The following is a 57671-nucleotide window of genomic DNA, read 5'->3' on the forward strand; positions in this document are numbered from 1 at the left end:
AAAGATACGCAAAACTGGCAATGCTTCTGCAACTTCCAGCCCGGACGCACCGTGAAGGCGCTGTGAATTTCATACAGGCTGTAGGTAAACTTAAAAAATCTCTGGGGGTCGAAGATAATATTCAGGCGCTTGGAATTGATCAAAAAGAGTTTGAAAGTGCTCTAGAACATATGTCCGAAACAGCTATGCTGGATAGGTGTACACCCACTAACCCTAGAAAGCCTTCTAAGGAAGATTTGATTTATATTTATAAAAAATGTTATTAATAAATGTCCAAAATCATAAAGAATTAGAGAGAATACAAATAGGCTAAAACTTGAGTTTTGGCCTATTTGTTCGACAAAATTCGGCAATAAGATATGAAGTTGTTTACTTTTATACTATTCTACATTATAATAATTAATAAGCCATACTCAGATTCGAAAGAAACCTTCCAGCCCATAGAACTTCAACATTTTTTTCTTTTGAATATAAATTACATGGCGGAAAAGGTGTGCTAAAAGCATGAATAAAAATAATAATCTGCTGAAAAAATTAATAGCATCCAATATTTTATATACCCGCTATATGAGTATTTTATCTCTGTCAGATCTTTCCTTATTTTTGATAGATACAAATGGAGATATTTTGTTTGAGTTTATTCCATCCCCAGATTTTTGTACCTATATATGCCAGAAAAATAGGAATCGAGTATGCCCCGACTACAAATGCCGACTCAATCCCAGCCAGTCGGATAGATTTGTCTGCCGATATGGACTTGAAAACATCCTTTTTCCCATCACGGTGCAGGATGAAACTTTGGGTTATATAGCCGGTGTACAAACATATTTGGAGGGTAATGAATATCAAAAACTCATGATTGATGTCCAGTCCCTCCAAGAGGATGAAACCCCCAAATTGGAATTTATAGCCAAATCAATTTCCGCGCTCAAAACCGTGGAATCAAATAAAATTAAAATACACGAGCAATTGTGTGGTCACATTGCCAAAAATATTTCTCTTGACTTAGCAGAAAGCGTCAGTCATGCCCATTTAGATGCGGTAAGATTGTCGATTGAAAAGGACATACTAGAGAAAAAAATCATTGATTTAGAAGCGAAAAACATGTCTCTGATGGTGAATCCCCATTTTTTGTTTAATACCTTGAATTGTATCGCCCGCATTGCATATTTTGAGCATTCTAAAACAGAGGAGCTTATCTATTGTCTTTCCGATTTGCTACGATACAATTTAAAGCAGGATAACCAGCTTCACACCATTGGCGCCGAAATTGACAACATTAAGAAATATCTGTATATCCAGAAGGTAAGATTTAAAAACCGTCTGGTATATGACAGCGACATTCCTGAGAATATTAAGTCTTACAGAATCCCCAACATGGTGATCCAGCCCATTGTGGAAAACGCTGTTATCCACGGCATCACCCCAAAGCGAGATGGAGGCAAAATCAGTATTTTTGCGGAAGAATATAAAAACGAGATTATTATTTCCATTATGGATAATGGAAACGGTTTTCCAAAAGATGTTCTGCAGAACATACAACAGTTTGAAAATAAATCGGGTCTAGGGTTTGGGAATACAGACAGACGTTTAAAACAATATTATGGAGAACAATATGGATTAAAAATAGTAAAGTCTGACTATAGCGGAAGTACCGTTACCATAACAATTCCCACCCACCCTATTGGGAGGTTATCGCGATGATAGTGGTCTTGATTGTGGAAGATGAAATGCTTGAACAAGAGTTCCTCAAAACAGTTGTGCTTGAGGATCTTTCCACCGAAGATACGCTACTGACCTGCGAAAGCGGAGTTCAGGCTGTGAAGCTGGCAAAGCAGTATCGACCAAATATTATCATAATGGATGTGATGATTCCTGAAATGGATGGTCTGAGTGCCATTGCGGAAATTAGAAAATTTCTGCCTAACGTGTGTATCACCATTTTGTCTGCTTACTCGGATTTTCCCTATGCACAGAAAGCAATCAAACTTAGGGTTTTCGAATACCAGTTAAAGCCCATCAAACCCAACGTCTTCAAGCAGATTTTCCTCAAAATGCTGGACTCGGTAGAGGAATCCCCTGTACTGGTGGAAGAAAATCCTGAGGAAAAGAGCACAGAACACAAGGAATACCTGCATAACTTTATGGAGGAATCCGTAAAATATATTAAAGAACATTTCAGAGAAAAATTGACTCTGGAAATAATTGCATCTAAGGTGTTTATGAATCCCAAATATTTCAGCCATACTTTTAAAAAGGAGATGGGTGTCGCATTTACAGAGTATGTAATTAATCTGAAAATTCAATATGCCTGTAGGTTGCTCGAGACAACTAATTATCCTGCTTACCGGATTTCAATTGAATGTGGCTTCTCGGATCCGTCTTACTTTAACAGAGTATTCTGTGCAAAGATGAACATGACTCCCAATACATATAGAAAATGTGCATGTTCGTCAAAACCCAAGGATTAAACTTGCGGTGTATATTTGAGTTTATAATTTAATTTTACAATACTTGCGGGCCTTTTGGGACCCGCATTTTACTTTTAACGACATTTTAGAAGAAAGTCTCCCACTTATATAAGTGAGGGAATATGCTATAACAAAAAAATAGGGCTGTTGCACAACTAAATAGTTAGTTGTGCAACAGCCCTATATCTAATATTTAACCATTATTTTAATAATATGGTTTAAATGGCAACATGTAATTTATTTTGCATCTTCTTCTGTTTTTATTGTTTTAGGAAGAATAGCTTCAACTTCAGCGTGTGGACGAGGGATAACATGAACAGAAACCAATTCACCAACACGTTGCGCTGCAGCAGCGCCAGCATCAGTTGCTGCCTTTACAGCACCAACGTCACCTCTTACCATTACTGTTACTAGACCACCACCAACAAATTCTTTACCAACTAGATAAACATTTGCTGCCTTAACCATTGCATCTGCAGCTTCAATAGCACCAACTAAACCCTTTGTTTCGATCATTCCTAATGCATCATATTTCATTTTTATTTCCTCCTAATTTTTTATTTTTTTTAATTTTTTAAATTATGCTCTGTAATTTATATGAATTATTCTATATTGTATCTTCTTCCCTCTTTAACATTTTAGGAAGAATCCCTTCAACTTCAACGTGTGGACGAGGGATAACATGAACAGAAATCAATTCTCCTACACGTTGTGCAGCCGCAGCTCCTGCATCAGTTGCTGCCTTTACAGCACCAACGTCACCTCTTACCATTACTGTTACTAAACCACCACCAACAAATTCTTTACCAACTAGATAAACATTTGCTGCCTTAACCATTGCATCTGCAGCTTCAATAGCACCAACTAAACCCTTTGTTTCGATCATTCCTAATGCATCATATTTCATTTTTATTTCCTCCTAATTTTTTATTTTTTATTTTATAATTTTAATTTTTGATAAGGAATTAAGATTCATAGCATTTGCTTCTTCTGTGTCAATATGACATTCTAGAGCCGAAGCATCATTTGCTCTAACAGCAACATTATTGTAACTGCCACCTCTCGAGCCACTAATTTCAATACTCACCGACTGTCCATCATGCACGCCAAAACGTTTTGCATCTTCAGGCGTCATGTGAATATGCCTTTGTGCAACAATCAGACCTTCTGTAGTTTGAACAGATCCCTTCGGACCAATTAACGTAATTCCAGGTGTTCCTTGTAAATCACCTGATAGCCTTGCCTGTGAAACTACACCAAGTTTAAAGGAATCTCCTGTAAGAACTTCAATCTGCGATTTACTACGCACTGGACCAAGAATTCTAACTTTCTCAATAGCACCCTTTGGACCGCAGATTGTTAATGTTTCCTTACATGCATACTGTCCAAGCTGTGACAAATCTTTACTCTTAGTAAGTTGATAACCTTCCCCGAACAGACTATTCAAATCAGCTGTAGAGATGTGAATATGGCGATTAGAAACTCCTACTGGAATTTCATACATATCCTCTTTCACGTCACTAGAAGACATATTAGATTGAACAGCCTCTAGCAAAAGCTTCAGGGCAGTTTCATAGTTATCCATTTTAGTTAGCTCCCTTCATTGCATTTACAAGTTCACTTACTAACTTCAAAAGCTTTTCATTATCAGTAGAAGCTTCACTTGTAACACCGCATCCTACACCCTTTTGAACTTCATAGCTAGAAGAGAGTTCAGGATGATTGAATGCAGGATCTTCAGAAGCTAATGTACTACAATCTTTAATGCCATATGCGACTCTCTTGATATTAATCAAATGCATCGGACCAACATTTTCAGAAACAGAACTTCCTCCCCATGTACCGCAACCTAGTGTAAATGCTGGTAAAAGTCCTGTGCTTAAACCAGTACCTCCTTGAGTTCCACCAGTATTAACCAAAATACGAGATGCTGGCTTTTTAGCAAACTTCATTACAATATCTTTATCCTCTGTATGAAGACTCATAGTGTGTCCTATACCATTTTGAAGCAGTTTGATACTGAGGTCACATGCCTCGTGCCAATCTCTAACTGTATAGAAAGCAAGTACTGTTGTCAATTTTTCGAAGGATAGTGGATAAGCATCTCCAACACCTTGCTGCTCACCTATTAGAATCTTCGTTCCCTCTGGAATTGAAATTCCAGCAGCAGTTGCAATAACTTGAGGGGATTTGCCTACGAACTTGGCACTCATGCTGTGCCCACCATTCTTAAACAGTAGTCCACAAACTTTTACAGTTTCTTCTGATGTCATAAAATAGCCGCCCTGCTTCTTAAATTCAGCTACTACCTGATCATGATTGCATTCTTCAACAATAATAGACTGTTCAGATGCACAAATGGTACCATAGTCAAAAGTCTTACTGGCAACAATGTTTTTAACCGCTTGCGCAACATTAGCACTTCTCTCAATGTAAGCTGGGGAGTTACCAGCACCAACACCTAATGCAGGCTTGCCCGCACTGTAAGCGGCCTTTACCATTCCAGGGCCTCCAGTTGCGATAATCATAGAAACCTCACTACATTTCATTAATTCATTTGTAGCCCCTACAGATAGCGTAGACATACCGCTAATAATATTAGCAGGAGCTCCTGCAGCTACTGCCGCATCATTCATAAGGGTTATCGCTTTCAATGTACACTTTAATGCAGCAGGATGTGGAGAAAATACAATAGCATTACGTGATTTAATTGCAATTATTGCTTTGTAAATAGCAGTTGATGTTGGATTTGTAGAAGGTACAATACCCATAATTAGTCCAACTGGCTCTGCAATATCAGTTACCCTATCAGCCACATTTTCACTAATCACACCAATAGTCTTCATATCTTTTATAGCATTATACACAATAGTAGACGCCATATGGTTTTTATAAGCCTTATCTTCAACTTTTCCAAAACCAGTTTCTTCCACGGCCATCTTGGCTAGACAAACCACATTTTCCTCTGCTACTCTAACCATGTTGCACAAAATTTTATCTATTTGTTCCTGCGTATAATCAGCAATCTGCTCTGTAGCGATTTTTCCTAGTCGCGCAAGATTTCTTGCTTCTTGTATAGATCGTAAATCCTTATCGTAATTTTCCATCTTATGATTCCTCCATTCATTTTCTTGTAAAAATTTTATAATATTTCTTTATCATTAGTTTAACTGCCTTAATTATTCCCGTAATATTCTCTGAATTTTGTAAGTAGCAGCCTCTTGTTTGCCTTAGAAACCGACCTTCCCGCAATACCAAAGTTCTTATATTCACGAGCTAGATTTCGAAGTTCTATAACCTTAACCTTGCTTAGAACCTCAATGGTTTCTTCCACACCGTATTCAAGTACCATTTTATCTACAGCTTCCTTATTAGGTACCTCACTCAAATCTCTTTGCAAAGAATCAGTTGTTTTTTCTGCAGTGAATTCCATAACTTTTAAATCTTTCACTACTAAGTCTTCAACCTCTACAGTGTCTTCCTCAATGATTTCAACTTCTTCTTCAAATTCAGTTTTTGTTGCCTCTGCATTTAACATTTCTCCACTTTTCAGCGGTGCTACAGGTATAATTATATTTTCCAAATCTTCATGTGGACGAGGAATAACATGCTCTGAAACTAGGGATGTGCTGTTTATTTTTCTAACTGCCGCGCAGCCAGCTTCTACAGCTGCTTTCACTGCACCCACATCTCCAGTTACAACAATGGTCACAAGACCTCCACCTACATATGTTTTTTCCAAAAGATTCACATTTGCCGCTTTAAGCATAGCATCTGCACTCTCAATAGCTGCAAGGAGTCCTATTGTTTCAATTAACCCAAGTGCCTGCATTTCCTACTCCTCCTTAACTTTGGTCAAGCGTTCTAATATGTAGCATAGAATGCTTTCATCTTGTCAGGTGAACCAAATGCTAATTTAGCTCCCTTAGGGAAGAATACTGAATCACCTGAATGTGCAGTATAAATCTTTCCGTCTACTGTTACTGTCAATGTACCTTCTACAACATAGTATAGTTCTTGGCAAGCAGTTTCCCAGTCGAAAGTACAACCTTCAATTGTAATAACCCCTGCATTCATTTTGCAACCGTCATCCCCATTAATAATTTCCTGATAAAATACTTTGTCATTAGGATTTCCAGTATCAAGAACTTCCATCTTTACAGAACTTCCACGAACTACCTTCAAACCACAAGGATCACACTCAGCAATATATGGCTTATTAGAAAAAGAATCAAGAATTCCGTTTAAAAGTCCTTTATCCATCATAGCTTTGAATACCTTGTAAATCATATCTGTGTCGATTCCACCATCACTGGCTTTTGCCAGTGATGAAGCTATTTCCTCACAAGAACTCTTTGCCGCGCAATCTTGCGCCTGGGAACTTTTCACCTCACAGACAGGAGCCTCCGTAGAAAACTCTATTCCGTAATTTCTCGCTGCGTCTTTGGCTGATGGAGTAAGAATTGTATTACTATCAATATAAAATACTTTTTGACCCTTCTTTTCCACATCTTCAACATCTTTTACACAAATTAATTTTTTCATTCCTTCACATCCTTTCATAAATATAAGTTCTCATATATTAGAACAAAGATGACAACAGTCTGCTTGAAGGCGAAGCTATAACTTCTGCATTTACAAGCAGTCCTTTTTCTTTTACTATAGCCTTTCCTGTTTCAATACCGGTTTCAACCGCAGCCACATCACCGGTAAAAGTAAAGAATGACTTACCGCCTAGTCCATTTCCCAAACGAAGCTCTATAGGTTGTAATTCCGCTGCTTTTAGAATTGCATCAGCAGCGATAACCATTGTTGAAAGGGAGAAAGACTCTATAATTCCTAGTGCCTGAATTTCATCTGGCATAGTTGCACCTGTGATTGCTGGGAATACTAAAGGACTGACATTTGGTATTACAATAGAATCAACCAAAAACTCTTCTGCTAACCGCTCACCAATACTTACGGAATCTTGAACTGATGCAACATCACCCTCAACAATAACTATATACTTACCGGGGCAAACAGAACTAGCTGTTACTATTTCCACATCAGAAATTTTCAACATCTGATCTGCTACATATATACCTCGCGCAATACTTGTAAATTCAACCATACCTATTGCTTTCGACATATCAGTCCCTCCTTATCCTAATAAAATCATTTCCACACTCTACAACCGTTCCTGAAATGCTGGCATGAATAGCAGCACCTAAACTATCTTCAGGAATTTTACCGATTAGCTGTCCCAGCTGCACATGATCGTTCACAGAAACAACGGTCATCGCAGGTGCCCCTACATGCTGCCTTGTTGCAATATGAACCAGTTCAGATTTTATTTCAACTTCCGTCATAAGAGCCGGCTTGTCAAAATCATTCAGACCTAGTCTAGCCACAAGACGCTTACTTGGAACCAAACGATACTCACGGCTTTTACGTGGAACAAATTCTGACTGTATGGGCTTATACCTTATATTCTGCTGGGCCAATTTCTCTTTAAAATAAAGATTTGCAGATTTCGGATATAATCCTACCGGACATGAGAAGAGTTCACATAAATTACACTGACAACACAGCTGTGAAATTTTTTGGCCTTCAACATCCGTTAATGCATAATTTAAAGCTCTCATCATCTTATGCGGTTGCACATTATGTCCAAGAAGATAGCGAGGACACATATCCGTACACATACGGCACTGCTCACAGGAAGCCCTATTTACTCTTTTTGCCTGATCTAAGTTCATAGATTTCTTGCGAATAAGAGAATGCTGTTTTTTCAAAATAACAAATCCCTTATTCTTCTTTGTAACGTATCCATCTATATTAGTCATGACAGGCCCCATCATAGGACCACCATCAATAACTGCATAATCATCAAAATTTTCTATACCACTCAGTTTCAGCACGTCTATAATAGGTGTGCCTACTGGCACCTTTACGGTCAAGCTTTTAGGTATATCTCCTGCAACTGTGATGTATTTTTCTGTAACTGACTGTCCCTTGGAAGCATTGTAAATATTTAATGCCGTTTCTGTATTAATTACTACACATCCAACCTGAATTGGGATACCCATTTCAGGAACAACTCTACCTGTCAATTCATAAACCAAAACTTGCTCATCACCTACAGGATAAACATCTGGAAGCTCTTTGACCTCAACGAAATCACCTACCTGCAATACCTTAATTCTCTCTCGCAAAATAGAAATTCCTTCTTTATGCTTTCCTTTAATACCTATAATAGCTTTGCTTGCAGAAACCAATTTCCCTGCTGCTACCAATCCTTTAATTACCTCATCGGGAAATAGTTTCATCAACTGCTGATCCACACGGAGCAGAGGTTCACATTCAGCTCCGTTAAGAAGTATATATTCTGACTTTGATGCTAGTTTTACATGGGTAGGAAACCCTGCACCACCTGCACCAATAACACCGGCGTCTCTCACCATATCAAGAAGACTCATTCTTACCCCTCCTGTTATTCTCTGGGGCACATAACAATTATCAATTGTTATGCCTCCTGTAGTTCTCTGAGGCACAAAAGAATTATTAATTCTTTTGCCTCCCAAATTTATCTGAAATTGCAATCATCATCAATGATTCCGACAACAACCGCATCAACTGGGATATCATCATCACCTAGCATTCGGCGAGCCGCGGAACCTGTGCTTACAATAACCCTGTCTCCAATACCAGCACCGATAATATCTACAACAATCAAACGCTCACCGGCACTGCTACCGCCAATTACTTCTGCTAGCATAAACTTTAATCCATTAAGTGATTCTGCTTTTCTTGTTGCCCATATGCTATCGATCAGTTTTGCTGTTATCATAAATCTTTCTCCTTTTTAAGCTGCTGCTTAATCTCTTGAATTGCAGATTCAACAGATGCAGTATCTCCAAAAATCGCAATCATTATCATGTTCTGCGGACAACTTCCTCTGATATCTTCTACTGTGACGCCAACCGCCTTTTCAGCAATATCCGCTGCGCAAATCATCTCTATCATTCTCCCCTGCACAAGACCAACTGCATCAACACAAATCCTGTTTTTGTCCACACCCGGTCCCATTCGCCGCATAAGAATATCTACAGTACCAACTGTGGGGGATTTAATAATTCGAAACTCCATATCTTAAAGCACCTCCTCTACCGTATACTTTGCTGCGTGCAGCTAAGTGCTATTCCTAGTGGGGTTACAAACATAGGATTTTTCGGCTTATGAGTAAAAATACCTGTCTGCTTCTCTATAATTTTTTCAATACCGGTTAGGCAGCATGTTCCACCCACCAAACATATTTCCTTTACATCATAACCTTTGATATGCTGATTAATAATAGATGCAATTTTTTCAACTACCGGCTTCAGTACTGGTAACAGTTCTTTGTGATTTTTAGGATCACGCTTATACAATTCACCTTCCGCAAAAGGCATTTTATATGCCCCTGAAACAACTAAGGAAAAATGTGTACCTCCTGTTGGCTCATCCTCAATACAAACAACTTCTCCATCCTTTAGAATGGAAATTCCGGTTGTTCCACCGCCAACGTCTACAACTGCACCATCCTTAATTTTAAGGACATTATTGGCAGCCGTACATTCATCAAGCACGTTTGTCACTTCAAAACCAGCAGCCTCAACCACATTCTTAACTGCTCCTGAATCCAAAGCATCTGTCCCTGGCGGAATGGCAGCCGCCGCATAAATAAGTTCCGTACCAATTTTTTCTTCAATCTCTTGCTTAAGTTCTCTAACAATTTTAATTGCACCCATATAATCTACAACCATACCATCACGAACTACATCTGCATATCTATAAGCACCTGCCACGGGTTTATAATTTTCATCCAAAACCGCTAAAACAACACATGCGGTTCCCAAATCAACTCCTGTATAGTAAACAGATGATTTACCCACAATAGGATGTTCCACTACATATTCAAAATCCCGAACTAGCTGATCACAGTATTCAAAATTCAACTTTTTCTCTGGCATTTTTCACCTCCTAAAACCGAACAAATCATTTGGGACAAGGTATTAACAATCTGATTAACCTTCCCAATAACTTCTATGCATAACTCATTCTCATCATTACTTCCCTCATATACTTCTAAAACAACTGGTTCAATTTCGCGAAGATCACAGCGTAGCCTATGCAAAATTATGATTTTTCTTCCCTCTTTAAGTTGCATATGGAACTCTGTTATTTCAGTGCAGTCATCCAAATCTTCAGAAAAATCATCCGCATTTATTCCTGTACATTCCGTGAAGTGGATGTTCTCGGCAGGGCCTTTACCCTCCACAGCATTCTTAATGCTTGCGAACTGTTTGCCTAAATTAATAAGGTTCTGTGCCAAGCATACATCCCCACCCAAAAGTTCTTCGTAAGATTGAAGGAACAATGCTTCCGTGGACTTCATCTTGCTACGGAGTTTCTTCTTTTTCCAATTATTCTTCTTCTCAGGTATTTCAGGTGACTGTTTTACATTTACAATATTTTTCTTTGTAAAAGGATCATTGTCATACATATTGATCCCTCTATCCGACAGAAACTGACGTGCTCCAGGCGTAAGTCTTGCTCCTGGTTCTATTTCATAATTTGTAAAAGGTTCTGTTTTATTGAAATCCCGTAAATCACTTTCGGTAATAAATTTCATTTTATTCCCCCTTTACTTCTTTTTCAAAAGTAAATAAATATTCTTTTAAAGATGCCATGCCTAGGCCACTAGAAGCACTAATCTTATAATAAGGCTCAGGTACTCCTATTTGCTTAAGCTGCCGGAAACACAAATCTTCATTTTCCGCCATTAAATCACTTTTCGTTATTACACCAATTACAGGACATATAAATGCCTTTGCAAACCCAGGTGGATAAACGTTACCGCATCTTGACTGATCAACTAAAATCAAAACATGTGATGCATCTTGCGCGGTTGCAATTAAATGTTTATACATCCATGGGTTTTCAATATATGCACCTGGAGCATCTATAGTATTCTTTCCATAAATAATATCCTGTGTTTTCCTGAGTGGTCCATCATAATCATTAAGCGTATTAACCAATGTGGTCTTTCCACAATTCATGGGTCCTATCACCATTACTCGCTTCTTTATCATGTTCTTGTAATAGGTGCTGTCGTAAAGTCTAGCAAATTTTTCAATGTATCATTTACCGCATTAAGTGCTGTTTCAACGCTCTGCACATCTCCAGTGATAATTAGAGACCCCGTAAAACGATCCAGAAAACCAATTTCAACATCCGCAGCCTTTGTTGCAACATCCGCTGCAATAATAGCGGCTTCGAAGGGTGTTATAGTTAAAATTCCAATTGACCCTTTATTGTCTATCCCTAGGCGCTCATAAATGTCCGGCATAGGTGAGGCAATAACATGAGCAATTGTAACCTGCTTTCCAGGTACCGATTCTTCTATGACACGTTGTATAGATTTTTCACCAACTGTTCCCATAAAAGTTACCTCTCAATCTATTTTCTATTTATTTATCAGTGCTTGATAACCGCAACTGGGAAATCATATTTTTTAATCCAGCTCTCAATCATGTCAAGCTCTTCACTGCTTAAGCTTGGATCTCCCTCTATTGGGTAGTCCATTTCTAATTGTGTGTACTTATTTACACCCATTTTGTGGTAAGGAAGCAAATCTATTCCTTTAAAATTTTTATATTCACGGAAAGGCATCAAAAATTCAATTACACTCTCAATCTCATCTCGCCTATCATTTATGCCTTTAAGCAAGGGCATTCTCACCTTAACATTATACCTACGTTTTAAAAGTTCCTTTAAGTTTTCTAGTATTCTCTCATTGTGAACTCCCGTAAGTTCATAGTGACGCTCAGCATCAACATGCTTTATATCAAAAAGGAATAAGTCTGTAAACTGCGCAACCTTAAGTATTGATTCCAGTTTTGCATATCCTGATGTTTCAATAGCAGTATTGATTCCTTCTTGCTTACATGCCATAAGTAAATTTGTTGCGAACTCAGGTTGCATAAGTACCTCTCCGCCACCCAGCGTAACTCCACCACCTGATACATCATAAAACATAACGTCTTCTTGAATAATTTCCATAAGCTGCGAAACAGTTTTTATCTCTCCTACAATGGATAATGCGGATTCAGGACAAACATCCACACATTTACGGCAACCTATACAATCAATGCTATGGTTCACCTCATGTTTTAGTTCTTTCGAAATAGTATGTATTCCTACGGGACAAACAGTAGCGCAAGCACCGCAATCAATACAGGAATCTCTTTTAAACATAACTTGATATTTTCGTTCCAATCCTTCAGGATTAGCACACCACTTGCATCTCAATGGGCATCCTTTAAAAAACACTAGTGTCCTTACACCCGGTCCATCATACATATTATATTTTTGAACATTAAAAATCATTGCTTTTCTTTCTATTACAGCTACTTTTGTATTGCTCATAATATCTAATCTCCCGTTCAAATAAATAATTCAACTGCGCCCAATCCTGCATCATAAGATAATTGGGCGTCAGTTAAGTCACTTTAAAGTCAATGGAATACCCTAATTAAAAATGTGTTAGCATAGTTCTGCTGATAATATCATCTTGAACACTCTTTTCCAATTCAACAAAGAATGCACTGTACCCTGCTACTCTAACAATCAAGTCACGATACTTCTCCGGATTCTTTTGTGCTGCAATCAATGTTTCATCATCAATATAAAGGAACTGCATCTCTCCATTGCCAAAGGCACAAGCACTACGAAGTAATGTAAGCATACCCTCTTCGCCTTCAGGTGTATCCAGTAGTCCCGCCATAATCTTAAAGTTGTGAACCATTCCTATGTTCATAGTGTCACAAGCCATCTTGGAAACAGATTTGATAATAGCAGTAGGTCCCTTGAAATCTGCACCTTGAGTCGGACTAATACCATCAGATAACGGTGTCCAAGCTGCACGCCCGTTAGCAGATGCACCAAGCATCTGACCAAAAGGTGTATTGTTTGAGATAGACAAAGTACCATGGCTTAGTACTGAATAAAGAGTCTTATACTTTCTATGTTCCCTCTCTGTGAAATTAATCAAATCGGAAGCAATCAAATCTGCATAATCATCATCATTACCGTACTTAGGAGCTTTCAGGCAATCGGTTTTCATTTGTTCATATCCCACAAATTCAGCCTTTAATCCTTCATTTAGTTGCTTCAAAGTATACTTCTTCTCATCGAATACTAGCTTCTTGATAGCAGCCATAGAGTCTGTATGAGTAGCCAGCCCAGACCATATAACACCAGGTCCAAAGTTATACATGGCTCCACCAGCAGAAACATCCTTGCCACTCTCCATGGTGCCCTCAAACATAATAGACATTAGAGGTTTTGGAGCAAGTTCTCTGTGTACACGTTGAGTAATAACAGTAGCAACACTTGACCACTTTGTAATATATTTAATTTGTTCCTTAACAGCATTGTCGAACTCTTCATAAGTTTTGAAATTATCCAAGTCTCCCATATCAGGACAAACCTGCTTCTTATACCATAGAGGAACACCGTGGTTTAGAACTAGTTCAATACATATTGGCCACTGGGTATAAGCAGTTGAAGTCCACTGATACAAACGACCTGATTTTTGAGGTTCAACACAACCCATAAGGCAATAGTCACGGGCATCTTCCATAGAAACACCTTTTGACAACATCATCTTAATATGTGCATCGTCAAAATGGCAAGCTGGGAATCCCATACCAGCACGAATAACATCAACAATTTTCTTCATATACTTCTTAGGTGACTTAGCATGAATACGTGTAGCTAGTGATGGTTGATAAATTTTAACATGGCGAACAGCATCCATTAGTAGGTAAGTTAAGTCATTTGTTGCATCAAGACCCTCACGAGTAACTCCACCAACACACATATTTACAAATGGCTGATACCCTGCAAAGAACTTAGAACCGCCTTCACTTGTAATCCACATCATTTCAGACATTTTAATAAGCATGCTACCAGATAATTCAAATGCTTCAAACTCACTCATACGACCCGCTTCTATATCTGCCTTGTAGAATGGATACATATATTGATCAACACGACCGATAGACATACCAGTTTGGTTCTCCTCAACTACAAGCAAGGATTCAATAGTCCAAACAGACTGAATTGCTTCCCAGTAAGTACGAGGCTTATGTGCAGGAACATGTGCATTTATTTCAGAAATCTTCATTAATTCTGCTTTACGCTTAGGGTTAGTTTCCTTTGCAGCTAGCTGAGCTGCATGATCAGATAAACGCTTAGCATAAATCATAACTCCTTCAGTAGTGTCAATAACAGATTTATAGTAATAAATTTTTTCAATATCATCAGGGTTTTCGTAATTCAGTTTTTCCAAATGATCTTTTGCTTCCTGCTGAATATCTAGCATTCCCTTCTTCATAAGAATCACATCATATCCAGGGTTTGAATCTCCACCACCATTTATTGCATGGTAAGAGCAATCTGAAACGTAAGATTCCCCAGATAGTTCCCAAAGACCTGCCTCACGGAACTGATCTTCACAGTATTCATCAATGGATTTCCCTTTCCAGAAAGGGAAAAGTTCTTCACGCATAAACTTTTTATCCTCATCAGAGATATAAAACGGATCTTGACCACGTGTACCAATGGTATCAATTTCATCTTCCATCCATCTCCATGCAATATCAGGAGAACAAGCTCCTGAACGAGGTGCGCCGCAAGGAGCTCCTACAATAAGTTCATCCTCTTGAATTAACAAAGGTGCTGTTTCACAAGAATATTTGAAACTTTTACCACGGAATATGCTTTTAGGCATACCAGGATTTTCCTTTGCAATCTTAGTAATTGCACGAGCACGATGAGTAGTGATAGTAGGCGTCCATTTTAAATAGCTTTCTTTCAGTCTTTTAAGACGTTGAGTAATTCCATCTGGAACTTTTCCATCATTCTCGTTAGATGCCACATAACTTACAGTATCCTCTTTTGTAATTTCCTTTGAAACCCCTTCAAACATCTTCATTAAAGATGCTCGTTCTTCTGCAGACATATTTTTAGTTGCTTCTGCAAATTTATTTGTAAATTCACGAATATCCATATTTTTACCCCTCATTCTTTCATAATTATTTCAGATTTTGCATCTGATCTTTTTTAGTGTTTACTGCTTATTTATCATTGTTCATATTCATCTAGACCGCTATTTAATCTCTTCAAGAGCTTTTTTCAAGATATGCTGCAACCTCTTTATATCCTCTGGGTTATACTCAAGCATCTTTCCCATGCTATCCACAGGAGTTTTCTCCTCTGCAGGCATTCCATCAATAATATCCTCTATATTCCGCACACCATATCCTACTTTGCGGATATAGATAAGATTCATTGGTGAAACATTATCGGAGGTCATACCTAGTCCCGCTGAGCCACTGCCCAGAGTCAAAGCAGGAATCAAATTAGTTGTAGCACCCATACTGCCAAGGGAAGCAGGTGTATTAACAAGTACCCTGCCCACAGGTTTTTTTAATGCAAACTGGCGAATCACATCTTGGTTTTTTGAATGTATAACAAGAGTGTGTCCATGCCTCTCGCTTAAGAGTAGCTCAATGCATTTTTCACAAGCATGCATCCAATCGTCTTCGATGTAATAAGCTAGTACCGGGCAAAGTTTTTCCTTCGAATAAGGATTAGTTTCAGAAACATATTTCTGCTGAGAAATTAAAAGTTTTACACTTTCCTGAACACAAAAACCTGCTCTCTTAGCCAAGTCCTGTGCCGATTTTCCCACCATTTCTGAATGCAAACTCCCATCGATGCTGTAAAAGAGAGAACCAAGTTTTTGCGCTTCTTCCTCTGTCATAAAATGCGCACCCTTACTTTGAAATTCACGTTTTACATCAGCTGCAATACAGCTATCTACAACAATAGATTGTTCCGCACCTGATACAATTCCGTTATCAAAGGTCTTACTAGCAATAATATCCTGCACCGCTTGTTTAATGTCAGCTGTGCGTTCAATAAATGCCGGTCCATTGCCCGTTCCTCCATAAATAACAGGTTTTGCAGACTCATAGGCTGCTTTAAGCATTCCAGGAACACCTGTATTCATAATAAGAGACGTTGCTTTATGATTCATTAACTGGATTGTCCCACTAGGCGTCACAGTATGTAAATACGCAAGAGCTCCTACAGGAAGTCCAAACCCTTCTGCTGCTCTAATCATAATATCAAGTGCCTTACAAATTGTTTTCTTCGCCCTAGGATGGGGAGAAAAAATAATTGCATTACCGGACTTGATTGCAATTAAAGTCTTGTAGATGGTTGTAGAAACCGGACTGGTTGCAGGACATAGTGCAATAATCACACCCATAGGTACACCTATATCCATGGTCTTGTTTTGAAGGTCCTCGTCAATAATACCTACGCAACGCATTCCGCGAAGTTTAACTAGCAAATACTCAGAGGCAAATCGATTCTTGATGTATTTATCCTGCCATTTGCCATAATCAGTTTCATCTCGGGACATCATGGCAAGCTCGCAGGCATACTTGCCGATTTCTTCCGCCATGCGTTCAACAATTTCATCCAATTTTTCCTGTGGAAAAGTTGCTAGCTGTTTTTGTGCTTCACTAGCATTTTCGGCAAGAATTCGAGCTTCTTGGATGGAGAGCAAATCATTGTCAATAATATTCATTTCTGACTCTCCTTTTCATTTTCATTAACCAACTATTGTATTTTTTGCATTTTCTGCATTGCTACCATATCAGCCAAACATTAAGGATTCAGTGTCTCAAGTGAATAAAGTGCAATTATTTTTTCAAGGTCTTGATGTGGGCTTGCAATAACAACTGAGCTATAAACTTCAGCACCCATATCTACTACAGCTTTTACGCCAGTATCCACAGCTGATTTACATGCCCCTACATCTCCACGAACTAGCACTGAAATATAGCCAGAAGCTACATTTTCAAAACCAATCAATTCAACATTTGCAGCTTTACACATTGCATCTGCAGCCTCTAAAACAAAAACTATACCAAATGTTTCTATCAAACCTAAAGCTCTGTAATTACTTGTCTGTGGTAGTTCCTTTGCATCGTTGTCGATGTCATATACTGAAACAATGTTTCCAATATCTTTAATCGGTCTTGGCATAACATTTTGTGCTGTTAATGTACCTATTGTTGCTGCTGCCTCAGCCCCTGCTTCTACAGATGCCTTAACTGCAGCAATATCACCCTTTACCATAATTGTAACAAGAGTGGATCCAATGTTTTCATATGCTACCAACTCAACATTTGCAGCCTTAAGCATTTTGTCTGCCGCCTCAATTGCAGGTACCATTCCTAATGTTTCAACAAGGCCTAATGCTTCTTCTCCATAATACCTCACTAAATATTCCCCCTTTTATATTATATTTTGTGGAATTTTTTAGACATATACTGTTAATGGTCTTGATTTTCTTACAATTTAACTTTACTAAGCAAGACAATTTGTATTTGTAACGTTTTCATCAACAATATATTACAGCCTAAAACTACGATTTCACTTTACGTTAATAATAACTGAATAAGACATTTTTTCATGGCATAAAGCGTGTTATTTTACCGCATTATATCCACCAGTTTTTTTAAAGTTTGCACTATCGTTACTTTCTTGCACTAATAGCATCCATTTTTATATATTAATCACTTCAGAAGGAGATTTAGCCTCGCACTTATATAAGTAATAGACTCTCCTTCTGAAATGTGGTTAAACTAATATATATACTAATTTAAATCATTAATCCTTAATGTAATTATTAATTGTAGCTGCACCTTCATCATTTGCATGATAGTAAATCCTTAAATTACCAGACTTGTCCATACCAAAACTTTTTTCTTCAATAAGACCATTCGCTTCGGCTGTCATTAAAGCTGAGATAATATCATTTTTATTAAAAGCTTTGAAGTTACCATATTCACCTTTTAAAGCTTCAATAACGTCGTCTGCACATGCTCCTTTAACTTTTGTAAAATGTTTTAAAATAGCATAATTAAGTGGTTTCATACAATTACGCCTCCTTTTTTTTAAATAAATCCATTGGATTCATTGCAATTATCAAAATACCAACCGCCATTAATACAGCGCAAAACCAAGATATAGGAGAAAGTGACCAACCTTCTATGCCGAAACCCACACCAAGTATTATCCAACAGCAGAAAGGTCCGAAGAAAGAGTAAGTACCGTTGGTTGCCATACCAAGCGCAACGCCTGTCATACTAGAGCCCTTATACCAAGTCATAAATGAAAGATAAGCAAAAAGACCACTAACAGCAAACCAAATCATAGCAGGACTGCTTGTAAATGCTTGACCAATAACCTGGAATGAAAGACCTGCATTACCTCCTATAATCGCTATGAGAGGAATAAATATAAATAAATTCGCAAGGCCTGATGTTGTCTGACGAATAGCAATACCAATCTCTGAATCTACCATTGCTGTACTATAACCAGCTATACAACCTTCAATACCCCAGCCAAGAGCAGCTATAATTGCAGCTATAATACCTATCCCTACACCTTTTTGTGCACCTCCAGTAATACTCGAGATACCAATCAAAGCACTTGCAGAAACACAAATACCAATACCTAACATCATACGTTTCGTTAATGGTTGTTTGTATAAAACTCTGCCTAAAATAGCGCCAATAGCTGGGCAAAGAGCAGAAATGGGAACAATAATTGAGCCAGCCGATGCAAGACCAATAACATAAGCTGAATTTGCAATAGGGCCTCCCATAAGTGCAGCTAACATAATCATGCGACCCGGTTTAGTATTAAGAGTTCTAAAGAAATCTCCAAGTTTGCCACGAATACCTGCCATACCCAATGCCCAAACTGCACTACAAGTATCATTTATTCCACAACCAAGTGCACCAAGCATATATACAAGAGCAAATGCAGATAAACCATTTTTATTTGCACCAAACCAATCGCTCCAAACCCCTTGTGTCATAGCATATGCCAAAAATGCTGAAAATAATCCATATGAAAATCCTGAGAATAAACCAATTGTGACTCCTTTTCTATAAAATCCTGATAATAACTTTTTTTTAGCTACGACTGCAGTCGTATTAGCTACTGCTTCTGACATAATATTACCTCCAATATTTTTGTTATTTTGCCAAAAGACCTCATTTTAATAAAGTCTTTCAGACCTTTACGTGTATTCTAGATCACCTATGATCAGATCCCTGAATGTGGTGTCCAATCTAAACGTCTATTAGTGTTACTCCAGTTAAAGCATCAAAAGGAATATTATTCGCACCCGCGATTACTGCTACCTCCCCCTTTTTTCTTTACATAGTAATTAAAAATTTCTTTAAAGCGTTTTCATTAACAATATATTGCGGCTTGGAAGTACTATTTCACTTTATGTTAATAATAACTGAACAAGACATCTTTCTATGGCATAAATTTATTTTTTTTACTGCATTATATCTGCCAGTTTTTCGAAACTTTTGTACTATAGTTACTTTCTTGCACTAATAGTATTTATTTTTATATTTAAATCGACATAATAATTTATTTTTTCTTATAATTCCATTTATTTATTCCAAACTTTTTTACTTTATAATCAATTTTCCAATCCAACCTTTTTATAACAAAAACAAACCCCCATGATTATAAAACTATAATCATGGGGGTTTATATTTAGTTATTATCCACCTCCAACTGGTGGAAAAAGCGCTATTAGCTCTCCTTCTAAAAGTGGCTTGTCAAATTGTCCATCTCGTCCATTAACAAGTAAAATTGCGACCTCTGATTTTTCTATTCCTAAAATTGCAATAATATCTCCTGGAGTTTTACCCTCCTCCAGTTCAAAAACTTGAATTTTCTCCCTACCATCTCTAAAGGTAGCAAACAATTTCACTGTAATTTTCACATTTTCACCTCCCAATCAGGTATTAAAGTATATTCATAATTTATTATATTTGCCTAGAATTTATAGAACTATAATCCCAATTCTTCTAATTTTTCCTTAGTTGGATTACCTTTTGCATCCCATCCCCGCTCTTTGTAATATTCTGGAAGAAGTTCTGCTAATTTGTGTACATTACCTTTAGATGGTCCATCTGGAATTGGATCTTCAAGTAATCTTTTGGGAAGTGTATCTTGAGATGCATCTATTCCAGCAGCTAAATTAAATTGTCTTTCAATGTTCCAAATCCTATCTCCTGATTGGAGTATGGATTCTGCAGTGTGCTCTGTTCCACATACTGCATTATACAAATCAGCATAATCTGGTGCTCCCATAGCAAAGGAAGTAAATAGACATAATCCAAGGGAATCTATTGATGCAGTTAAGTCTTGAAAAATCTTAACCCAAGTAGCTTTTCCCTCAAGTGCAAATCTGTCTAATTTTTGTGGTAGTCCTAATATTTCTGGTGATATCATATATCCTCTAACATGACAGCCACCCCTGTTTGATGTAGCAAATTCAAGTCCTTGTCCCATTATACCTCTTGGGTCATAAGCAGGAATTTCAAGTTTTTTAACTGTCATTGAAAGTTCTGGTACACCATAAGATTCGCATAATCTGTATGAACCTTCAGCCATTTTCGCTCCAAATCCTTCTGCTTTTCCTATTTTTATTGTCCAATCAAGCATTCCTTGTACATTACCAAATTCTAGTGGAGTTCCCTCAAGTTCTTCTTCTTTAATGTATCCCTTTTGATAAAGTTCCATTCCAGCTGCAATAGTTGCTCCTACTGAAATCGTATCTATACCATATTCATTGCACCAATAATTTGCCTTAAAGGTTGCAACTATATCAGATATTCCGCAATCTGAACCAAAAGACCATAATGTTTCATATTCTGGTCCTCCAACCTCTATGCCCATGTCCTCTATTTTCACATATCTTCCACAAGCTATGGGGCATCTGAAACAAGGATTTTTTCTTACTAAGTAATCCTTTGTCATTGTTTCGCCACTAAGATCATCAGCTTTTTCAAAATAAGACCCTTGGAAATTATTTACTGGATGTACACCATTTTCATTTAGTATATTTACAAGAACTGCAGTTCCGTATGTTGGAAGACCTGCGCCTGTAACACCATTTTCTTTTATGGTCTTCATCCAAACTTTTGAAACCTCTTTTAGCTTAGCTGGATCTGCTACTTCTGGTTTTGAGCTTCCTTTAACTGCAATAGCTTTCAGGTTTTTCGATCCCATAACAGCCCCAACACCAGACCGTGCTGCTGCTCTGTCATAATCATTCATTATGGCCGCCATTTTGGATAGTCTTTCTCCTCCAGGTCCAATAGCCATAACTTTTGATTTATCAGGCATTTCACTTTTTATTAAATCTGTAGTCTCTGTAACTAATTTTCCCCAAAGGCTACTAGCATCTTTTATTTCCACTTTATCATCTATAATAGTTAAGTAAACTGGTGCATCAGCCTTGTCTTCAAATATAATCATATCATAGCCTGCAGCTTTAAATTCAGCTCCCCAATAACCACCGGAATTGGAACAAGCAATTGTACCTGATTGTGGTGATTTTGTAACTACCATATATCTTCCACCAGTCGGAACTGGTGTTCCTGTTAATGGTCCTGTAACTATTATAAGTTTATTTTCAGGGCTTAATGGATCCACCATAGGATCTACTTCATCCATAAACATTTTTGTTCCAAGACCTCTACCACCAATAAATTTCTTAGCTAGCTCTAAATCAAGGGCCTCAACTTTAATAGTTCTTTTTTTCAAATTAATTCTTAATATTTTACCATTATAACCGTACATAAAAATCCCTCCTCAACACATTTTGTTCCACTTACTTAATATAAAGCAAGTTTGATGCCAAGATATAACAACATAAAGTTTGTTAAAAGTATCGATTCTACTGACTTTAAGCCACCTAAAAAACTAATTTTCAAAAAGGTTTGCGCAGTGTCCCAATTTAATACACTTTACTAGCTTTAGAATGTTTCATTTTAGAACAGTGTTCTATTTACGGACAGTCAATATTATATTTTTCAACTTTTCTATAAAGAGAACTTCTTGCAATATCTAATATTTTTGCAGCTAAGGTCATATTACCATTAACTTCTTTAATAACTTCAGTTATGTGGTGTTTTTCCATCTGTTCCAAGGTATTTCCAACATACAAATTTGTTGGTTTATTTTTCTTTTCAGTTACTTCATTATATAAATTCATCTGAATTACTTCTGAATTAACTATAAGTTCAATTACATTTTCTAATTCGCGTATATTTCCTGGCCAATCGTAGTATTTCAAATAGTTCATATATTCTTCTGAAATATCTACGCTATGTTTATTAAGTCTCTTAGAGGTTTTTCTCATATAATAATTAACCAGTTCTGTTATATCATCCCTACGTTCTCTTAGTGGGGGTAAGTGTAATGGAAGAACATCTAATCTATAATAAAGATCTTTTCTAAAATTTCCTCGCTGCATCTCATATTTCAGATCCTTATTTGTAGCTGCCATAATCCTTACATCGCTATTTATTTGTTTTGAACTACCTATTCTATTTATTACGCCTTCTTCAATTACTCTTAATAATCTAATCTGCATATCTGAGGGCATTTCTCCAATTTCATCTAGAAAAATTGTGCCACCCTCAGCAATTTCAAACTTTCCTACATTGCCACTTTTTTTTGCACCAGTAAATGCTCCACCTTCATAACCAAAAAGTTCAGATTCTATAAGGGTTCTTGGAATAGCACCACAGTTCACTGCTATAAAAGGTTCCGCGCTACGGTTGCTGTGATTATGAATAGCTTGGGCAAAAATTTCCTTGCCTGTTCCACTTTCACCAGTAATCAATATTGTAGATTTACTATCTGCTATCTTTTTTGCATAATCAATAATCTTTTGGAATTTTTCATTTTTCCCTATTATTTTATCGAAAGTATATATTGCTTGCCCGCTTAAGATTCTTCCTGCCAGCTTCCTACTCTTTTTTAGTTCACAAAATACAAAGGTTATTTCTTGAATTTTCATATCCAAGCCATAAATAGGGCATGCTGTTAAGGTGAATTGCAGTTTATTTACTGCTGTATTTACATATATATCCTCATCTATACAGGTTTCCTTTGACTTAAGACCCTCAACTATTTCATGAAAGCTAAAAATTAAATCAGTCACTTTCATATTTTTCATTTCTTCTTTACCATAACCAAACATACTAACAGCTTGCTTATTCATTGTTGTAATATTACCTAATAAATCACAAGTCAAAATCCCTAAGGGAATGGAATCAATAGTGGTTTCTAGACGTTTTTTTGAAATATCCAGCATTAACTTATACTTCTGATTTTCTGTGTGTAACTGCATTTTGTTACATCTATTCTGTGACACTTCAATATGTGCATCCATAAATACTATGCCTCCACTACAATATCGTCTCCGGCTTTGATATAGCCCTCTGTAAGAACTCTTGCAAATATGCCTTCTCTAGGCATTATACAATCACCAACTAGTTTCATAATTTCACAGCCTTTATGACATTCTTTTCCTATTTGTGTTACCTCTAAAACTACCTCTCCTATTTTAAGTTTAGTTCCCACAGGAAGCTCATACAAAACTATTCCCTCTGTAGTAAGATTTTCAGCAAACTTTCCTGAACATAAGCCCTCTACTCCAGTGGCTCTCATTTTATCAATGCTCTCTTCTCCAAGAAAGCTAACCTGCCTATGCCAATTACCAGCATGAGCATCCCCAACAATCCCATGATCGATTTTAAAAAACCCACTTTCTATAGGGTGCTTTATTACACCTTTTTTCTCACTTATATTTACAGCTGTAACCTTTGCCATTACAATCCCGTCCTTTCAAATATTCCTGATTTTCCGCCACTTTTTCGTAGGAGCATAATATTATTTATAACCATTCCCCTATCAATTGCCTTACACATATCATAAATAGTTAGCGCTGCAACAGATACCGCAGTTAGTGCTTCCATTTCAATTCCTGTTTTCCCTACAGTTTTAGTTGTAGCAGTTATTTCAATTTTATTATTTTCAAAGTCAATTTTAAAACTAATATCGCAGCCGGATATCATTATAGCATGGCACATCGGGATTATTTGCGAAGTGCTCTTAGCACCCATAATTCCGCCTACCTGAGCCACAGCTAGTACATCTCCCTTTGAAATAGACCCATCCCTTATTTTTTCAAGAGTTTCTCTTTTCATTGATATTGAACCAACTGCTATAGCCTCTCGGACAGTATCGCACTTTTCAGATACATCCACCATTTTTGCTCTTCCTTCTTCATTTATATGGGTAAGTTCCACTATTCATCCCTCCTTTTTTATTTAGCCCCCTATTTGGGACATCCCCTTAACACTTCTACTAGCACTTTCCTCTTTAAGATGATGTTCAAGTGGTTTATTAAAAATAGCAGATTTGAGTGCATTTGTAAGCATCTCTTCATTATTTACATATTTTCTAAGGTTTATCTCTTCCTCTGAATGAAGACAAGGTTTAATTGTTCCTGTGGAAGTAAGCCTTATTTTATTACAATCCGCACAAAATTTACAACTTACCGGACTAATAAAACCAATTTTTCCTTTTGCCCCAGTTAGCTTGTACAACTCCGCAGTGCTACTTTTCTCAGTTTCTATTTTAATTAGCTCTGGATGAAGTCCTAGCATCTCTACAAAGCTTAATTTTCTTTTTTCATACATCTTAATACCTTCGCCTATAGGCATAAGCTCTATAAACCTTATTTCTACTGGCAATTCACGAGTTAAGTTTAAAAAATCCTCGAACTCTACATCATTTATGCCTCTCATTAATACTGTATTTATTTTCACAGGTTTTATGCCAAGTGATAAACACTTATCTATACTTTCCATTACTTTATCTAAATTTCCTACCCTTGTTATGCTTTTATACTTTTCACTATTAAGGGTATCAAGGCTAATATTAACTCTTTTAAGTCCAGCCTTTTTTAAATCCCCTGCCATATCAGATAGTAAAATACCATTTGTAGTTATGGCAATGTCATCTATTCCAGGTAGTTTAGAAGTTTCATATATTAGTTTATCTATATCTTTCATAACTAGTGGTTCTCCACCAGTATATCTTATTTTATTAATACCTAGCGCCGTGGCTGCCTTTACAATTTTCAAAGTATCTTCAAATCGCAAAATGTCCTCATGTTTTAAACTCTTAATGCCCTCTTCTGGCATACAATATACACACCTTAAATTACATCTATCAGTTACTGATACCCTTAAATAATTTATGTTTCTTCCATAACTATCTTTCATAAAATCCTCTCCTAAACTTCAATTATTTCCCCTATTTCTGTGTAATCATAGCCGCCAAGTTTATGGAGTTCTTCTTTGAATTCATCAGTTTTAATTACTTTGATAAATTCCTTTATCATATCCATATCTAGAAATGAAAGTGGCACAGCAAAATCATATTCCTCATGTCCAAGTGTTATAAAATCAAGGCCCATAAGCTCCGCTGCGGAGTAAACTCCAAGTCCACAATCTGCATCTCCTGCAGCAACTACAGCTGCAACAGCAATATGAGTGAATTCCTCTCTTTCATAGCCAATTATATCTTTTGGGTTAATATTAAATTTCTTTAGGTTATAATCTAGAAATAATCTTGTACCTGAACCTCTTTGCCTATTAACAAATTTTCTTCCCTTGGTAGCTATATCTGTAAGGGATTTAATACCTAATGGATTGCCTTTAGGTACTATAATCCCTTGAATTCTTTTAACTCCTTTAATTAAAGCCATAGGTTTATCGCCTAAATACTTTTTAAGATAAGAAATATTATAACTACCATCCTCCATATCCAGTAAATGAATAGGTGCTATATGGGTTTCTGAGCCTTTTAATGCCATTATTCCTCCCATGCTTCCCACGTGAGCAGAAGAGAGAAAATACTTCTCGCTTTTTATATGAAAAAGATTAGACACTATATCTACTATTGGGTCATGACTTCCAATACATATAAGAGTATTTTTAATTTCTTCTCGGCTTCTTAAAAGCTTAACACTTACATCTGTTTTAGCTTCATATCCCTCTATGTTTTGTGGAATTTCAAGGACTCCATCTGCCCGAACTAAGGACATTGTTGTTCCAGCTCCCCGACCTATAGGTGTTGCAATATATTTTCCACAAACAAAGCCAATCTTAACTCTAACAAATTCTAAATATTTTAAAGTGGACATAGTACGCCTTGTAAGTGTAGCCTCTACAGTGCTTTGAACTTCATTATTTATTCCTTGATAGGTCTGGACTATATTTTTACAAATATTTTCCATTACGAAATAAGCAGATACAGGAAATCCTGGTATACCAATCACAGGCTTCCCTTCTATACTTCCAAGAATAACTGGTTTACCTGGTTTTATAGCTACTCCATGTACATAAACCTGGCCCAGTTCCTCAATTACCTTACAAGTAAAATCCTCCCTACCAGCTGAAGAGCCAGCACTTATAAGTACAATATCACATTTCTCTACTGCACTTTTTACAGTCTCTTTAATTAGCAGGTAATCATCTTTTACTATATCAAATCTTAGAGGTATTCCTCCCCACTGCTGAACCTGCGCAGAAAACACCCTTGAGTTAAATTCAATTATGTCTCCAACCACAACTTCTCCTCCTGGTTCTACCATCTCAGTTCCCGTTGGAATTATTCCAACCACTGGTCTTTTATACACAGGAATCTCATTTACCCCCCCAGCTATAATAGAGGCTATATCCACGGGCCTAATTAAATGCTTTGCTGGAAGAATAAGCTGTGTTTGCACAATATCTTCTCCAATAGTTCTAATGTTCTGCCAAGGTGTGGCACTTTTATAAATAGCTACTTTACCCTTTTCTAAATTTATTAAATCCTCTACCATAATTACAGAGTCATATTCTTTAGGTATTGGGTCTCCAGTATCTACTACTAAATAATCCACACCTTCCTGTAGTTCAATATGTTTCCTATCTGTTGCTCCATAAGTTTTTGTACTTATAGTCGCAATGCCGTCCATAGCTGAACTATTATAAAAAGGAGAAGATATTTTCGCAAAAATGGGTAAGTAAGAAACTCTTCCTGAGCAGTCCCAAGTAACCACATTTTCCACTTCACTTTTTATAGGAATTAACTTATTATAATACAAATTAATTGCCTCATTTAAATCCATATTTGATAGAAAAACTTCTTGAGCCAATACTCTCATCCCCTTTATCCCTATAGTTAATCATCTTATTTTATAATCTGTAAACTTCAACTATTTGGCCTTCCTTTAACCCTTCTTCATTCTTTTCTATGACAATATAACCCCAAGCCTTGGAGAATACGGATATTAATCCAGATTTACCAAATACAGGCTTTGCAACAACCACATTTTCTATTGTTTCAATCTCCACAGGTAGATATTCTTCTCGGCCTTTGGCTTTGTGGTAATTTATACTCATCCTTGCATTTGTTCCGTAGATATTTTCACTTTGAGAGGTTAATTTATTTAAATAAGATTTAACAAGTACCTTATATATGATAGAGCATGCAAGGGGGTGTCCTGGCAGTCCAAATATTATTTTTTCACTATGCTTTCCTATTATGGTTGGTTTCCCAGGCTTTACCGCTATCCCATGTACTAAAACCTCCCCATCATTGTAAGAAGATATAACTTTTAAGGTCTGGTCCTTCTTGCCAACGGAACTTCCTCCTGAAATTAGTACCATATCACATTCATTAAAAGCCTTGTCAACTGTATTCTTTAAATCATCATAATCATCTTTAATAATTCCATAACTTACCGGCTGCATCCCATCCTCAAGAAGTAAGGACCAAATCAGATGTGTGTTTATATCTCTTACCTGACCTATTATTGGTTTTACTTCGCAAGGCACCACTTCATCCCCAGTGGAAATAATAGCAACCCTAGGTCTTTTGTAAACTAAAATCTCAGAAATCCCTATACTTGCAAGAACACCTATTTCATAGGGTCTTAGCTTGTCTCCTCTTTTTATGACCACATCCTGTGTGTTTATATCTTCACCAACCTGTATTACATTATCGCCCATAGCCACAGGTGAATAAAGGAGTATTGTCTTCTCATCCATTACATGACTATACTCAATCATTACAACACTATCTGCAGACCCTGGAAGCATTCCTCCTGTAGGTACATACATACATTCACCCCAAGCTATATCTGCAGGTGGAGCTGTTCCCATTAAAACCTCTCCCTTTAATACAAGCATAGAAGGCATTGATTCACTAGCCCCATACACATCTCTTGAGCACACTGCATATCCATCCACTGTTGACCTTTTAAATTCTGGTATATTACATTCTGCTTTTATATCTTCAAAACAAATTCTAGAAGCACTTTGTAAAATATTAACGTTTTCACAGCCAATCTCATAATTAAATGATCTATCTATTACTGTTTTAGCTTCCTTTACAGACACCACATTAAAAAGTTCCATTGTCATTCCCCCAAACGCTTTAGTTCAGTATTTTTTTAAAATCTAATTAAGTTGTAGCGCATTCACTTTCTTCTCCTGTGAGTATTGCAATTCCATGTGGAATTGCAGGCAATACAAATCCAAGGTTTTCCATGGCAGCTTTTGGGCTACCGGGAAGATTTATAATTAAGGTTTTTCCACGAATTCCTGCAATGCTTCTTGAAAGCATAGCTTTGGGAGTAATAGCAAGTGATTTCATTCTCATTGCTTCACCAATACCAGGTACATATTTCTCAATCACATTTTGAGTTGCCTCTGGAGTAACATCTCTCTTTGAAAATCCTGTTCCTCCATTAGTTAAAATTAAATCTACCTTAAGCTCATCACATAAATAAATAAGTTCGCTTTCTATTTCTCGAATTTCATCAGGAATCATTTTATAGTAGCTTATAATAAATCCCTTACCTTCTAATTCACTTCTAAGTGCAGGACCTGTTCCATCAATTCTTTCTCCTCGAAAGCCCTTATCACTCATAGTTAATATTGCAGTTTTTATCATTTTCATCACTCCTTAATATCTTTCTTAATAATTTGTGCTCTGGAAACTTAAGAACCTTGGTTTTTTCTCCTTGTTCAATAATTCTTCCTTTATCTAAAAAAATAACAAAATCTGCAACTCGAAAGGCTTGCAATAAGTCGTGGGTGACTAAAATAACACTTCGATTGCCTTTTGCCATAGTCTTTATGAGTTTTTCTGCGCTTAGCGTACTTTCAATATCCATACTGGCAGTAGGCTCATCAAGAAAAGTCATCTGTGTTTCCAATATAGCCGTTCTAAGTAGTGCCACCTTAGCCTGTTCACCACCTGATAGCCGTCTAGCATTCTTATTTAGCAAGTCTTCTATGTTAAAGAAGGGAAGATACCTCTTTATTCTATCCTGGATTATCCCTTCACTAAGTTTTCTGAACTTTAATCCTATTATTAAATTTTCAATTACAGAAGAATTAAATAAGTATGGGCTTTGAAGCATAACTGATATATCTTTTTTCACAAATTCAGAGTATCTAATATTATCATATAGTAGGGTTCCCCTTGTAAATGCTTCAAGTCCTGAAACACATTGCAGCAGAGTACTCTTCCCGCTACCATTTAATCCCATCAGCGCATAAACATAGCCCTCTTTAAAATTTAACTCTTCTATAGAGAGTACTTCTTTTCCACTGTACTCTTTACTTAGGTCTAACACTTTAATATTCATACAATATCACCTATTTTCCATCTATCTTGCTAAGGCCGTGTAAAATAAAGTTAACCATAAAAGCGACTAAGAGTAATATAACTCCAATTGTTATGGCTTTATTAAAATTACCCTGACCTGTTTCCAGTGCTATATATGTAGTCATTACCCTTGTCTCACCTTTTATATTTCCTCCTACCATCATCACTGCTCCGACTTCCGAAATTGCACGTCCAAAACCAGCCGCAGCCACAGATAAAAGTTGAACTTTACACTCTTTTATAATTAAAATTAAAGTATCTCTTTTTCCCGCACCTAGAGCAATACAATTCTTTTTAATTATTCTTCCACGGTTTCCTATTGCTGAAACCGTAAGCCCAAATACTATAGGAAATACCAGAAGGCTCTGAGCTATAATCATTGCAGTGGGAGTAAATAATAATCCAAGTTCCCCTAGAGGTCCCTTCCTTGAAAGTATCAGATAAACAACTAGTCCCATTAGAACTGGCGGAACACTCATAAGTGTTTCGGCGAGTCTTACAATATATTTTTTCAACCTAAAATCTTTTAGTGCAATAGGTATTGCCAGTATCATACCTAGAAGTGAAGCTATTATTGTTGATGTAACTGAAATAAACAAGGATAAAAAAACTACTCCAAAAACTTCTCCATAAAAACTCATTTAATCACCTATTTTTTTGCATTAGTTCTAATTGCATTAGGTATAAATAAAGCCTGACCATATTTATCCTTACCATATTCGCCTATTAATTTTTGCCCTTTACTAGAAATCATCCATTCAATAAATTCATTTGCTTCCTCAGTTTTAATTTTGTTCTTTTTTGAGTCTAATCTTATAAATGCGTACTGATTTAAAAACTGACTTCCCTTTTCGGTAACAATTTTAAGTTCTAGCTTATCCTTCATAGATAAATATGTAGCCCTATCTGTTAATGTATAAGCTTTTTTCTCGTCTGCCATCTGAATTACTGCTCCCATTCCTTTTCCTGCTGATACATACCAAGATCCAGTAGGTTTTATCCCTGCTGATTTCCATATACTAAGTTCCTTTGTATTAGTACCTGACTTGTCGCCTCTTGATATAAATGTAGCCTTACTGCTACTAATTAGCTTAAAAGATTGGACTGCGTCACTTGGTGTTTTCTCCACAAGTTTTGCAGGGTCATCTTTTGGTCCCACTATTATAAAGTCATTATACATAACCTCAAGTCTTTCTGTTCCATATCCATCTTTAACAAACTGAAGTTCCTGCGCCTTTGCATGTACAAGTAGTCCATCCGCATCTCCACGCTTTGCAACCTCTAGTGCTTCTCCTGTTCCTTTAGCCAGCACCTTAACTTTAATCCCTGTATCTTTCTCAAATAATGGCAGCAAATAATCTAGAAGCCCCGAGTCCTGCGTGCTTGTTGTTGTTGCAAGTACCATAGACCTCTCCTTACTCGAACATGCAGTTATAGTAAAAACTATAACAATGCAAAGTGATATTACTAATAACCCATTGAAACCAGCTTTACTTCTTAATTTTGACATAAAAAAAACTCCTCTCATATTTAAACATATAAAAAGGAATGACAATTAAGCATCCCCCTTTTCAAACGGAAGGCTAAATCGTTTCCAATTTAACCCTAGCGGTCATAATTCCATAGCACACCTTAGGACATATGACTCGGAGAATAAATGATATAAATGAACAATTACTAATTCATAATAATAAAAATCAGTAAGACTTACTCCTATAAACAATATACCACAAACTCCTAGGAATAAAAAGTTTCCATGAGAAAAATGCCCTTATTAGAGAAGTGGCACCCACGTGGCAAGTGGCAAGTTAATAAGGCAAGTGCCTCCCACATGGCAAGTGGTAAAGTTAATAAATGACATATTGACTAGCGACATAGTTCATTTACCTATAATGAATCAGGATAACTTGGGAATGCTATTTATAAAAAAAAGAACTCCATTATCGGAATTCTTTTTTGACCTTGTCATATGATTTTATTAGCCTCTTCTACTAATTTTATTCCTTCAGAATCTATGTGTATTTTATCCTCACAAACCTTCTTTACATTATTATTATATTTGATGCTATGACTTCCACCTTTTAAAAAGGCTTCTTTTTCTTCATATTTTATAAATCCTAACCTTTTTAGTTTTCCTAAATAAAAAGCAAATTCTTGTTTCTTGTCATTTGGGTCTTTCTCTTCTAATTTATAATTTTGAATTTCAAATGGCATTCCTGGCAACATATCAGCATCATAAATATCAATTATTATCTGATTTTCTAGTTTACTTAATTCCATATGATAGTCTCCCTTTATAATATAATATAGTGTATAATATGTATATTCTATACATATTTGTAAATTCCTTTTAATTTTGTACACTTTATTTGTTTATATTTATATTATAAGGTAATATTAGAAATTCAGTTGTTATTTTTCTTTTCATAGTTTGGAACACTGGATTGAATTTGAAATTCGAAATTTTATGTCTATACTATTATTCTATTAAAATAGGTGCCACATGAGTGGCACCTTGTAATGTTGTTACTTTTCAGTTTTTAAATTTCGCACATACATTCTAAAAACAAGCTCTTCTAAGAAGTTAAACAAACTTGTGGTTATTAAATATATACCCACTGCAATTGGAGCTGCTTTAGCAACAAATAAACCAACTACTGCCATTACTATAATATTACTTTTACTAATTGTAGCCTGGCCTTCAATTTTTAATAAAGTTACATATGAAAGCAAGCTTGGAGTTAATGATACAATTACATATATTAGTGGAACAATAAAATAACTGTCAGATACCTTAATACTAGACACCCAAGGTATAAGATATGTTCCCACATCTACAGGAATTTTATTAAATACACTCCACATAGTCATTAATATAGGCAATTGGAGCAACGTTACTAAGCAACCCATCATACTTTTTGCACTTTCAGTAGATTGTTTTTTAACTGCTTCTTCAAGTTTTTCTTTATTATCTTTATATTTTTCCTTAATTTCTTTCATTCTTATAGCGAACCTTTGTTGCTGTTGCATAGATTTCTTTTGTTTAAAAGACATTGGTGAAAGTACTAATCTCACCACTACTGTAAGTAAAACTATTGCTAGTCCCCAATCCCCAGTAAAATTAAAAATTGAATTTAATAAACCGCTTAAAAAATTAAAAATGATGTTCATTTTTATCCTCCTTAGAATAATTTTGGCTAAAACATCATTTCCATTTTAAAACGCTCTAAATATATCCATATACCATATTTTTCATATATTATGTAATCTTCAGGAAGTATTTTCTTTATAAATCCAAGCCATTGAATCAAAATATTTTTTATAATATTTTCTTCAACTTTATGCTTAAGATTTTTATAGGTGTATACAGTATAAGAGAATATGCTAGTAAAACATATTACTAAAAACATTAACTGAATTAAATTTATTAAGTTATAATTCAACCTATACGCCCCCCACCTATTATTTTAAAACATTGTATCACAATTGCCATCCAGGTTGCAAGTGGCAAGTTTACCAGTTATTCCTTTGACTCTACCTTCTTTTGCTGGAACATTCTATATTTTTAATACCATTAAAAATTCTCCATTAATATCTAATTCTCCATTAAATCTAAAATTAAATTCTTCATATAATTTTTGCGCCTTATCATTATCTTTTAAAATACTCAAATAAATTTCATCACATTTATACTCCGCTATAATGTGATTTATTAATAGCTTAAGTGCAAGCTTACCGTAACCTTTCCCTTGATGATTTCTATCAATCATAAGTCTATCAAGCCATACACGTTTTTCACAATGAAAATACCCATACATTGCAAATCCAATAATATCATCATTGTTGTATATAGCCACTGGCCTCCACTGCTCTCCTGTTTTCGATTCTTCTAAAGAAATTTTATTACTTTCAATAAAGTTTTTCTGACTTTCTTCTACTGATAGTAATATTACCTTTTTGTAATTTTCACTTGTTACTTTTTCAAAATATACATTCATACATTATTCCCTCCAGGATTTCAGACAAAGCCTTGTGAATTACTTACCACCTACTTCAGTCTTCACCCATATAGTCAACTTAATAGAGTATACACCTAGTGCCACCCACGTGACAAGTGGCACGTGGGTGGCACGTTTATATTAAAACGGTTTCAATGTTCCATTAAAAATTAGAATTAGAGAAATTACCGCTAGTATTACTAATATAGCAAATATTACTTTATCTTTACTATTATTAAGATACTTTTTGCCTTGTTCTTTTTTAGCTCTTATATATACAAAAGTTCCTGGAACATATAAAATTGCAGTGATGAGTAAATATGAGAACCCACTGGCATACATAAGCCAAATCCCATAAACCGAAGCTAGTAAAGCAACAAATCTACTTAATATTAAAGACTTTTTATTATCCATTTCAAAGGTTTCTTTTCTTAAAGTAAGTTTTAAGAAATAAAGGGCACTAAGAAGGTAAGGCACCAAAATCATACTAGCTGATAAGGTGTAAAAAATTTGATAAGTGCTTGAATTGAAATAAGTTACCACCAAGAAAATTTGAATAATTCCATTTGTTAATAATAAAGATGTAATTGGTGCTCCATTTTTGTTTTCTTTTGCAAATATTTTAGGGAAAACTCCATTCTTAGCTGCTATAAATGGACACTCTGCAGCAATTATGGTATACCCAAGAGTAGCACCAGCAAGTGAAAGAATAACTCCTATATTTACAAGTATTGCACCCCACTTACCTACTACAGATTCAAGGATAAAGGCCATAGGTGGATTCCCAAGTTTAGCAAGTTCCGCTCTTGGCATTACACCCATACTCAATAAGGAAACCATGATATAGATAGCTAAAACACATAAAAATGCAGTCATTGTTGCTTTTCCAACATCTTTAGACCTCTTAGCTCTTCCTGATATTACTACTGCTCCTTCAATTCCTATAAAAGACCAAACAGTAGTTACCATAGTAGCTTTAATCTGATCTACAAAAGCAATGCCACCTTGTTCACCCCAAAAATTATTTGTAAATATGCTAAAATCAAAAGCTCTTATAAATATTACTGCTAATATAAATACAAAAATAGGCATGATTTTACTTATGGTTATTACAAGATTTACCCCCGCCGCTTCTTTAACTCCTCTTGATACTAAGTAAACCATGAACCAAATTATTAAAGATGCACAAATCATAGAAGGTATGTTATTCCCCTCTCCGAAAACAGGAAAAAAATAACCTATAGCCGCAAACATTAAGGAGGCATAGGATACGTTGGCAAGTAGTGCACTAATCCAATAACCCCACGCAGAGTTAAATCCTACATACTCTCCAAATCCTTCTTTTGCATAGGTGTATATACCACCTGTTAGCTCAGCTTTTCTTTTGTTTAGCTCAAAAAAACATCTACTTAATGCAAACATACCAATACCACATATAATCCATCCCACAATTACAGCTGCTGTGTTAGCACCATTGGCAGCCATATCTCCTGCCATGCTGAATACTCCACCACCAATAGTTGCCCCAATAGCAACGGCTGTAAGTCTAATATAATTTAAACCTTTAGGATTTTCCATTATTATATACTCCCCTCCACTTTAAAATCTTAGAGATAAACAGCTCAAACCACCATCTAGTTTTCTAAACTCAGATGTATCAACTACATGTACAATGTAACCTAAATCTTCAATGGACTTTCTTGTATTTTCATAACCCTCTGGCACAATCACATGGCCGTTAACCCAAATACAATTTGCTGAATAACTTTCCATCTCATCTATGATAACTTTATTAAAGGAACTAAAAATTGGACTATAAGCAAACTCTCCTGCAACTAATAAATTGTTGTTTTCTAAGTAAGCAAGTCCAGTTTTTAAATGTAATACCTTTTCAAGTGGCACAATAGATCCACTTAGATCATACTTGTTTAGTATGTTAATCATTTGTTTTGCTCCGTCATAATTAGTTCTTGCAGATAATCCAATGTAAAAGTGATCTCCCACCATCATAATGTCACCAGCCTCTATAGTTCCTGGTGCTTCAATACTTTCTATGTTTACATAAAATTTTTCTAGAGTTTCTCTTAAACCTACTATCTCTCCTCTTCTTGAAATGGCACCTGGTCTTGTTATAATGGCGCAGCTCTTTGTTAAAAGTGCCACATCTTCTATGAAACAAGAATCAGGATAACTTTCATCAGCCTCAAGCACTGTAACTTCTACTCCACATTTTTTTAATGTTTCAATGTAGGCTTCATGTTGCTGCACAGCTAACTTAAAATTAGGCTTGCCCAAATCAACACTAGAAAGACCAAGGATCATGCTTCTACAAGGTTTCTTAACTATTACATTCTTAAATATTTTTATCCCCCCCTTCTTATCTTTTAATATAAATATATTCTATGATTTTTTAATTTATTCAATATAAAGATATATAAAGTCACTAAAGCTGTTGTCCTTGGTTTTAAAAGGATTTTTTACATAAATGGAGAATTAACTATTAATGGATAATTATAAATATTTATACTAATATTTGAAAATAACCAAGTGTTTAATTTATTTACATAGGGAAGGAGAATAATTTATGAAACAACTATGCGTCATTTCAGACATACACTCAAATTTCACAGCATTAAACATATTTTTAGAATATATAGAAAAAATTTATGATATTGAGTATATATTAAATCTCGGAGATTTTCTTGAGGATTATATTAAAGATGGTGATGATGTATGTGGAGTTTTTGATACGGTAATTTATGATAAGAAATTTATAAATATAATAGGAAATACAGAATTCAACTTAATATATAAAGATTTAGGAGATGGCTTGAATTATGAAGGCGATAAACTGCATGAAGTGCAGATACAGGAACTATTAGGACAAGAAAGAATAAAAGATTTAAGAAAAGTCCCTTTATCAAAGTCTGTTGAACTATATGGAAAGAAATTCTTTTTGGCCCATGCAGATAACGAATATGGTACTTACAACTTAATTGATTTAGTCCAAGTTATTAGGCAGTATTCCTTAGATGAATTTTCAGAACAAGATAAGATATTAAATATAAATGAACATGACTACATATTAGTTGCTGATAATCATATACAACAAATGCAGCAAAGTGCACATTATACATTTATAAAGCCAGGAGCAATAGGTGCTTTTGATCAAGATTATACTATCAGATTTGCAATCATTGAAATTGATGAAAATGAGGAGAATGTTAATTTTAAAAATTTAAAACATGATGTATCTAAAGTATATGCTGGAAAAGATTTTTTTTGGGTTTCCATATCTAATATATATGATACCAATGTAATTCCTATGAACTTTTCATTTTGGAAACCTGTGATGGAGCACTTCGTAAAAACAAATAAATATATTGAGTTTGGATGTTGGAAAACAGATGCAAAGATAATTGAAGAACTTTCATGTAATTTAAAAAACTTCGAAAAAGAAATAATGGAAAATCAAATATTTTTCAAAGGAGAAATAAATGAACAAGCTATAAAAATATTGCTTAATGATTACTTGGAGGATGGTGCAATTAAATGGTTCGATGTAAATTTATATGATGAAGAAAACAAAATGCAATTTACATCAAGTCACTATGGAAAAGAAACATATATAATGGAAGCAACAGTAGAAGAAGTAGGTCTTATCAAAGCTTCAATTAATGAAAAAAGAGTATGTATGAGAATTAGTTAGAATAATAACATGATTAGATATATTTTCATACACATAAAAAAGCGACTTCTAAGCCGCTTTTTTTGATTTTGATATAAGCTCAGTAACATATCCCATAGGACATACTTGACACCAACTTCTTGGCTTAAAAACAACTCCCATTATAGCTCCTAGCGCTAATGATGCTGTCATAAATCTAAATAAGGCAAAACCTATTCTATATATATTAGGGCCTGCATGATACATTGAAAAACTAAATAAAGTTATCATTATAGTCAATAACACTTTTTTACCATGTTTTCTAATTGCTACTGGAAGAGTATTATTGAAACTAATTTCTTTTAAGAATTTTTGTAATATAGAACCTCTAGGACAATAATGTGAACAATGAATTTTACCTCTTCCTTTTAAAGCATGATACATCGGCATAGTCATGCATAAAATTCCAAATAATCCAAACCTAATATCCAATATTGAAAGTAAAATAAATGAAACCATTATAATCCATGACCAATTTTGATGTGATTTTTTCTTTGCCATAAATACCTCCCGGGAGTATAATTAATTCTACTTTATTATACCTACCAGGGGTACATATGTCAACATGAAATTTATAACTTCTTCTACTTATTTTCCTGTTAAATCAGCTTTTTAATCTCAAACCAAACCATAGTCCCCCTTCCTTTTGTACTCTCTACCCCATATTCAAATTCATGTGATTCCAGAATAGTCTTTACAATAGTAAGCCCAAGACCAGTACCTGTGGATTTTATCCCCTCTATTTTATCTGTTTTATAAAATCTGTCCCATATATGCTTTAGGTCTTCTTCTGAAATACCTATTCCAGTATCTGAAACTTCAATTTTGATGTTTTTTTCATTTTCTATTGCTCTTATATTAATATGTCCAGGTTTACCCGTATGGTTAAAGGCGTTATTTACAAGGTTATACATAACCTGTTCTATTCTTATTTCATCGCCTTCTACTATTGCATCTACATGATTTTCAAGAACTATATCCACTCCTGTTTTCTCGCTTAAAATCTGGAATTTCATTATAATTCTTTCCAAAAGCTCATTTATCTTAAATTGGGTTTTATTTAAATTAACATACCCAGCCTGTATTTGAGATAAATTAAGAATGTCATCAACAATTCTAGAAAGCCTTTCTGTTTCCTCTATGATAATTTCAAGCTGTTTATCTCTTTTTTCTGCCACATTCCCTGTAACATCTCTAATGGTCTCCGCATATCCACGGATAAGACTTAATGGAGTACGTAATTCATGAGATACATTAGCAATCAAGTCCTTTCTAAGTTGCTCAATTTTCGATAATTCTCCCCCCATATAATTAATAGTGGATGCTAGTCTGCCGATTTCATCCCTACCTTTTGATTTAATTTTAACTGAAAAATTACCTGAAGCCATGACTTCGGAGACTTTTGTAATTTCAAGTATAGGTTTAGTGAAACTTTTAGACAAGAAATAAGCAAATACTAGCGCTGTAAAAAGAAGAATTAATGTGATATAAAATAGCTGTACTTTCAATATTGAAACAGTATCTTTTACAGGCGCTAAGGGAAGACTTATAAGGAGCCCCCCTTTAAATTCACTTCCTGCTTTAAGAGGTAATCCAATAAGTATAAAAGTATTATGGAATTTAGGGTGAATTAAAGATAAAGTTACTTCCTTTCCCGCTATAATATCATTAATAGCTTCACTCCTTGAACTATTCATCATCATCATAGGCATCTGAGAACTTCCACCATTTGAGCCTATGCTATATAGCGTTTCTCCCTTTGAATCCAATAATTCTACGTTTGAATTGGTTTCACTGGCAAATGGCTCTAAAACGCTTTCAAAATCTTCCCTTCCATCCACGTCTAACCTATTAAGGATAGAATAACCTTTATTTTTCACATCTGAAATTTTTATTCCTGTATAAAACTTTTCTAGAAATATAATTTGGAAAAGCCATAACATAACAAGCATTACAAGAACAAGTGCTATCATCCCTGACCATAGTTTAAGTGCTATGCTTTTCATTTCTTTCCACCCACCTCAAATTTATATCCTGTTCCCCAAACTGTAACAATAAATTTCCTATATTCCTTTATACTTTCACGGAGCATTTTTATATGTGTATCTACAGTCCTGTCATCACCAATAAAGTCATAACCCCAAACCTCATTAAGCAGCTGCTCTCTAGAATATACTCTATTAAGATTCTTAGAAAAAAAGGCAAGTAAACTATATTCTTTAGGCGTAAGTGTAACAATATTACCATTTACATAGGTATTTCTTGAATCAAATTCTATGACAAGCCCCTCATAAGTAACTGTATTTTCTTTTTTAGCTTCAATGCCCGTACCAGAACTTCTTCTTATTATCGCTTTCATCCGTGCAAGAAGTTCTTTTGGGCTGAAAGGTTTCACTATATAATCATCCACCCCCAGCTCAAAACCGAAAAGTTTATCATACTCTTCTCCCCTTGCAGTAAGCATAATTACAGGAACATTAGATGCCTTACGTATTTCCCTACATACGCTCCAACCATCTATTTTAGGCATCATAACATCTAATATAATCAATGAATATTTATTCTGGCTAAATAGCTCTAATGCTTTTACACCATTGGCCGCTTCATCTATATCATATCCCTCTAGGCTGGTATATTCTTTTATCATATCTCTTATACGTTCCTCATCATCAACTAGGAGTATTTTCTCATTATGCATATAAATCCACCTCTTCTTTTAAACACTATTATACTATAATTTGCCCCCATATAATGCTCTGCATGTTAATATTAACTGCATACAAAAAAGCTGCTAAAATATACTTTTATACATTTTAGCAGCTTACCTTCTTATTTAATACAAATAATCACCATTCCAAATATTCAATCCTAGCAGTTCCACTTGGATGAATGTGTTTTCCTACTTGCCACTTGCCACGTGGGTGGCACCTATTTTTTATGATTATAACAATATGTCCTTCTTTTTAATTACAACCACGTTAGCAATTAAAGCTAAAATAATATACACTATTGCGCTTATAATAAGTTTTAGTATACCCATATTGGGATCATTTCCTACTAAATCAAAAGCCAGTAGTCCTCCAGAGAAAGTGTAGTACATAGCATTTTTTATGCCCATATCTATAAATATCATAATGAAATATATTCCTATTCCAGCACCTATCATAGCACCAGTACCTTTTATAAACATAGCAATTAAACTCATTATCATAGAGAAGGATATTAGTGGTAAAATCAAAACAGCATATAATTTTATATTAGTAATTAGTGAGTCAAAGGCTGTGTTTCTATCTCCAAATCCAAAGAAAAGTATTCCTATAATATAGCAAGCTATAAATGAAAATATAATTAAAACTGCTGAATATAGTGCAATGAACGCTAGTTTTCCAATGATTAAGTCTTTCTTTTTTATTGGTGTTAACAATGAAAATTTCATAGTTCCTTGAGCGTAATCTTCAGAAAAAATTTCTGCTACAATTATTATCATAAAGATTGGTAAAAGTGGTTTGATGAGAATTCCATTCAATGAACTTTTTAAAAATGTTTGCACACTTAAACTTACAGAACTATTTTCAGCTTTAAAGGATATTCTTACTATAGCCATTAATATTACTGATGAAAGTATGGACAGTAATATTATATAAAACTTATTTGCACTAATTATTTTTATAATTTCGTTTTTTAATACAGTACATTTAGATGATGATTTAAGCATATTTTTTTCCTCCTTCAGTAACCTTTAGAAAATAATCTTCAAGAGATGAATTTTTAAGAATTAAATTGTCTAAGGTTATATCATTTAATACTAATATTTTATTTACAGTGTTAAAGCTATTTTTGGGAACTGTAGCAATTAAACCTTTTTCAAAGTTCTTAATTTTACAAGGGATATCCAAAGAATTTAATAATTTTGATGCTTTTTCTTTAGCTTTGGTATGAATTTCTATAATTTCTTCATCAGCAGCTAAAAGTTCATCTACATAGTTTTCAACTATAAGTTCACCATTATTTATAATAGCTACTCTGTTACAAATTGCTTGTATTTCACTTAATATGTGAGAGGATATAAAAAATGTTACATTGTATTTTGTTGAAAGTTCTTTAATTAAATTTCTAATATCCTTAACACCTTGGGGATCCAGCCCGTTTGTTGGTTCATCTAAAATTACTATATTAGGATTATTTAAAAAAGCCCTAGCAATACCAAGTCTTTGCTTCATTCCAAGGGAATAAGCTGAAACCTTTTTAGTAGCTGCACTCGTCATTCCCACCATTTCTAATACTTCATTAATTCTGCTTTTAGGAAGTCTATATAGATTAGCTATTAATACAAGATTTTTATATCCCGATAGGTTTTCATAAAACTTAGGTGTTTCCACCATAGCTCCAATTTTTTCAAGAGCTTTTTCTCTATGAGTTTCTATATCATATCCATTTATAGTGATTTTGCCCTTTGTAGACTTTACAAGACCTAGCATCATCTTGATAGAAGTACTTTTACCTGAGCCATTTGGTCCTAAGAAACCATAAACATCACCTTCATATACCTTTATATTTAAGTTATTTACTGCAGATTTTTTATCGAAATCTTTTTTTAAATTAGATGTTTTTATTAAAATTACATTTTCCATATTATTCACTCCTTATTTAATTAATTTTCAGAAGGGAAATCCAATAATTTGATAGGTGCAACTAATATCCTACCGAAATCTTTGGTAGTATTTTAAATTTACTTCTGAATCAGTTAATCTTTATGTGAATATAATATCAAGAAAATAGGATGAATGAAGGTGGTATTTCGTAAGTAGTGGGTTTGTGTTCATATAAGGTGAATATTTTTTTATTTACATTACGGTTATGAAGGAAGAAGCTACGATTATGAAATACAGTTATTTTTTATCCACAATTCATTAATAAACATATTATCTTCAATTAAAGTGTTTAATAAAACATTAGGGTATTTTTTATCTATTATTTCTTTAACATTAAACAATCCAATACCTCTATTTGATCCTTTTGTGGAGAAGCCGTCTTTAAATATGTTATGAATTTTTGGAGCTTCGCCAAAGAAATTATTTTCTATGATTAAAGAAATATAATCGTCTTTTTTTATTAAAGCAAGTTGGATTTTAGGAAATTCACATTCAATACTTGCTTCAATGGCGTTATCTAAAAATATTCCTAGTATTCTACATAAATCTAAGGTGTCCATAAATATATAATCTATATATTCTACTATGTGAACTTTTATATCTATATTTTCTGTAATGGCTTTAATTAGTTTTGAAGAAATGAGACCTTTGAGTCCCATTATCTTAATATATTTTAACTTATCAATATTACTGTTATTCCAGTTTATATTCTTGTCCATATTTATTATATTTAAATTAAAATACTGCTGGAGTCTAGTCATATCTTTATTTTCTATATATGAATTTAGAGAAGTTATCATATTCATGTAATCATGTTTGAATTTTCTTGTTTCGCTATACATATTTTCTACAAGGTCAGTGTATTCTCTTAATTGATTAAGTTCTGTTCTTTCACTATTAAGTGCAACTTGAAATTCTACTGATTTATCAAAATAATATACTATAACTAGAATTAATATAACAGATATTAAGGGTAAAATGCTTGGAATTATTCCCATTATACTGAAACTGGTTTTTGATCTGATTATAAATGGAAATATAGAAAATATTAATAAGGTTAAGGGAATACTTATTACTAAAATCATCCTTAATCTAATTTGATTCGGAGTTGTTTTTTTTAAATTTTGTTTTTTAGAAAGTAAAACTTTTATTAGTTTACTAACAATAAAGGCAGTTGGTATCAGTACAGCATTTACTATCATTGCAGGAACATTAAAAATAATATTGTCATTGTAATTTATATGGATATATAAATCTTTAAAGGATAATATAAAATATGTTATATAAATAGTTAATAATATTTTTATAGTATCTGGATTATCATTGTGTTTTATAACCGTTAATACAAGTACAGGTAGAACTATAAGGTATGAGCCTGTGTGTAATACTATAGCCGTAATAAGCCCAATAATAAAATAGTGAAACATTAATTTCTTATTAATACTGTTTTTAAATAACTCATAAATAATAATAGAAGGTACCATGCTTAAGATTAATGGTAGAATAACCAACTGATAAATTAATCCATAAATATAAGTATGTGTATTCACGATAATAATCCTTTCATATATCTAAAAGAAACATAGCACTCTTCGTCATTAATCATTTTTATAGTATTATTCTTCTTGTCTATTTCTTTGATTTTATTTTTATTTACAATATAGCTCTTGTGGCACCTGTAAAAATTATCTGTAAGATTTTCTTGGATCTCCTTTAAATGACAGTAAAACTCAACTTGTCTATTTTCTTCATGAATTCGTATTTTATGAGCTACTCCTGTGGTTTCAATAAAAAGTATATCATCAAGCTTTACATTAACCACACGAGTGTCTGTGTTTATAGTTATACAACCTTCATTATTATCTTTATTAAAAGCTTTATATGCTTTTAGAAGACAGCTATTAACTCTTTGTTTAAAGTCATCCTCCTCTTTAATTATATAGTCCATTGCTTCAACCTTATATTTAAAAGCCAAATAACTCATTTCCATGTGAGTTGTTGTAAAAATTATAAAGCCTAAGTTATCTTTCTCTCTTATTTTTTCTCCAAGCCTTATGCCGTTTATATTAGATTTTAAGTCTACATCTAAGAAATAAATTCCTGTTTTATTATGAGTATTCGTATATCCAATTACTTCATCAGGACTTCCAGTGCATAGTGCAATATTTAGGTCTAATTTTTCTCTTAGAATTGTATTTTCTATTAGTTGTCTTATGTTATTTCTTTGAATTAAATTATCTTCACATATAATTACTTCAAGCATTTAAGCACCCCCAAATTGTTTTTTACTTACAATATAAATGGAATAGCAGTAATTTATATACATTTAAACCCATTTCTCTCTTATAAAAACTATTATACTATAATATACCTACATAAACATCTCTACCATAATAATAATTTTACTGCTGAATTCATCTCTGACTATAGAAAACTGAGTCTTCTTTGGCAAATAAAGACAACCTGTAAACTAAAAACAAGGAGGTAACTTAAAGTTACCTCCTTGCTAAATTTTTTAAGAAAATGCTACTTCATCACTTATAAAGTCCACAGAATTTTTGTTGTTAAATAATTCCAAAAGTTTAGGAATAGTCAACCTTTTCTTTTCCTCACCGCTTATATCTAATAGTATTTCCCCAGCATGGAGCATTATTAATCTATTTCCTATATCTATAGCATAATTTAAATTGTGAGTTATCATTACTGTAGTTATGTTTTTTTCACTAACAGTATTTTTAGTTAAATTTATTATATTTTCAGAAGTTTTCGGATCCAAGGCTGCGGTATGTTCATCTAGCAGCAATAAGTCTGGATTAGATATTGTTGATATAAGTAGCGACAAAGCTTGTCTTTGACCACCAGATAACAAACCAACCTTTTTACCTAAATTGTTTTCAAGGCCTAAAGAGAGTCTAGATAATGATTCCTTAAATAGAACTAGTTTTTTCTTGTTAATACCAGGACTTAATCCAAATTTACATCCTTTATTAGAAGCCATAGATAAGTTTTCTAATATAGACATAGAAGGCGATGTACCTAAAGTTGGATTTTGAAATACCCTACCTATAAATTTTGTTCTTTTATGTTCAGGAAAAGCTGAGATATCTCTTCCATTTAAACAAATAGATCCTTCTTCTGGTAATATTGAACCAGATATTAAATTTAAAAGAGTTGATTTTCCGGCACCGTTGCTACCTATTACCGTAATGAAATCCCCCTTATTTATATGAAGGTTAAAATTATTAAATATTACTTTCTCATTTATTGTGTCTTTATTAAATACTTTTTTAAGATTATTTATTTGGAGCAATTGGCACACCTCCCAAAGTAAATCTTTTTAACTTTTTAAAACTTAACTTAAATTTTCGCCCATTTAAAGACAAAGCAAATATAACAATTATACAAGTTACAAGTTTTAAATCTGTTGGAGGTAAGCCTAAGTTTAAGGCGAGAGAAATACTACCTTTGTACAATATTGAACCTAAAATTGCAGTAGTTGTTGGAACCAACCATGAAGCTTTTTTGAAAATAGCTTCTCCTAATATAACAGAAGCTAGCCCCATAACTATAATTCCAGTTCCCATACCTACATCAGAAAATCTTTGATATTGTGCCATCATAGAACCTGAAACTGCTACAAGACCATTTGAAATCATAAGACCAAGTATTTTAATGGTTCCGATATCAACGCCTAGTGAAGTTACCATTTGAGGGTTATCCCCTGTAGCTCTTAATATAAAACCAAGTTTTGTTTTTAAAAACAAATCTAAAGCTATCTTAGCTAAAATAGCAAATAGTGCAATTATAATTACCGGGGAAATATCATTAGAAAAAATAGTGTTTTGTGAAAATAGTGGTATATTAGCTTTGCCCATTATTCTAAGATTTATAGAGTAAAGTCCAATCATAACTAGAATACCTGAAAGCAAATTTGTTATTTTAAGCTTTACATGAAGTATTCCAGTAACTCCTCCAGCCATCATACCTGAAATAAAAGCTAAAAGTAGTGATATATAAGGATTTACACTTTTTATTAGTGCGGCCGCTGTAACTGCAGCACCTAATGCAAATGTTCCATCTACAGATAAATCAGGAAAATCTAATATTCTATAAGTTATATAAACACCTATAGCCATTATTGCAAATATAAATCCTTGTTCAAGTATATTTATAATTAAGCCATCCATTACTTAGCACCACCCTTAACTAGCACTGCTTTTGACTTTAAATCACTAGGTATAGTAATCTTAAGTTTGCTTGCTGCGACTTCATTTATGGTAAGTGTTGTTTCCTTTAAGGTCTGCACTGGCATATCCTTTGGCTTTTTACCATTTATGATATCAACTGCCATAAGACCTGTTTGAAAACCAAGTTTGTAGTAGTCTATTCCCTCTGTAGCTAGTGCACCAGCCTCAACATGTGCTTTTTCAGCACCTATTATGGGAATTCCTTTTTCAATGGCTTTAGAACTAATGAGAGGCATTGAAGACGCTACCAAATTATCTGTTAGTGTATATAAAGCATCAATTTTAGGAATCAATGAATTTAATGCTTGTGATATCTCATTAGAACTTGAAATCCCCACAGCTATTATTTCTAAATTCATCTTTAAGCCTTTTTCTTTTGCCATATTTACTTGGATTTCCGAATTCGCTTCACTAGTATTATACAATATACCCACTTTTTTGCAGTTAGGTATTAATTTTTTCATTAACTGAAATTGTTTATCCATAGGCAATATATCACTAGTGCCTGTAACATTTGTGCCTGGTTTATTTAGAGATTTTACAAGACCGGATTTTACAGGATCAGTTACAGCAGTTATAAGTATAGGAATATTTTTAGTACTATTGTATGCTGCCTGCGCGCTAGGTGTTGCTATAGCAAATATTAAATCCTTCTTTGTAGAAATGAAGTTGCTTGCAATAGTTTGAGCTGTTGGTATGTCCCCTTGGGCATTTTGAAAGTCTATCTTGATTTTTTCGCCATCTTTAAACCCCTTAGAGCTAAGGGCTTCTATAAATCCTTTGCGAGTTTTGTCTAGTGCTGGGTGTTCTACGAGTTGACTTATTCCGATATTTATTACCTTATCAGAATTACCTTGATTTTTTGTTTTAGCAGAGGAGCACCCTGTTAAAACAAAGGCACCTAAAAAAGACGTGCCTATTACACATAATAATATTTTTTTTGCTACCATACTACCATCCTCCTAAAATATTTAGTTATAAAAATAAAAGCTACTATTAAATTTATAGTCAGCTTTATTTACGTATTAATTCCTACCATTTAATCCCTACCGTGCTACGCTACCATTCTACAAAATACATTATCTACATTATCTACATTATCTACATTATGGTCTTCTTCAAATTTGTTACTACCTCTTTAAAACTTTATAGATATAATATAACAACTTATTTGAAATGTCAATATATTTGAAAATACGACACTTTTAAATTAAATTCTGATTAATAAATATCTGGTATAGAACGATGTGCAAGTCCTATTACAACTTCATTCAAATGGAGTAGTCCTATACTTAAAAATATACACACACTTATATGTTCGCCAGATCTAGCTATACCTATTTTCCCACCTACATTTAAGCCACTGGCTTTAGGGGCAATTTGCGATAGTGCTTCTTTAGTAGCACCTGCTACAGCACCCTCGTGAACGTGGCAATCCTTTATAAGTCCACCTCTTTTAGATGCTACAATAGCACTTTCAATTACCTTTGTAGTAAATGCCGAAAAATTACCACCAATATCTATTGCAGTAACTATTATTCCTTTTTCTTTGTAAGCTATTATGAGCTTTTCTTCACTAGCTCTTGAACATAAGGACATTTTCACAGAAACTTTAGCAATATCTGTACTTTTATGATCCATAAGTATCACCTCTACCTTAAATTTTTTTACTTGTATTATAACATATATTATTGTTGCATCCAAAATTAAAAAAATAAGAAACAATCAATCCAATATAATAGTTAATATTTGTTCATAATCATTGATATAATTTAAATTTAGGGTTATAGTTAAGTAAATAAGCTAATACTATAAAAAAAGGAGAGGATTACTAATGACAGATAAAGAAAAACAAACTAAAAAACTAAGCCCTGAGGAATCAGCAAAAATAGAAAAAAGCAACCTTGAAAAAGCAAAAAAAGAAGCGAATTTTGTACCACAACCATCAGATTCTGAATTTGATATATGTGGACCTTTAGATTGTGACAAACAGCTTTAAACAATCTAATAAAAGATCTCTTTACCTTAAGCTTACTTAAGGTAAAGAGATCTTTTATTTTTCCCTATGATATTGTGCAAAAAAGTTTATAAACTTCTAAAAAATAAGGAACAATAATTTCAAATTAATTATACTTGAAATCCGTATTCCCTTCATTCCTCCGATAAAGTCCATAATTCTTGTTTTGTTGTTGAAATTGCCATGGCTCCTGCACTAATTGATTCCATTATATCCTTTTTAGTTTGAATTAAGCCCCCTGCTATAATTGGTACCCGAACTTGATTTTCCATACTTTTAATAATCTTGCTTGCAACTCCTGGCATAACTTCTACAGCGTCTGGAAGTACAGATTGTATATTATGTATTCCTGTTTTAAGAGAAAGTGAATCCACTACAAATATTCTCTGTATAACACAAAAATTTAACTTTTTCCCGTTTTTTATATTTGTTGCCTTTGTAGTTATAATACCGTAGGGCTGACCACATTGCTTTATAAATAATAGTCCAGTATAGTCTCCCTTTAATCCTTCTATTAAATCCACATGAACAAATACTACTTTGCCTGCCTCTTTAAGCTTCTCACATATTTTCTTTAGATTTATTATGCTTCCATACAATACAAACACAATAAGAACACCACTATGAATTACTTTTTCTAAATCTTCTTCATTTCTTATTGCTGCAATAACCGGATTTTCTATTAGTAATTGATCTAGGTTTTCCAATAATATATCCCCCAAAAATTTATTTTAGTCCCCATAATATAAGCTAATATAATAAAGCAAAAAATATCAAGACTATGCTACCTTAAATTATAGTTCCCTTATTTTCAACTTTATATTAATAAAATTAATTTTATCACACTGTTATTTTTCTTTCAAGCTTATTTATTTGTTATACTTTTATACCAAATATACAAAAATAATCTTTACATTTTAATACTAACATTCTAATTGAAAAATTTATGGTGATTATATTTATATATACATTATTTGGTTTTATAATTATTTGCTCTTGCAATTGTTTAATTATTATGTTAGTATTAAGTTAAATAAAGTAGAGGCGAAGAGAAGAGAGCCTTGATCTATAGGTATTTTATACCTATTTTTCAAGGTTCTCTTTTTGTTTGCGTTTAGGAGGTAATATGATGTTTGATGTAACTATTATTGGTGCTGGTATTGTGGGATGCGGAGTAGCGAGAGAGCTATCTAAATATAATTTAAAAACATGTGTACTTGATAAATCTAGTGATGTGGGTTCTGGAACGTCAAAGGCAAATAGTGCTATTGTTCATGCAGGTCATGATGCGGATCCAAGTACTCTGAAGGGGAAATTAAACGCCCTAGGTAATGCAATGTATACCGATCTTGCCAAGGAATTAGATTTTCCATTTAAGAGAAATGGATCATTGGTTTTATGTTTTGACAAGCAGCACCTAGGAGATCTAGAAGATTTACTTCATCAAGGACAAAAAAACGGAGTACCTGGTTTAGTTATTCTGAGTGGAGATCAGGTTCGCGAAATGGAACCTAATATAACTAAAAAATGTGTTGCTGCACTATATGCTCCAACTGGTGGAATAGTTTGTCCATATGAAATGACTATTGCTATGGCCGAAAACGCATACACCAATGGCGTACAATTTAAATTTGAAACTGAAGCCACTTCCATAGAAAAAAAATCAAATAATTATGTTATAAAAACTAATAAAGGTGACATTGAAACAAAGGTAATCATAAACGCAGCTGGTTTGTTCTCAGATGAAATTAATAATATGGTAAGCGATCACAAGTTTAAAATACTTCCAAAACGAGGAGAATACGTTTTATTTGATAAAGCTGTAGGAGATTTAGTTACAAAAACTATTTTTCAACTTCCAACCAAACTTGGAAAAGGTGTTTTAGTTACACCTACTGTAGATGGTAATCTTCTAGTTGGACCTGATGCTGTAGATGTAGAAAGCAAAGATAATCTTTGCACAACTAAGGAAGGTATTGATGATATCTTATTGAATGCAGGGCTTAGCATTCAAGAGCCACTTCCTATGAATATGGTAATAACTTCTTTTGCAGGTAACAGAGCAAAAAATAGTGGAAATGATTTTATAATTGGAGAGGCCAAGGATGCTAAAAACTTTATCAATGTAGCATCAATTGATTCTCCAGGTTTAACTAGTGCTCCAAGCATTGCTGTAATGGTAGCTGATATAGTAATAGAAAAATTAGCACCTGAAAAAAATGTAGGATTTAATCCTATAAGAAAAGGTATAAGAAAATTTAGAGAAATGTCAAATGAAGAGCGAAAAGAAATAATTAAAGAAATACCTGAATACGGGAAAATTATTTGTAGGTGTGAAACTGTAACCGAAGGCGAAATTATAGATTCAATAAGAAGACCCCTTGGAGCAACAACACTTGATGGCGTTAAAAGACGTACAAGAGCTGGAATGGGGAGATGCCAATCAGGCTTTTGTGCTACAAGAGTTGTAGACATACTATCAAAAGAACTTAATATACCTCGCTCTCAAGTTACAAAATTCGGTGGGAATTCTATTTTACTAACTGGCAAAAATAAAGACTTACTATAAATTGGAGGAATAAATATGCAAGAATATGATTTAGTCATAATTGGTGGCGGTCCAGCAGGCCTGGCAGCTGCAGTTTCTGCAAAGGATCAAGGCATAAATAGCATTTTAATTATAGAAAGAGATGACCAATTAGGTGGTATTCTCAATCAATGTATTCATAATGGTTTCGGTCTTCATACCTTTAAAGAAGAATTAACTGGCCCTGAATATTCAAAACGATTTATTGACAAGGTTGTTAATCTTGGAATTGAGTATAAGCTAGATACCATGGTTTTAGATGTAAATGATGATAAACAAGTTACTGCAGTAAATACGCAGGATGGTATTCTTGAAATTAAGGCAAAAGCAATTATACTTGCAATGGGCTGTCGTGAAAGACCAAGAGGAGCACTTAATATACCAGGATCAAGATGTTCAGGTATTTATACAGCAGGAACAGCTCAAAAATATGTTAATGTAGAAGGCTTAATGCCAGGCAAAGAAGTAGTAATCCTTGGTTCCGGAGATATCGGACTTATAATGGCAAGAAGAATGACCTTAGAGGGAGCAAAAGTAAAAGCTTGTATAGAACTCATGCCCCATTCAAGTGGACTTAAGCGAAATATTGTACAGTGCTTAGACGATTTTGATATTCCACTAAAATTAAGCCACACTATAATAAATATACATGGTGGAGATAGGCTTTCTGGAGTTACAATAGCCGCAGTTGATGATAAGAGAAAGATAATTGCTGGCACTGAGGAATATATTCCTTGCGATACATTACTTTTATCTGTTGGACTTCTACCAGAAAATGAACTTTCTAGAAAAGCAAATGTTAAACTTTCTAGAGTTACTGGAGGACCTGAGGTTGATGAAAGTATGCAGACAAGTATTTCTGGTATATTTACCTGTGGTAATGTGCTTCATGTCCACGATTTGGTAGACAATGTAACCACTGAAAGCTACACTGCTGGTAAAAATGCTGCAGATTATATAAATGGAATTCACCACGCAGGAGTTGGCACTCCAATTTTTGCAACAGGTGGTGTTAGGTATACAGTACCTACAACTATCAATGCTGAAAATATCGGTGATGGAATAGATGTTAGATTTAGAGTGGGTGAGGTATATAAAAATGCATATATATCTGTATACTTTGACGATGCTCGTGAAATGCATTTAAAAAAGAAAATTTTGACTCCTGGTGAAATGGAAAGTGTTAAATTAACTAAAGCAGTTTTTGATAAATATAGTGAATGTACGAAAATTACTATAAAAGTAGAAAAGGAGTAGTATATTATGAGTACTAGAGAATTGACTTGCATAGGCTGTCCAGTAGGTTGCGCTCTTACAGTAGAGCTTTCTGGCAATGAAGTTATAAGTGTATCCGGCAATACCTGTAAAATCGGTGAAAACTATGGTAAGAAGGAATGTACAAATCCAACAAGAGTTGTTACCTCATCTGTTTTAGTAACAAACGGAAAAAGTGCGATACTTCCTGTAAAGACTGAGAAGGATATTCCAAAGAATTTGATTTATGACTGTGTAGGAGCATTAAAAAATGTTGTAGTAAAAGCTCCCATCCATATAGGTGATGTGGTACTGAAAAATGTACTTAACACTGGAATAAATATTATAGCAACTAAAGATATCGAAGAGGCATAGTGCCACCCACGTGGCAAGTGGCATATTAATTATTGGTAAATTCGCGGTATTAACTAATTTAATACCGTGTTTCTATAAGCTTCAAGTAAACGTTTTCTAATAAAATCAAGAAGGAGTGTAAAAATTTATGGCTAAATATGTAATGGCACTAGACCAAGGGACAACAAGTTCAAGATGCATTTTGTTTAACAAAGAAGGACTAATTGCAAGTGTAGCACAAAAGGAATTTACACAGATATTTCCGAGTGCAGGTTGGGTTGAGCATGATCCTATGGAAATTTGGGCTACTCAATTAGGTGTAGCACAAGAAGCTATGGCTAAAATCAATGTGTCGGCAGAAGATATCGCATCTATTGGTATCACAAACCAAAGAGAAACTACAGTTGTTTGGAATAAACACACTGGCGTTCCTGTATACAATGCAATAGTTTGGCAGTGCAGAAGAACAGCTGGTATTTGTGATGAATTAAAAGCTACTGGTTTTGATAAAGTGGTAAGAGACAAAACTGGACTTATACTTGACGCTTATTTTTCTGGAACAAAAGTAAAATGGATACTTGATAATGTAGCTGGTGCTAGAGACGAAGCTGAAAAAGGAAATTTAATATTTGGTACTATAGATACTTGGTTAATTTGGAAATTAACTAGAGGAGAGGTTCATGTAACAGATTATACAAATGCTTCTAGAACGATGCTATATAACATTCATGAACTTACATGGGACGATGAACTACTTAGCACTTTAAATATACCTAAATCAATGCTTGCAGAGGTAAAACCATCAAGTTGTGTTTATGGATATACTGATAATTCAATATTTGGTTCTCCTATAGCAATAGCAGGAGCCGCAGGAGATCAACAAGCAGCCTTATTTGGACAAACCTGTTATCAAGCAGGAACAGCTAAAAACACTTATGGTACTGGTTGTTTCTTATTAATGAACACTGGTGAAAAAGCAGTTGATTCTCACAACGGTTTGCTTACAACTATAGCCTATGGTATTAATGGCAAAGTTAACTACGCTCTTGAAGGAAGTGTATTTGTTGCAGGAGCAACTATTCAATGGTTAAGAGATGAACTTCGAATGATTAAGTCTGCACCTGAATCAGAAGAATATGCTACTGCTGTTGAAGATACTGATGGTGTATATATGGTACCAGCCTTTGTTGGACTTGGTGCACCTTATTGGGATCCATATGCAAGAGGAACAATAGTTGGTTTAACTCGTGGAACTAAGAAAGAACACTTTATAAGAGCCGCTCTTGAATCCTTAGCTTATCAAACAAATGATGTATTAAAAGCTATGCAAGAAGATTCAGGTATTACACTTAAGGCTTTAAAAGTTGATGGTGGTGCCTGTGCTAATAATTTCTTAATGCAGTTCCAATCAGATATATTAGATGTCCAAGTTGACAGACCAGAAGTTATTGAAACAACAGCATTAGGCGCTGCCTATTTAGCAGGACTTGCAGTTGGATATTGGAAAGATCAAGAAGAGATTGCAAAAAATTGGGCACTTTCTAAATCCTTTGAATCAAAAATGGGAGAAGAAAAAAGAACAGAACTTTTAAAAGGTTGGCATAAAGCTGTTGGAAGATCAAGGGATTGGGAAGAAAAATAAAGAAAGTGTAAATATCAGAACTAAAATGCAGTATATATTTTAGTTCTGAATTAAATAAATTATATAGGGGGTATAATACTATGTTAATATATTTAGCAGAGTTTTTTGGAACAATGTTACTTATTCTTCTTGGTGATGGCGTAGTTGCAAATGTAGTTCTCAATAAGACAAAAGGAAATAACTCTGGATGGATAGTTATTTGTTTTGGTTGGGCATTTGCAGTGGGTATTCCAGCTTACATATTTACAGTAAGCGGAGCATCTTTTAATCCTGCTCTTACTTTAGCCCTAGCTGTAATTGGTAATTTATCCTGGTCAGTGGTACCTGGTTATATCATAGCTGAGATGCTTGGAGCTATAGTCGGCGGAGTTCTTGTTTGGATAATGTATTACCCTCATTGGGCAGTTACAGATGACAAAGCAGGAAAACTTGCTGTATTCTGTACAGCACCAGCAATTAGACATACACCATCAAACTTTATATCAGAATTTATTGGCACATTTGTATTAGTATTTACATTACTTGGAGTTGCTCAAACAAAATCAGCTCCTGGATTTGGTCCACTTATTGCTGCATTTATTATTTTAGTAATAGGTTTATCTCTAGGCGGCACAACTGGATATGCTATTAATCCTGCCAGAGATTTAGGACCAAGAATAGCTCATGCTATATTACCAATAGCTGGTAAAGGCGATTCTGATTGGGGATATGCTTGGATACCAGTAGTAGCTCCGATTTGCGGTGGCATCCTAGGTGCTCTATCAGTAGTTGCTCTATTTGGTTAAATTCAGACTATAAATTTTATTGTAATAAGAAAAATATCATTTAACAAAAGCTGAAGTCTCCATCAGATTGGAGGCTTCAGCTTTAATATTTGCAAATACTTTTTTCATAATAATCTCCTACCAATCTTTTTAAATTTTAAAACCCCAAGGTTGGCTTTCATAACCAACTTTAACTTTTCCTGAAACATCATGATTATACACATAGATATGAATCGTTTAAATTAATTAATCATTCATTACACCTTACTCTTTCAATTACAGTTTCCTCGTGAAGTTTTCTCTCTACAATATAAGTTATAATATACTGAATTACTATAAAACCTGTTGATACTGCAAGTATGGGTATAATAGGTAGGCTGTACGCAATATGTTCATTTCCATCTTTATTAGCCAAGTAAAATAAATACCCTAGTGATACTCCTCCAGCAATAGATATTATTAAACTTATAATAGAATAATACATACCTTCAATTTGAAGCATAGCTCGCAACTGAGTGTTTGTAAGCCCCACCGCTTGCATCATTCCCAATTCTTTTTTTCTAGACATTATACTTGTAACCATCGTATTAAATAAATTAATAACCCCAATTAAGCCAATAATACCAACTAAGCTCATGCCAACAGTTTTCATTCCTAGCATTTCCTTTTCAAGTTTTTCTTTAAACTCTTTTTTAGATAAAAAAGATATTCGCTCCTTTTTAGATGAAAGTTTTTTTATAGCTTTTTCCACAATTTCATATTTGCCTTTATTAATATTTATTGATATTCTTGCTATGCGCTTATCAGTCATGTTTTTATCAAAAGTTGCTTCATGGACTATAAGATTTGGTCCCCTAGACCTAATGGATAATTCTTCGGGAAATTCTCTAAATGACCCACCTATTATAAACTCTTTTTCAATATTTGAATCTGATGCTTTATTGTGAACCACAACTTTTACTTTATCTCCAACTTTCAAATTATTATATTTGTAATTAGTATCCTCTAAATTCTTTTTTACTAATACTATGTTTTTATTTTTCATATCGCTTATTGATAATTTACCATCAACCATATAGTTCTTGCATTTCTGAAGTAAATTTTCATCATATCCATATAAATTGCACAATTCTCCATCTAAATATTTTGGTGAATTATACTTAAAAATACTAACCTTTTCCACTCCATCTATCTTTTTAATATCATTTAACATTTTTTTATCTATTGGGTCATTTCCAGCATCGCCGTAATTGCCTAAAACATTATTACTAGTAAGTTCAACATCCCCTGATACATAAGAATCTGCCAGTTTATCTAAATTAACCATACTATTCATACTTGAAAATAATATAACTAAAACTCCTGTTAGTGCAATAGATATCATTGTGACTATTGTTCTCTTTTTGTTTCTCCAAAGATTTAAATATGCTAATTTTTTCAAGCTTATTATTTCTTCTCCCTTTCGTTTCTTTTTCTTCGAACTAATTTTTACTCCACTATATCTTATAGCTTCTATAGGAGATATTTTAGAAGCTATTTTACTTGGTTTTCTTAGTGAAATTATAATTGTAATTAAGCTAATAAATGCTGCTATTAATATAATAAAAATGGAGGTTTCAACTTTTATAGATGAATCTGAAATAACAATTAACTGTCCAGCACTAAAGCTTAAAATATGTCCAAGTATAATACCTAATGGAATTCCTAAGCTTGATAGCATTAACCCCTCTTTAAACACTAATTTTCTAATTTGTTTTTTAGTTGCGCCCAGGGCTGCTACAAGTCCAAATTCTCTTATTTTAGTTCTTATATGAATAACAAAAATATTATATATAACCAGCACCGTGGCAGCTATTACTACAATACCTATAATTGCTGAAACCATAATATTATCAGGCTCAACTCCCAGGGCTTGCAAATAACCCTCATTTACAATTATATTTTCATTATCAATACCCAAATCCTTTGTTACTTCGTATATTGTATCTTTAATATTAAACCCCGTTACACTAAAATCTGCCTGTAAATCAATGTCCTCAGCCTTTACATGCTTAAGTATATATTCCTTTGCTACAAGAGCTACAGCATTGCTCCTAATTTTATCTTCCTCCCTATCATTTAAAATTCCACAGAGTATAAATTCTCCTTTTCCTTCATATTGTGATTTTAGCCGTTTATTACTACTGCTATAGTTAATATTTATTTTTTCTCCTAGGCTACCTTTTAACC

General features: G+C 34.2%; 61 protein-coding genes, 1 pseudogene and 1 riboswitch (2 of these 63 cut by a window edge). Of the genes and pseudogenes, 10 read left to right on the forward strand and 52 right to left on the reverse strand.

Going from position 1 to position 57671, the window contains the following annotated elements; translation table 11 throughout:
* The 3 genes from ACREV6_RS13830 to ACREV6_RS13840 form a co-directional block, all read left to right on the forward strand.
* Positions 1 to 266: the 3' portion of a 1-propanol dehydrogenase PduQ gene (locus ACREV6_RS13830; protein WP_431578623.1), read on the forward strand. The gene continues 874 nt to the left of window position 1, outside the view; the window shows 266 of its 1140 coding nt (coding positions 875–1140); its start codon lies off the left edge, out of view; it ends in the stop codon at positions 264 to 266.
* 238 nt (positions 267 to 504) lie between these two features.
* Positions 505 to 1704 (forward strand): sensor histidine kinase, encoded by a 1200-nt coding sequence (locus ACREV6_RS13835; RefSeq protein WP_431578624.1) that lies wholly within the window; start codon positions 505 to 507, stop codon positions 1702 to 1704.
* Positions 1701 to 2471, forward strand: coding sequence for a response regulator transcription factor (locus tag ACREV6_RS13840; RefSeq protein WP_431578625.1), 771 nt, complete (start codon positions 1701 to 1703; stop codon positions 2469 to 2471). The genes ACREV6_RS13835 and ACREV6_RS13840 overlap by 4 nt, the downstream gene beginning before the upstream one ends.
* A gap of 237 nt (positions 2472 to 2708) precedes the next feature.
* On the opposite strand, the gene eutM (ACREV6_RS13845) is transcribed toward ACREV6_RS13840, so the two are convergent.
* The 39 genes and pseudogenes from eutM (ACREV6_RS13845) to ACREV6_RS14035 form a co-directional block, all read right to left on the reverse strand.
* A complete protein-coding gene (gene eutM, locus ACREV6_RS13845; RefSeq protein ID WP_431578626.1) occupies positions 2709 to 3008 on the reverse strand; it encodes an ethanolamine utilization microcompartment protein EutM in 300 nt (99 codons plus the stop codon).
* A gap of 70 nt (positions 3009 to 3078) precedes the next feature.
* Positions 3079 to 3378 carry an ethanolamine utilization microcompartment protein EutM gene (eutM, locus tag ACREV6_RS13850; RefSeq protein WP_431578627.1) on the reverse strand — a complete coding sequence of 100 codons (300 nt, stop codon included), beginning with the start codon at positions 3376 to 3378 and terminating at the stop codon, positions 3079 to 3081.
* A 27-nt stretch (positions 3379 to 3405) separates the two neighbouring features.
* Positions 3406 to 4056, reverse strand: coding sequence for a phosphate propanoyltransferase (locus ACREV6_RS13855; protein WP_431578628.1), 651 nt, complete (start codon positions 4054 to 4056; stop codon positions 3406 to 3408).
* A gap of 1 nt (position 4057) precedes the next feature.
* On the reverse strand, positions 4058 to 5578 hold the full coding sequence (locus ACREV6_RS13860) for an acetaldehyde dehydrogenase (acetylating) (protein WP_431578629.1): 1521 nt from the start codon (positions 5576 to 5578) through the stop codon (positions 4058 to 4060).
* Between the two features lie 68 nt (positions 5579 to 5646).
* Positions 5647 to 6303, reverse strand: a complete 657-nt coding sequence (locus ACREV6_RS13865) for a BMC domain-containing protein (protein WP_431578630.1) — start codon at positions 6301 to 6303, stop codon at positions 5647 to 5649.
* A 32-nt stretch (positions 6304 to 6335) separates the two neighbouring features.
* Positions 6336 to 7016: a EutQ-related cupin domain-containing protein gene (locus tag ACREV6_RS13870; protein WP_431578631.1), complete on the reverse strand. Its 681-nt coding sequence runs from the start codon at positions 7014 to 7016 to the stop codon at positions 6336 to 6338.
* Between the two features lie 37 nt (positions 7017 to 7053).
* Positions 7054 to 7602, reverse strand: a complete 549-nt coding sequence (locus tag ACREV6_RS13875; RefSeq protein ID WP_431578632.1) for a BMC domain-containing protein — start codon at positions 7600 to 7602, stop codon at positions 7054 to 7056.
* 1 nt (position 7603) lies between these two features.
* Positions 7604 to 8932, reverse strand: coding sequence for a 4Fe-4S dicluster domain-containing protein (locus ACREV6_RS13880; protein WP_431578633.1), 1329 nt, complete (start codon positions 8930 to 8932; stop codon positions 7604 to 7606).
* 107 nt (positions 8933 to 9039) lie between these two features.
* Positions 9040 to 9303 carry a EutN/CcmL family microcompartment protein gene (locus ACREV6_RS13885; RefSeq protein WP_431578634.1) on the reverse strand — a complete coding sequence of 88 codons (264 nt, stop codon included), beginning with the start codon at positions 9301 to 9303 and terminating at the stop codon, positions 9040 to 9042.
* A complete protein-coding gene (locus ACREV6_RS13890; protein WP_431578635.1) occupies positions 9300 to 9602 on the reverse strand; it encodes a BMC domain-containing protein in 303 nt (100 codons plus the stop codon). Before ACREV6_RS13890 ends, ACREV6_RS13885 begins: the two co-directional genes overlap by 4 nt.
* A 17-nt stretch (positions 9603 to 9619) precedes the next feature.
* A complete protein-coding gene (gene eutJ, locus ACREV6_RS13895; RefSeq protein ID WP_431578636.1) occupies positions 9620 to 10465 on the reverse strand; it encodes an ethanolamine utilization protein EutJ in 846 nt (281 codons plus the stop codon).
* Positions 10447 to 11127, reverse strand: coding sequence for an ethanolamine utilization protein (locus ACREV6_RS13900; protein WP_431578637.1), 681 nt, complete (start codon positions 11125 to 11127; stop codon positions 10447 to 10449). Before ACREV6_RS13900 ends, eutJ begins: the two co-directional genes overlap by 19 nt.
* 1 nt (position 11128) lies before the next feature.
* Entirely contained in the window at positions 11129 to 11587 is a 459-nt protein-coding gene (locus ACREV6_RS13905) for a EutP/PduV family microcompartment system protein (protein ID WP_431578638.1), read from the reverse strand.
* Positions 11584 to 11937: a BMC domain-containing protein gene (locus ACREV6_RS13910; RefSeq protein ID WP_431578639.1), complete on the reverse strand. Its 354-nt coding sequence runs from the start codon at positions 11935 to 11937 to the stop codon at positions 11584 to 11586. Before ACREV6_RS13910 ends, ACREV6_RS13905 begins: the two co-directional genes overlap by 4 nt.
* 35 nt (positions 11938 to 11972) lie before the next feature.
* Complete coding sequence (cutD, locus tag ACREV6_RS13915) at positions 11973 to 12923, reverse strand: choline TMA-lyase-activating enzyme (protein ID WP_431578640.1); 951 nt, start codon at positions 12921 to 12923, stop codon at positions 11973 to 11975.
* A 106-nt stretch (positions 12924 to 13029) separates the two neighbouring features.
* Positions 13030 to 15570: a choline trimethylamine-lyase gene (gene cutC, locus ACREV6_RS13920; RefSeq protein ID WP_431578641.1), complete on the reverse strand. Its 2541-nt coding sequence runs from the start codon at positions 15568 to 15570 to the stop codon at positions 13030 to 13032.
* 99 nt (positions 15571 to 15669) lie between these two features.
* Positions 15670 to 17160: an aldehyde dehydrogenase family protein gene (locus ACREV6_RS13925; protein ID WP_431578642.1), complete on the reverse strand. Its 1491-nt coding sequence runs from the start codon at positions 17158 to 17160 to the stop codon at positions 15670 to 15672.
* 80 nt (positions 17161 to 17240) lie between these two features.
* Positions 17241 to 17573 (reverse strand): BMC domain-containing protein, encoded by a 333-nt coding sequence (locus tag ACREV6_RS13930; protein ID WP_431578702.1) that lies wholly within the window; start codon positions 17571 to 17573, stop codon positions 17241 to 17243.
* Positions 17565 to 17858 (reverse strand): annotated as a pseudogene (locus ACREV6_RS13935) (BMC domain-containing protein); the annotation flags it as partial. The gene ACREV6_RS13930 and the pseudogene ACREV6_RS13935, both read right to left, overlap by 9 nt.
* 390 nt (positions 17859 to 18248) lie before the next feature.
* A complete protein-coding gene (locus ACREV6_RS13940; protein ID WP_431578643.1) occupies positions 18249 to 18515 on the reverse strand; it encodes a hypothetical protein in 267 nt (88 codons plus the stop codon).
* A 4-nt stretch (positions 18516 to 18519) separates the two neighbouring features.
* Positions 18520 to 19602 (reverse strand): DMT family transporter, encoded by a 1083-nt coding sequence (locus tag ACREV6_RS13945; RefSeq protein WP_431578644.1) that lies wholly within the window; start codon positions 19600 to 19602, stop codon positions 18520 to 18522.
* 567 nt (positions 19603 to 20169) lie between these two features.
* Positions 20170 to 20394, reverse strand: coding sequence for a MoaD/ThiS family protein (locus ACREV6_RS13950; protein ID WP_431578645.1), 225 nt, complete (start codon positions 20392 to 20394; stop codon positions 20170 to 20172).
* Between the two features lie 68 nt (positions 20395 to 20462).
* A complete protein-coding gene (locus ACREV6_RS13955; RefSeq protein WP_431578646.1) occupies positions 20463 to 22259 on the reverse strand; it encodes an aldehyde ferredoxin oxidoreductase family protein in 1797 nt (598 codons plus the stop codon).
* A 208-nt stretch (positions 22260 to 22467) separates the two neighbouring features.
* The gene (locus ACREV6_RS13960) at positions 22468 to 23859 is read right to left on the reverse strand and encodes a sigma-54 interaction domain-containing protein (protein WP_431578647.1); all 1392 of its coding nucleotides are present in this window, start codon (positions 23857 to 23859) and stop codon (positions 22468 to 22470) included.
* A 5-nt stretch (positions 23860 to 23864) separates the two neighbouring features.
* A complete protein-coding gene (locus ACREV6_RS13965; RefSeq protein ID WP_431578648.1) occupies positions 23865 to 24299 on the reverse strand; it encodes an MOSC domain-containing protein in 435 nt (144 codons plus the stop codon).
* Positions 24299 to 24778, reverse strand: coding sequence for a cyclic pyranopterin monophosphate synthase MoaC (moaC, locus tag ACREV6_RS13970; protein WP_431578649.1), 480 nt, complete (start codon positions 24776 to 24778; stop codon positions 24299 to 24301). The genes ACREV6_RS13965 and moaC overlap by 1 nt, the downstream gene beginning before the upstream one ends.
* A 21-nt stretch (positions 24779 to 24799) precedes the next feature.
* Positions 24800 to 25759, reverse strand: a complete 960-nt coding sequence (moaA, locus tag ACREV6_RS13975; protein WP_431578650.1) for a GTP 3',8-cyclase MoaA — start codon at positions 25757 to 25759, stop codon at positions 24800 to 24802.
* Between the two features lie 11 nt (positions 25760 to 25770).
* Positions 25771 to 27678 carry a molybdopterin biosynthesis protein gene (locus tag ACREV6_RS13980; RefSeq protein ID WP_431578651.1) on the reverse strand — a complete coding sequence of 636 codons (1908 nt, stop codon included), beginning with the start codon at positions 27676 to 27678 and terminating at the stop codon, positions 25771 to 25773.
* Positions 27679 to 27718: 40 nt separating this feature from the next.
* On the reverse strand, positions 27719 to 28942 hold the full coding sequence (locus ACREV6_RS13985; RefSeq protein WP_431578652.1) for a molybdopterin molybdotransferase MoeA: 1224 nt from the start codon (positions 28940 to 28942) through the stop codon (positions 27719 to 27721).
* 46 nt (positions 28943 to 28988) lie between these two features.
* Positions 28989 to 29480 (reverse strand): MogA/MoaB family molybdenum cofactor biosynthesis protein, encoded by a 492-nt coding sequence (locus ACREV6_RS13990; protein WP_431578653.1) that lies wholly within the window; start codon positions 29478 to 29480, stop codon positions 28989 to 28991.
* Positions 29449 to 30180, reverse strand: coding sequence for an ATP-binding cassette domain-containing protein (locus ACREV6_RS13995; RefSeq protein WP_431578654.1), 732 nt, complete (start codon positions 30178 to 30180; stop codon positions 29449 to 29451). Before ACREV6_RS13995 ends, ACREV6_RS13990 begins: the two co-directional genes overlap by 32 nt.
* Before the next feature lie 10 nt (positions 30181 to 30190).
* Positions 30191 to 30841 (reverse strand): ABC transporter permease, encoded by a 651-nt coding sequence (locus tag ACREV6_RS14000; protein ID WP_431578655.1) that lies wholly within the window; start codon positions 30839 to 30841, stop codon positions 30191 to 30193.
* A gap of 8 nt (positions 30842 to 30849) precedes the next feature.
* Positions 30850 to 31710 (reverse strand): ABC transporter substrate-binding protein, encoded by an 861-nt coding sequence (locus ACREV6_RS14005; RefSeq protein WP_431578656.1) that lies wholly within the window; start codon positions 31708 to 31710, stop codon positions 30850 to 30852.
* 38 nt (positions 31711 to 31748) lie between these two features.
* Positions 31749 to 31864, reverse strand: a riboswitch (molybdenum cofactor riboswitch).
* 301 nt (positions 31865 to 32165) lie between these two features.
* Positions 32166 to 32480: a hypothetical protein gene (locus ACREV6_RS14010; protein ID WP_431578657.1), complete on the reverse strand. Its 315-nt coding sequence runs from the start codon at positions 32478 to 32480 to the stop codon at positions 32166 to 32168.
* A gap of 246 nt (positions 32481 to 32726) precedes the next feature.
* Complete coding sequence (yidC, locus tag ACREV6_RS14015; protein WP_431578658.1) at positions 32727 to 33371, reverse strand: membrane protein insertase YidC; 645 nt, start codon at positions 33369 to 33371, stop codon at positions 32727 to 32729.
* Positions 33372 to 33397: 26 nt separating this feature from the next.
* Positions 33398 to 33643, reverse strand: a complete 246-nt coding sequence (locus ACREV6_RS14020; RefSeq protein ID WP_431578659.1) for a hypothetical protein — start codon at positions 33641 to 33643, stop codon at positions 33398 to 33400.
* Positions 33644 to 33757: 114 nt separating this feature from the next.
* The gene (locus ACREV6_RS14025; protein WP_431578660.1) at positions 33758 to 34198 is read right to left on the reverse strand and encodes a GNAT family N-acetyltransferase; all 441 of its coding nucleotides are present in this window, start codon (positions 34196 to 34198) and stop codon (positions 33758 to 33760) included.
* 141 nt (positions 34199 to 34339) lie between these two features.
* Entirely contained in the window at positions 34340 to 35776 is a 1437-nt protein-coding gene (locus ACREV6_RS14030; RefSeq protein WP_431578661.1) for a basic amino acid/polyamine antiporter, read from the reverse strand.
* Positions 35777 to 35797: 21 nt separating this feature from the next.
* Complete coding sequence (locus tag ACREV6_RS14035) at positions 35798 to 36520, reverse strand: dimethylarginine dimethylaminohydrolase family protein (protein WP_431578662.1); 723 nt, start codon at positions 36518 to 36520, stop codon at positions 35798 to 35800.
* 262 nt (positions 36521 to 36782) lie between these two features.
* On the opposite strand from ACREV6_RS14035, the gene ACREV6_RS14040 reads away from it, so the two are divergent.
* Positions 36783 to 37907: a metallophosphoesterase family protein gene (locus tag ACREV6_RS14040; RefSeq protein ID WP_431578663.1), complete on the forward strand. Its 1125-nt coding sequence runs from the start codon at positions 36783 to 36785 to the stop codon at positions 37905 to 37907.
* Between the two features lie 48 nt (positions 37908 to 37955).
* Here ACREV6_RS14040 and ACREV6_RS14045 read toward each other — a convergent pair whose 3' ends face one another.
* The 11 genes from ACREV6_RS14045 to ACREV6_RS14095 form a co-directional block, all read right to left on the reverse strand.
* On the reverse strand, positions 37956 to 38426 hold the full coding sequence (locus ACREV6_RS14045; RefSeq protein WP_431578664.1) for a 4Fe-4S binding protein: 471 nt from the start codon (positions 38424 to 38426) through the stop codon (positions 37956 to 37958).
* Positions 38427 to 38524: 98 nt separating this feature from the next.
* Positions 38525 to 39931: a sensor histidine kinase gene (locus ACREV6_RS14050; RefSeq protein ID WP_431578665.1), complete on the reverse strand. Its 1407-nt coding sequence runs from the start codon at positions 39929 to 39931 to the stop codon at positions 38525 to 38527.
* Entirely contained in the window at positions 39928 to 40623 is a 696-nt protein-coding gene (locus ACREV6_RS14055; RefSeq protein ID WP_431578666.1) for a response regulator transcription factor, read from the reverse strand. The genes ACREV6_RS14050 and ACREV6_RS14055 overlap by 4 nt, the downstream gene beginning before the upstream one ends.
* 243 nt (positions 40624 to 40866) lie before the next feature.
* Positions 40867 to 41640, reverse strand: coding sequence for an ABC transporter permease (locus tag ACREV6_RS14060; protein ID WP_431578667.1), 774 nt, complete (start codon positions 41638 to 41640; stop codon positions 40867 to 40869).
* Positions 41633 to 42556, reverse strand: a complete 924-nt coding sequence (locus ACREV6_RS14065) for an ABC transporter ATP-binding protein (RefSeq protein ID WP_431578668.1) — start codon at positions 42554 to 42556, stop codon at positions 41633 to 41635. The genes ACREV6_RS14060 and ACREV6_RS14065 overlap by 8 nt, the downstream gene beginning before the upstream one ends.
* Before the next feature lie 245 nt (positions 42557 to 42801).
* On the reverse strand, positions 42802 to 44127 hold the full coding sequence (locus ACREV6_RS14070; RefSeq protein WP_431578669.1) for a sensor histidine kinase: 1326 nt from the start codon (positions 44125 to 44127) through the stop codon (positions 42802 to 42804).
* Positions 44124 to 44840: a LytR/AlgR family response regulator transcription factor gene (locus tag ACREV6_RS14075; protein ID WP_431578670.1), complete on the reverse strand. Its 717-nt coding sequence runs from the start codon at positions 44838 to 44840 to the stop codon at positions 44124 to 44126. The genes ACREV6_RS14070 and ACREV6_RS14075 overlap by 4 nt, the downstream gene beginning before the upstream one ends.
* Before the next feature lie 252 nt (positions 44841 to 45092).
* Complete coding sequence (locus ACREV6_RS14080; protein WP_431578671.1) at positions 45093 to 45887, reverse strand: ABC transporter ATP-binding protein; 795 nt, start codon at positions 45885 to 45887, stop codon at positions 45093 to 45095.
* Complete coding sequence (locus ACREV6_RS14085; RefSeq protein ID WP_431578672.1) at positions 45871 to 46764, reverse strand: ABC transporter permease; 894 nt, start codon at positions 46762 to 46764, stop codon at positions 45871 to 45873. Before ACREV6_RS14085 ends, ACREV6_RS14080 begins: the two co-directional genes overlap by 17 nt.
* Positions 46764 to 47774 (reverse strand): ABC transporter substrate-binding protein, encoded by a 1011-nt coding sequence (locus ACREV6_RS14090; protein WP_431578673.1) that lies wholly within the window; start codon positions 47772 to 47774, stop codon positions 46764 to 46766. Before ACREV6_RS14090 ends, ACREV6_RS14085 begins: the two co-directional genes overlap by 1 nt.
* 271 nt (positions 47775 to 48045) lie before the next feature.
* Positions 48046 to 48465, reverse strand: a complete 420-nt coding sequence (locus ACREV6_RS14095) for a HutP family protein (RefSeq protein WP_431578703.1) — start codon at positions 48463 to 48465, stop codon at positions 48046 to 48048.
* A 193-nt stretch (positions 48466 to 48658) separates the two neighbouring features.
* On the opposite strand from ACREV6_RS14095, the gene ACREV6_RS14100 reads away from it, so the two are divergent.
* Positions 48659 to 48823, forward strand: coding sequence for a hypothetical protein (locus ACREV6_RS14100; RefSeq protein WP_431578674.1), 165 nt, complete (start codon positions 48659 to 48661; stop codon positions 48821 to 48823).
* Positions 48824 to 48975: 152 nt separating this feature from the next.
* Here ACREV6_RS14100 and ACREV6_RS14105 read toward each other — a convergent pair whose 3' ends face one another.
* A complete protein-coding gene (locus ACREV6_RS14105; RefSeq protein WP_431578675.1) occupies positions 48976 to 49548 on the reverse strand; it encodes a glycerol-3-phosphate responsive antiterminator in 573 nt (190 codons plus the stop codon).
* Between the two features lie 422 nt (positions 49549 to 49970).
* On the opposite strand from ACREV6_RS14105, the gene ACREV6_RS14110 reads away from it, so the two are divergent.
* The 5 genes from ACREV6_RS14110 to ACREV6_RS14130 all read left to right on the forward strand — a co-directional run bounded on the left by ACREV6_RS14110 (position 49971) and on the right by ACREV6_RS14130 (position 55463).
* A complete protein-coding gene (locus ACREV6_RS14110) occupies positions 49971 to 51410 on the forward strand; it encodes an NAD(P)/FAD-dependent oxidoreductase (protein WP_431578704.1) in 1440 nt (479 codons plus the stop codon).
* 15 nt (positions 51411 to 51425) lie between these two features.
* Positions 51426 to 52685, forward strand: coding sequence for an NAD(P)/FAD-dependent oxidoreductase (locus ACREV6_RS14115; RefSeq protein ID WP_431578676.1), 1260 nt, complete (start codon positions 51426 to 51428; stop codon positions 52683 to 52685).
* A 6-nt stretch (positions 52686 to 52691) separates the two neighbouring features.
* On the forward strand, positions 52692 to 53057 hold the full coding sequence (locus ACREV6_RS14120) for a DUF1667 domain-containing protein (RefSeq protein ID WP_431578677.1): 366 nt from the start codon (positions 52692 to 52694) through the stop codon (positions 53055 to 53057).
* A gap of 127 nt (positions 53058 to 53184) precedes the next feature.
* Positions 53185 to 54678: a glycerol kinase GlpK gene (gene glpK / locus ACREV6_RS14125; protein WP_431578678.1), complete on the forward strand. Its 1494-nt coding sequence runs from the start codon at positions 53185 to 53187 to the stop codon at positions 54676 to 54678.
* A gap of 80 nt (positions 54679 to 54758) precedes the next feature.
* Entirely contained in the window at positions 54759 to 55463 is a 705-nt protein-coding gene (locus ACREV6_RS14130) for an MIP/aquaporin family protein (protein WP_431578679.1), read from the forward strand.
* A 229-nt stretch (positions 55464 to 55692) separates the two neighbouring features.
* On the opposite strand, the gene ACREV6_RS14135 is transcribed toward ACREV6_RS14130, so the two are convergent.
* On the reverse strand, positions 55693 to 57671 hold the 3' portion of the coding sequence (locus tag ACREV6_RS14135; RefSeq protein WP_431578680.1) for an ABC transporter permease. The gene runs 421 nt beyond the window's last position; only the last 1979 of its 2400 coding nucleotides appear in the window; its start codon lies beyond the right edge, outside the window; its stop codon occupies positions 55693 to 55695.

This window comes from Clostridium sp., assembly GCF_050717515.1.
Taxonomy (GTDB): domain Bacteria; phylum Bacillota; class Clostridia; order Clostridiales; family Clostridiaceae; genus Clostridium_AD.

Coding starts and splice junctions, on each gene's coding strand:
- ACREV6_RS13835 (WP_431578624.1), top strand. CDS start 505: ATGAATAAAAATAATAATCTGCTGAAAAAATTAATAGCATCCAATATT.
- ACREV6_RS13840 (WP_431578625.1), top strand. CDS start 1,701: ATGATAGTGGTCTTGATTGTGGAAGATGAAATGCTTGAACAAGAGTTC.
- eutM (WP_431578626.1), bottom strand. CDS start 3,008: ATGAAATATGATGCATTAGGAATGATCGAAACAAAGGGTTTAGTTGGT.
- eutM (WP_431578627.1), bottom strand. CDS start 3,378: ATGAAATATGATGCATTAGGAATGATCGAAACAAAGGGTTTAGTTGGT.
- ACREV6_RS13855 (WP_431578628.1), bottom strand. CDS start 4,056: ATGGATAACTATGAAACTGCCCTGAAGCTTTTGCTAGAGGCTGTTCAA.
- ACREV6_RS13860 (WP_431578629.1), bottom strand. CDS start 5,578: ATGGAAAATTACGATAAGGATTTACGATCTATACAAGAAGCAAGAAAT.
- ACREV6_RS13865 (WP_431578630.1), bottom strand. CDS start 6,303: ATGCAGGCACTTGGGTTAATTGAAACAATAGGACTCCTTGCAGCTATT.
- ACREV6_RS13870 (WP_431578631.1), bottom strand. CDS start 7,016: ATGAAAAAATTAATTTGTGTAAAAGATGTTGAAGATGTGGAAAAGAAG.
- ACREV6_RS13875 (WP_431578632.1), bottom strand. CDS start 7,602: ATGTCGAAAGCAATAGGTATGGTTGAATTTACAAGTATTGCGCGAGGT.
- ACREV6_RS13880 (WP_431578633.1), bottom strand. CDS start 8,932: ATGAGTCTTCTTGATATGGTGAGAGACGCCGGTGTTATTGGTGCAGGT.
- ACREV6_RS13885 (WP_431578634.1), bottom strand. CDS start 9,303: ATGATAACAGCAAAACTGATCGATAGCATATGGGCAACAAGAAAAGCA.
- ACREV6_RS13890 (WP_431578635.1), bottom strand. CDS start 9,602: ATGGAGTTTCGAATTATTAAATCCCCCACAGTTGGTACTGTAGATATT.
- eutJ (WP_431578636.1), bottom strand. CDS start 10,465: ATGCCAGAGAAAAAGTTGAATTTTGAATACTGTGATCAGCTAGTTCGG.
- ACREV6_RS13900 (WP_431578637.1), bottom strand. CDS start 11,127: ATGAAATTTATTACCGAAAGTGATTTACGGGATTTCAATAAAACAGAA.
- ACREV6_RS13905 (WP_431578638.1), bottom strand. CDS start 11,587: ATGATAAAGAAGCGAGTAATGGTGATAGGACCCATGAATTGTGGAAAG.
- ACREV6_RS13910 (WP_431578639.1), bottom strand. CDS start 11,937: ATGGGAACAGTTGGTGAAAAATCTATACAACGTGTCATAGAAGAATCG.
- cutD (WP_431578640.1), bottom strand. CDS start 12,923: ATGAGCAATACAAAAGTAGCTGTAATAGAAAGAAAAGCAATGATTTTT.
- cutC (WP_431578641.1), bottom strand. CDS start 15,570: ATGGATATTCGTGAATTTACAAATAAATTTGCAGAAGCAACTAAAAAT.
- ACREV6_RS13925 (WP_431578642.1), bottom strand. CDS start 17,160: ATGAATATTATTGACAATGATTTGCTCTCCATCCAAGAAGCTCGAATT.
- ACREV6_RS13940 (WP_431578643.1), bottom strand. CDS start 18,515: ATGAAACCACTTAATTATGCTATTTTAAAACATTTTACAAAAGTTAAA.
- ACREV6_RS13945 (WP_431578644.1), bottom strand. CDS start 19,602: ATGTCAGAAGCAGTAGCTAATACGACTGCAGTCGTAGCTAAAAAAAAG.
- ACREV6_RS13955 (WP_431578646.1), bottom strand. CDS start 22,259: ATGTACGGTTATAATGGTAAAATATTAAGAATTAATTTGAAAAAAAGA.
- ACREV6_RS13960 (WP_431578647.1), bottom strand. CDS start 23,859: ATGGATGCACATATTGAAGTGTCACAGAATAGATGTAACAAAATGCAG.
- ACREV6_RS13965 (WP_431578648.1), bottom strand. CDS start 24,299: ATGGCAAAGGTTACAGCTGTAAATATAAGTGAGAAAAAAGGTGTAATA.
- moaA (WP_431578650.1), bottom strand. CDS start 25,759: ATGAAAGATAGTTATGGAAGAAACATAAATTATTTAAGGGTATCAGTA.
- ACREV6_RS13985 (WP_431578652.1), bottom strand. CDS start 28,942: ATGGAACTTTTTAATGTGGTGTCTGTAAAGGAAGCTAAAACAGTAATA.
- ACREV6_RS13990 (WP_431578653.1), bottom strand. CDS start 29,480: ATGATAAAAACTGCAATATTAACTATGAGTGATAAGGGCTTTCGAGGA.
- ACREV6_RS13995 (WP_431578654.1), bottom strand. CDS start 30,180: ATGAATATTAAAGTGTTAGACCTAAGTAAAGAGTACAGTGGAAAAGAA.
- ACREV6_RS14000 (WP_431578655.1), bottom strand. CDS start 30,841: ATGAGTTTTTATGGAGAAGTTTTTGGAGTAGTTTTTTTATCCTTGTTT.
- ACREV6_RS14005 (WP_431578656.1), bottom strand. CDS start 31,710: ATGTCAAAATTAAGAAGTAAAGCTGGTTTCAATGGGTTATTAGTAATA.
- ACREV6_RS14010 (WP_431578657.1), bottom strand. CDS start 32,480: ATGGAATTAAGTAAACTAGAAAATCAGATAATAATTGATATTTATGAT.
- yidC (WP_431578658.1), bottom strand. CDS start 33,371: ATGAACATCATTTTTAATTTTTTAAGCGGTTTATTAAATTCAATTTTT.
- ACREV6_RS14025 (WP_431578660.1), bottom strand. CDS start 34,198: ATGAATGTATATTTTGAAAAAGTAACAAGTGAAAATTACAAAAAGGTA.
- ACREV6_RS14030 (WP_431578661.1), bottom strand. CDS start 35,776: ATGGAAAATCCTAAAGGTTTAAATTATATTAGACTTACAGCCGTTGCT.
- ACREV6_RS14035 (WP_431578662.1), bottom strand. CDS start 36,520: ATGATCCTTGGTCTTTCTAGTGTTGATTTGGGCAAGCCTAATTTTAAG.
- ACREV6_RS14040 (WP_431578663.1), top strand. CDS start 36,783: ATGAAACAACTATGCGTCATTTCAGACATACACTCAAATTTCACAGCA.
- ACREV6_RS14045 (WP_431578664.1), bottom strand. CDS start 38,426: ATGGCAAAGAAAAAATCACATCAAAATTGGTCATGGATTATAATGGTT.
- ACREV6_RS14050 (WP_431578665.1), bottom strand. CDS start 39,931: ATGAAAAGCATAGCACTTAAACTATGGTCAGGGATGATAGCACTTGTT.
- ACREV6_RS14055 (WP_431578666.1), bottom strand. CDS start 40,623: ATGCATAATGAGAAAATACTCCTAGTTGATGATGAGGAACGTATAAGA.
- ACREV6_RS14060 (WP_431578667.1), bottom strand. CDS start 41,640: ATGCTTAAATCATCATCTAAATGTACTGTATTAAAAAACGAAATTATA.
- ACREV6_RS14065 (WP_431578668.1), bottom strand. CDS start 42,556: ATGGAAAATGTAATTTTAATAAAAACATCTAATTTAAAAAAAGATTTC.
- ACREV6_RS14075 (WP_431578670.1), bottom strand. CDS start 44,840: ATGCTTGAAGTAATTATATGTGAAGATAATTTAATTCAAAGAAATAAC.
- ACREV6_RS14085 (WP_431578672.1), bottom strand. CDS start 46,764: ATGGATGGCTTAATTATAAATATACTTGAACAAGGATTTATATTTGCA.
- ACREV6_RS14090 (WP_431578673.1), bottom strand. CDS start 47,774: ATGGTAGCAAAAAAAATATTATTATGTGTAATAGGCACGTCTTTTTTA.
- ACREV6_RS14095 (WP_431578703.1), bottom strand. CDS start 48,465: ATGGATCATAAAAGTACAGATATTGCTAAAGTTTCTGTGAAAATGTCC.
- ACREV6_RS14100 (WP_431578674.1), top strand. CDS start 48,659: ATGACAGATAAAGAAAAACAAACTAAAAAACTAAGCCCTGAGGAATCA.
- ACREV6_RS14110 (WP_431578704.1), top strand. CDS start 49,971: ATGTTTGATGTAACTATTATTGGTGCTGGTATTGTGGGATGCGGAGTA.
- ACREV6_RS14115 (WP_431578676.1), top strand. CDS start 51,426: ATGCAAGAATATGATTTAGTCATAATTGGTGGCGGTCCAGCAGGCCTG.
- ACREV6_RS14120 (WP_431578677.1), top strand. CDS start 52,692: ATGAGTACTAGAGAATTGACTTGCATAGGCTGTCCAGTAGGTTGCGCT.
- glpK (WP_431578678.1), top strand. CDS start 53,185: ATGGCTAAATATGTAATGGCACTAGACCAAGGGACAACAAGTTCAAGA.
- ACREV6_RS14130 (WP_431578679.1), top strand. CDS start 54,759: ATGTTAATATATTTAGCAGAGTTTTTTGGAACAATGTTACTTATTCTT.